Annotated in this window: 50 protein-coding genes (1 of these 50 running past the window's edge); 25 read left to right on the plus strand and 25 right to left on the minus strand. The window is 58.9% G+C overall.

From position 1 onward, the window contains the following. The 3 genes from HKN06_04605 to HKN06_04615 form a co-directional block, all read right to left on the minus strand. Positions 1–226 (minus strand): hypothetical protein (locus HKN06_04605; GenBank protein NNF60596.1); only part of this gene is annotated, 226 nt, incomplete at its 3' end. Positions 227–358: 132 nt separating this feature from the next. Then, positions 359–919: a Uma2 family endonuclease gene (locus HKN06_04610; protein ID NNF60597.1), complete on the minus strand. Its 561-nt coding sequence runs from the start codon at positions 917–919 to the stop codon at positions 359–361. Positions 920–1016: 97 nt separating this feature from the next. After that, positions 1017–1295 (minus strand): hypothetical protein, encoded by a 279-nt coding sequence (locus HKN06_04615; GenBank protein NNF60598.1) that lies wholly within the window; start codon positions 1293–1295, stop codon positions 1017–1019. Positions 1296–1535: 240 nt separating this feature from the next. Here HKN06_04615 and HKN06_04620 point away from each other — a divergent pair, with 240 nt between their 5' ends. Then, complete coding sequence (locus HKN06_04620) at positions 1536–3632, plus strand: S9 family peptidase (protein ID NNF60599.1); 2097 nt, start codon at positions 1536–1538, stop codon at positions 3630–3632. A 62-nt stretch (positions 3633–3694) separates the two neighbouring features. Continuing rightward, positions 3695–4258 carry a class I SAM-dependent methyltransferase gene (locus HKN06_04625; GenBank protein NNF60600.1) on the plus strand — a complete coding sequence of 188 codons (564 nt, stop codon included), beginning with the start codon at positions 3695–3697 and terminating at the stop codon, positions 4256–4258. A 31-nt stretch (positions 4259–4289) separates the two neighbouring features. Here HKN06_04625 and HKN06_04630 read toward each other — a convergent pair whose 3' ends face one another. Beyond that, a complete protein-coding gene (locus HKN06_04630; protein NNF60601.1) occupies positions 4290–5231 on the minus strand; it encodes a sulfurtransferase in 942 nt (313 codons plus the stop codon). A gap of 677 nt (positions 5232–5908) precedes the next feature. Here HKN06_04630 and HKN06_04635 point away from each other — a divergent pair. From HKN06_04635 to HKN06_04650, 4 genes are all read left to right on the plus strand, one after another. Further along, the gene (locus HKN06_04635; protein ID NNF60602.1) at positions 5909–6835 is read left to right on the plus strand and encodes an ABC transporter ATP-binding protein; all 927 of its coding nucleotides are present in this window, start codon (positions 5909–5911) and stop codon (positions 6833–6835) included. After that, positions 6835–8058, plus strand: coding sequence for an ABC transporter permease (locus tag HKN06_04640; protein NNF60603.1), 1224 nt, complete (start codon positions 6835–6837; stop codon positions 8056–8058). The genes HKN06_04635 and HKN06_04640 overlap by 1 nt, the downstream gene beginning before the upstream one ends. Then, a complete protein-coding gene (locus HKN06_04645; GenBank protein ID NNF60604.1) occupies positions 8055–9218 on the plus strand; it encodes an ABC transporter permease in 1164 nt (387 codons plus the stop codon). The genes HKN06_04640 and HKN06_04645 overlap by 4 nt, the downstream gene beginning before the upstream one ends. Positions 9219–9435: 217 nt before the next feature. Then, complete coding sequence (locus HKN06_04650; GenBank protein NNF60605.1) at positions 9436–10383, plus strand: sugar kinase; 948 nt, start codon at positions 9436–9438, stop codon at positions 10381–10383. Between the two features lie 24 nt (positions 10384–10407). Here HKN06_04650 and HKN06_04655 read toward each other — a convergent pair whose 3' ends face one another. Both HKN06_04655 and eda read right to left on the minus strand, forming a co-directional pair. Next, positions 10408–11436 carry a sugar kinase gene (locus HKN06_04655; GenBank protein NNF60606.1) on the minus strand — a complete coding sequence of 343 codons (1029 nt, stop codon included), beginning with the start codon at positions 11434–11436 and terminating at the stop codon, positions 10408–10410. Positions 11437–11440: 4 nt separating this feature from the next. Further along, positions 11441–12070, minus strand: coding sequence for a bifunctional 4-hydroxy-2-oxoglutarate aldolase/2-dehydro-3-deoxy-phosphogluconate aldolase (gene eda / locus HKN06_04660; protein NNF60607.1), 630 nt, complete (start codon positions 12068–12070; stop codon positions 11441–11443). Positions 12071–12142: 72 nt separating this feature from the next. Here eda and HKN06_04665 point away from each other — a divergent pair, with 72 nt between their 5' ends. Continuing rightward, positions 12143–12874, plus strand: coding sequence for an IclR family transcriptional regulator (locus HKN06_04665; GenBank protein ID NNF60608.1), 732 nt, complete (start codon positions 12143–12145; stop codon positions 12872–12874). 170 nt (positions 12875–13044) lie between these two features. Here the strand turns inward: HKN06_04665 and HKN06_04670 are convergent, their stop codons facing one another. The 3 genes from HKN06_04670 to HKN06_04680 all read right to left on the minus strand — a co-directional run bounded on the left by HKN06_04670 (position 13045) and on the right by HKN06_04680 (position 15522). Then, the gene (locus HKN06_04670; protein ID NNF60609.1) at positions 13045–13581 is read right to left on the minus strand and encodes a hypothetical protein; all 537 of its coding nucleotides are present in this window, start codon (positions 13579–13581) and stop codon (positions 13045–13047) included. Positions 13582–13845: 264 nt separating this feature from the next. Then, complete coding sequence (locus HKN06_04675; protein ID NNF60610.1) at positions 13846–15030, minus strand: hypothetical protein; 1185 nt, start codon at positions 15028–15030, stop codon at positions 13846–13848. 96 nt (positions 15031–15126) lie between these two features. After that, positions 15127–15522 (minus strand): DUF2721 domain-containing protein, encoded by a 396-nt coding sequence (locus HKN06_04680; protein NNF60611.1) that lies wholly within the window; start codon positions 15520–15522, stop codon positions 15127–15129. A 404-nt stretch (positions 15523–15926) separates the two neighbouring features. Between HKN06_04680 and HKN06_04685 the strand changes: the two genes are divergently transcribed. Next, positions 15927–18665: an HAD-IC family P-type ATPase gene (locus HKN06_04685; GenBank protein NNF60612.1), complete on the plus strand. Its 2739-nt coding sequence runs from the start codon at positions 15927–15929 to the stop codon at positions 18663–18665. 333 nt (positions 18666–18998) lie between these two features. Here the strand turns inward: HKN06_04685 and HKN06_04690 are convergent, their stop codons facing one another. Then, positions 18999–19250, minus strand: coding sequence for a hypothetical protein (locus HKN06_04690; protein ID NNF60613.1), 252 nt, complete (start codon positions 19248–19250; stop codon positions 18999–19001). A gap of 341 nt (positions 19251–19591) precedes the next feature. Between HKN06_04690 and HKN06_04695 the strand changes: the two genes are divergently transcribed. After that, positions 19592–21061 carry an SH3 domain-containing protein gene (locus tag HKN06_04695; protein NNF60614.1) on the plus strand — a complete coding sequence of 490 codons (1470 nt, stop codon included), beginning with the start codon at positions 19592–19594 and terminating at the stop codon, positions 21059–21061. 291 nt (positions 21062–21352) lie between these two features. On the opposite strand, the gene HKN06_04700 is transcribed toward HKN06_04695, so the two are convergent. Then, positions 21353–22939 carry an AbgT family transporter gene (locus tag HKN06_04700; GenBank protein ID NNF60615.1) on the minus strand — a complete coding sequence of 529 codons (1587 nt, stop codon included), beginning with the start codon at positions 22937–22939 and terminating at the stop codon, positions 21353–21355. A 325-nt stretch (positions 22940–23264) separates the two neighbouring features. Here HKN06_04700 and HKN06_04705 point away from each other — a divergent pair, with 325 nt between their 5' ends. Both HKN06_04705 and HKN06_04710 read left to right on the plus strand, forming a co-directional pair. Further along, positions 23265–23942 carry a thrombospondin type 3 repeat:Cna B-type gene (locus HKN06_04705; GenBank protein NNF60616.1) on the plus strand — a complete coding sequence of 226 codons (678 nt, stop codon included), beginning with the start codon at positions 23265–23267 and terminating at the stop codon, positions 23940–23942. A 136-nt stretch (positions 23943–24078) separates the two neighbouring features. Further along, positions 24079–25755 (plus strand): hypothetical protein, encoded by a 1677-nt coding sequence (locus tag HKN06_04710; protein NNF60617.1) that lies wholly within the window; start codon positions 24079–24081, stop codon positions 25753–25755. 155 nt (positions 25756–25910) lie between these two features. On the opposite strand, the gene HKN06_04715 is transcribed toward HKN06_04710, so the two are convergent. After that, entirely contained in the window at positions 25911–26645 is a 735-nt protein-coding gene (locus HKN06_04715; protein NNF60618.1) for a hypothetical protein, read from the minus strand. A gap of 10 nt (positions 26646–26655) precedes the next feature. After that, positions 26656–27033 carry a hypothetical protein gene (locus tag HKN06_04720; GenBank protein NNF60619.1) on the minus strand — a complete coding sequence of 126 codons (378 nt, stop codon included), beginning with the start codon at positions 27031–27033 and terminating at the stop codon, positions 26656–26658. A 301-nt stretch (positions 27034–27334) separates the two neighbouring features. On the opposite strand from HKN06_04720, the gene HKN06_04725 reads away from it, so the two are divergent. Continuing rightward, positions 27335–27967, plus strand: a complete 633-nt coding sequence (locus HKN06_04725; protein ID NNF60620.1) for a DUF1326 domain-containing protein — start codon at positions 27335–27337, stop codon at positions 27965–27967. A 7-nt stretch (positions 27968–27974) separates the two neighbouring features. Continuing rightward, positions 27975–28781 carry a DUF2182 domain-containing protein gene (locus HKN06_04730; protein NNF60621.1) on the plus strand — a complete coding sequence of 269 codons (807 nt, stop codon included), beginning with the start codon at positions 27975–27977 and terminating at the stop codon, positions 28779–28781. 120 nt (positions 28782–28901) lie between these two features. Here HKN06_04730 and HKN06_04735 read toward each other — a convergent pair whose 3' ends face one another. Then, positions 28902–29267, minus strand: a complete 366-nt coding sequence (locus HKN06_04735; protein ID NNF60622.1) for a DUF1428 family protein — start codon at positions 29265–29267, stop codon at positions 28902–28904. A gap of 173 nt (positions 29268–29440) precedes the next feature. On the opposite strand from HKN06_04735, the gene HKN06_04740 reads away from it, so the two are divergent. Further along, positions 29441–30676, plus strand: a complete 1236-nt coding sequence (locus HKN06_04740) for an HlyC/CorC family transporter (protein NNF60623.1) — start codon at positions 29441–29443, stop codon at positions 30674–30676. Positions 30677–30690: 14 nt separating this feature from the next. Here the strand turns inward: HKN06_04740 and HKN06_04745 are convergent, their stop codons facing one another. The 4 genes from HKN06_04745 to HKN06_04760 all read right to left on the minus strand — a co-directional run bounded on the left by HKN06_04745 (position 30691) and on the right by HKN06_04760 (position 35170). Then, positions 30691–31113: a hydrogenase gene (locus HKN06_04745; protein ID NNF60624.1), complete on the minus strand. Its 423-nt coding sequence runs from the start codon at positions 31111–31113 to the stop codon at positions 30691–30693. A 47-nt stretch (positions 31114–31160) separates the two neighbouring features. Next, positions 31161–32267: a PQQ-dependent sugar dehydrogenase gene (locus tag HKN06_04750; GenBank protein NNF60625.1), complete on the minus strand. Its 1107-nt coding sequence runs from the start codon at positions 32265–32267 to the stop codon at positions 31161–31163. Positions 32268–32353: 86 nt separating this feature from the next. Then, a complete protein-coding gene (locus tag HKN06_04755) occupies positions 32354–33409 on the minus strand; it encodes a hypothetical protein (protein ID NNF60626.1) in 1056 nt (351 codons plus the stop codon). A gap of 141 nt (positions 33410–33550) precedes the next feature. Beyond that, positions 33551–35170 (minus strand): cation:proton antiporter, encoded by a 1620-nt coding sequence (locus HKN06_04760; protein NNF60627.1) that lies wholly within the window; start codon positions 35168–35170, stop codon positions 33551–33553. Between the two features lie 114 nt (positions 35171–35284). On the opposite strand from HKN06_04760, the gene HKN06_04765 reads away from it, so the two are divergent. Continuing rightward, positions 35285–36283 carry an ATP-grasp domain-containing protein gene (locus HKN06_04765; GenBank protein ID NNF60628.1) on the plus strand — a complete coding sequence of 333 codons (999 nt, stop codon included), beginning with the start codon at positions 35285–35287 and terminating at the stop codon, positions 36281–36283. Positions 36284–36325: 42 nt separating this feature from the next. On the opposite strand, the gene HKN06_04770 is transcribed toward HKN06_04765, so the two are convergent. Then, positions 36326–36787, minus strand: coding sequence for a DUF4440 domain-containing protein (locus tag HKN06_04770; protein NNF60629.1), 462 nt, complete (start codon positions 36785–36787; stop codon positions 36326–36328). 252 nt (positions 36788–37039) lie between these two features. On the opposite strand from HKN06_04770, the gene HKN06_04775 reads away from it, so the two are divergent. After that, on the plus strand, positions 37040–37405 hold the full coding sequence (locus tag HKN06_04775; protein NNF60630.1) for a hypothetical protein: 366 nt from the start codon (positions 37040–37042) through the stop codon (positions 37403–37405). Between the two features lie 43 nt (positions 37406–37448). Here the strand turns inward: HKN06_04775 and HKN06_04780 are convergent, their stop codons facing one another. After that, on the minus strand, positions 37449–38135 hold the full coding sequence (locus tag HKN06_04780; GenBank protein ID NNF60631.1) for a PEP-CTERM sorting domain-containing protein: 687 nt from the start codon (positions 38133–38135) through the stop codon (positions 37449–37451). A gap of 345 nt (positions 38136–38480) precedes the next feature. Here HKN06_04780 and prsT point away from each other — a divergent pair, with 345 nt between their 5' ends. Further along, positions 38481–41219, plus strand: a complete 2739-nt coding sequence (prsT, locus tag HKN06_04785; protein NNF60632.1) for a PEP-CTERM system TPR-repeat protein PrsT — start codon at positions 38481–38483, stop codon at positions 41217–41219. A 105-nt stretch (positions 41220–41324) separates the two neighbouring features. Next, positions 41325–41753, plus strand: coding sequence for a polyketide cyclase (locus HKN06_04790; GenBank protein NNF60633.1), 429 nt, complete (start codon positions 41325–41327; stop codon positions 41751–41753). Between the two features lie 304 nt (positions 41754–42057). Here HKN06_04790 and HKN06_04795 read toward each other — a convergent pair whose 3' ends face one another. Continuing rightward, positions 42058–45090, minus strand: coding sequence for a c-type cytochrome (locus HKN06_04795; GenBank protein ID NNF60634.1), 3033 nt, complete (start codon positions 45088–45090; stop codon positions 42058–42060). A 558-nt stretch (positions 45091–45648) separates the two neighbouring features. Here HKN06_04795 and HKN06_04800 point away from each other — a divergent pair. After that, positions 45649–47691: an outer membrane beta-barrel protein gene (locus HKN06_04800; GenBank protein NNF60635.1), complete on the plus strand. Its 2043-nt coding sequence runs from the start codon at positions 45649–45651 to the stop codon at positions 47689–47691. Positions 47692–47877: 186 nt separating this feature from the next. Further along, the gene (locus HKN06_04805; GenBank protein NNF60636.1) at positions 47878–48966 is read left to right on the plus strand and encodes a hypothetical protein; all 1089 of its coding nucleotides are present in this window, start codon (positions 47878–47880) and stop codon (positions 48964–48966) included. Between the two features lie 292 nt (positions 48967–49258). On the opposite strand, the gene HKN06_04810 is transcribed toward HKN06_04805, so the two are convergent. Together HKN06_04810 and HKN06_04815 are read right to left on the minus strand one after the other, a co-directional pair. Then, the gene (locus HKN06_04810) at positions 49259–49846 is read right to left on the minus strand and encodes a hypothetical protein (protein NNF60637.1); all 588 of its coding nucleotides are present in this window, start codon (positions 49844–49846) and stop codon (positions 49259–49261) included. Between the two features lie 163 nt (positions 49847–50009). Next, entirely contained in the window at positions 50010–50756 is a 747-nt protein-coding gene (locus HKN06_04815; protein ID NNF60638.1) for a C26 family cysteine hydrolase domain-containing family, read from the minus strand. A 206-nt stretch (positions 50757–50962) separates the two neighbouring features. Between HKN06_04815 and HKN06_04820 the strand changes: the two genes are divergently transcribed. Continuing rightward, positions 50963–52711 (plus strand): acyl-CoA dehydrogenase, encoded by a 1749-nt coding sequence (locus HKN06_04820; protein ID NNF60639.1) that lies wholly within the window; start codon positions 50963–50965, stop codon positions 52709–52711. A gap of 49 nt (positions 52712–52760) precedes the next feature. On the opposite strand, the gene HKN06_04825 is transcribed toward HKN06_04820, so the two are convergent. Beyond that, positions 52761–53153, minus strand: coding sequence for a hypothetical protein (locus tag HKN06_04825; GenBank protein ID NNF60640.1), 393 nt, complete (start codon positions 53151–53153; stop codon positions 52761–52763). 180 nt (positions 53154–53333) lie between these two features. Between HKN06_04825 and HKN06_04830 the strand changes: the two genes are divergently transcribed. Beyond that, complete coding sequence (locus HKN06_04830; protein NNF60641.1) at positions 53334–54026, plus strand: DUF899 family protein; 693 nt, start codon at positions 53334–53336, stop codon at positions 54024–54026. Positions 54027–54052: 26 nt separating this feature from the next. On the opposite strand, the gene HKN06_04835 is transcribed toward HKN06_04830, so the two are convergent. After that, positions 54053–55153: an esterase-like activity of phytase family protein gene (locus HKN06_04835; GenBank protein NNF60642.1), complete on the minus strand. Its 1101-nt coding sequence runs from the start codon at positions 55151–55153 to the stop codon at positions 54053–54055. 311 nt (positions 55154–55464) lie between these two features. On the opposite strand from HKN06_04835, the gene HKN06_04840 reads away from it, so the two are divergent. The 3 genes from HKN06_04840 to HKN06_04850 all read left to right on the plus strand — a co-directional run. After that, entirely contained in the window at positions 55465–56754 is a 1290-nt protein-coding gene (locus HKN06_04840; protein NNF60643.1) for a DEAD/DEAH box helicase, read from the plus strand. Positions 56755–56861: 107 nt separating this feature from the next. Further along, complete coding sequence (locus tag HKN06_04845; protein NNF60644.1) at positions 56862–57251, plus strand: MAPEG family protein; 390 nt, start codon at positions 56862–56864, stop codon at positions 57249–57251. A gap of 149 nt (positions 57252–57400) precedes the next feature. Further along, on the plus strand, positions 57401–57671 hold the 5' portion of the coding sequence (locus tag HKN06_04850; GenBank protein ID NNF60645.1) for a hypothetical protein. 224 nt of this gene lie beyond the right edge of the window; only the first 271 of its 495 coding nucleotides appear in the window; its start codon is at positions 57401–57403; its stop codon lies off the right edge, out of view.

Raw genomic sequence — 57671 nt, forward strand, 5'->3', positions numbered from 1 at the left:
CGCCGGCAGTTGCAGTGCCTCGCTGCGTGACACTGGTGATATTCCCATTACCGTCGGTGGTGCACTGTCGGGCATAGCTGAACTGGTTACTGCTGTTGAGGGTTTCGAGGTGATACTTGAACCAGAAGGCTTCTCGTGGACCCGGCGTCGACGGGCAGGCGCCAAGCATGCCAAGTAGCAACAGCATGACACCACCAAAAACAAACCTGGACTGACTCTTGTCCATGCGACCTCCTCCGCTTTGCAGCGGCGAGTGGCGGGCTTGCCTTGAGTATAGTCGCTGAATCCGCTTGCAACATGTCCACCCCCCGCCCTGGTAGCAGCCCTAAACGTGGCTCCGGATCGCTGATTCTGCCGTTCAGATACTGAAGATGTCGGATACCGCAATGCTGAAGCCGGGCAGCAGATCTGCAGCGGCGAGCTCATCGCTGCCGCTGTGCGGTTGCGGCTGAAACAGGCTGCAATAGCTGAACACTGATTCCAGATCTGCATCGATCACCCACACAAGCGTACTCCCGGCAGCGAGATAGTCGGCTACCCTGGCGTGAATTTCAGCGCGGGTATTGCCTGGTGACAACACTTCAACTGCAAGATCGGGCGCGCCGGGAATGGCGCGACGCTCGTCGGCCAGCGCCTGGTAACGTTCCAGCGTGACAAACGCCACATCGGGTGCACGCACGGTATCCGGCGTTTCGTGCAGCACAAACCCGGTATCGCATGACAGTACTACGCCGGTACGGTGCCGCCGTGCCCAGGTATCGAGCAGTGTCGCGATGCGTGTGGCGATACGGCCATGCCGCGCCCCGGGAGGCGGTTCACTGACCAGCCAGCCGTTGACCAGCTCGTAACGTTGCTCGTCATCCGGCAGCCGGTACAGCTCGTCCAGCGTCATTGCCTGTGGTGCCGCTGCATTACTCATGCTGAAAAGCCTAACAGAAAGCCGTGCATGTAACCGTTTGCTGTTGTCGGCAAAAGAACCAGAAACAGGACAGGCCGCAAACCCGTATGGCTGCTGCCTACCGTGGTCTGCGGTAGTCGGGGTTGGGCCAGGTTTCCATGACGTCACGACCCTCGGATGCCTTAACGCAGCGGCATTTTTCGTGACGGAATTTGCGCACGCACCACTCGGTAGTACCGCGCGGGCATTTCAGCGCTTCCGGGTCGACGGTGACAATCGATTCCTCAATTACCTCCGTGTCGTCCGCGGTCTCCGCCGGTTCCGGAGGTTTGGTCGCACACCCGACAAGCAGATTCAAAGCCAATAAGCCGACGATCAAGATCGTGATGCTGCGCATATCCCGGGCCTCTTCGCAGTGCCAGATAACAGACAGTTTACTAGAGAATATGCGACTGTTCGGCAGTAGGCCGGCGCTGTCGGCGGTTGCGCTCAAGTTACTGGCTGACCGACAGTTTATCGTCATCAGCCAGCGCTACGGGGGTCGGCGCCCGGCCCGACTGCGTGCCGGGACGGTTTTCTTGTCTGCTCCGGATTCCCGGTAAACTGCGGACTCGTTTCATCCTCCGGGTAGCCCGCCATGCGCCAACTCTACGCCGTCCTTGCCCTGTTTTTTGTTATCACACCTGCCGTTGCCGATGATGCTGCAGCCGGACTACGCGCGGTCACCCATGAAGACGTGTGGTTGATGTGGCGGCCGGGCACGCCTGCGGTCAGCCCCGACGGCAGGTGGGCGGTGTTTTCGGTAACCGAGCCTTCGTATAACAAAGACGACGAAGTAAAAGACCTTTGGGTGGTACCGGTCGACGGCAGCCGGCAGGCGCGGCGGCTGACGGCGACGAAGTCATCGGAAAGCGACCTGGCGTGGAGCCCCGACAGCACAAAGATTGCCTTCAGCGCAAAACGCGATGACAACGACGATGCGGTAACGCAGGTGTATGTGCTTGACATGACCGGTCCCGGCGAGGCGATCCAGCTAACCGACTGGCCCACCGGTGCGAGAAAGCCGAAGTGGAGCCCTGACGGCAGGCGCATTGCGTTCGAGGTGCGGCTGTATCCCGGCATCCCGGCCGAGATTGAGGCAACAAGAGAAGAAAAAAAGCGCCGCGACGCTCAGGACAACAACGTATCGTCATACGAAAACTTCCCCATTCGCCGCTGGGACAAGTGGCGCGACAACCTGCACACGCAGCTTGCCGTGCAGGATGGTGAAACCGGCAGTAAAGTCAGCTTCCCGCTGGCCGGCAGCAAATTGATTGAGCAAACCGGTTACGCTGGCGTGCCAACGCGCAGCGGCGACACGCTGGCGGCCGAGTGGGCACCCGACGGCAGCGGGCTGGTGTTCTCGGCCACCACAAACCTGCATGAAGCGGCGTTCAGCAAGACTTTCTATCACCTGTACTACGCCGCCGCCGATGGCAGCGAGGTGCGGCCACTAACCGAGGGCACGCAGTGGGTCTGCCACTCGGCAAAGTTTGCCCCTGACGGTAAGTCGCTGGTGTGTCAATACGACCCGGTCACCGAATTTGTCTACGAAAACGACGAGCTGGCGCGGCTGCCGTGGCCGGTGCGTGGCGAGCCGCAGGTGCTGACGGATGCATTCGACCGCTCGGTGGGCGGCTGGACCTTCAGCAGCAACGGCCGCTCCTTATATATAATCGCACTGGACCACGCCCGCACGCGCCTGTTCACCGTGCCGGCGCGCGGCGGCACGGTGAAAGCGCTGCATCCTGACAGCAGTGGCGTTTACGCCGGCGTCGAAGCAGCCGGGCGCCATCTTGTTGCCCGCTGGGAAAGCTCTGCGGTACCTGCAGAAATCGTACGAGTCGATGCGCGAACCGGGCGCCACACGCCGCTGACGTCATTCAATACTGAGCGCGCCGCGAAGCTGGATCGCCAGCCTTACCGCGAGTTCTGGTTTGAAAGCTCACGAGGCCGTCGTATCCACAGCTGGCTGGCACTGCCGCCCGGCTTTGATGAAAACAAAAAGTACCCGCTGGTGCTGTTCATCCACGGCGGCCCGCACAGTTCGTCACGCGATGCCGACCACGTGCGCTGGAGTCCGCACCTGCTGGCCGCACCGGGCTACGTGGTGTTACTGACCGACTACACCGGCTCGGTCGGCTACGGCGAACAATTTGCCCGGAACATACAGGGCGACCCGCTGAGAACACCCGGCGATGAACTGATCGAAGCGGTGGACGAAGCCATCAAGCGATTTGTTTTCATCGATGGCGAGCGCCTGGCCGCGGCCGGCGCCAGCTACGGCGGGCATCTCGCCAACTGGCTGCAGGGCAACACCAAACGCTTCAAAGCGCTGATCAATCACGCCGGGCTGGTCGACCTTGAAGGCCAGTGGTCGAGCAGCGATGTCGTCTATCACCGCGAACTCACCAACGGCGGCCCAGCCTGGGGCGACAGCCCGATCTGGAAAGAACAAAGCCCGGCCACCTATGCCGACAACTGGTCCACGCCGATGCTGCTGACTATCGGCGAGAAAGACTACCGCGTGCCCGTCAACCAGACCATTGCCGCGTGGACTTACTTAAAGCGCAAGAACGTGCCGGGCAGACTGCTGGTCTACCATGACGCCAACCACTGGATCATGAAAGGCGCCGAGGCAAAGCACTACTGGGAGCAGGTGCATGAATGGCTGGCCCGGCACCTGAACCCTTAGCAGATAAAATGGCAACTGATCGCGATTACTGGGAACGCCACGCACGCAACTATGACGCTTCAATGTGGCTGCTCGGCCGCCCGCTGCCGCGCATGCTGGAGCTTGCCAGTGCAGCAGTACGTGACAAGCGAGTGCTGGAGGTAGCCGCCGGCACCGGCCTCGTAACGACAGCGATTGCACATACCGCCGATGAGGTTATCGCCACCGACTATGCAGCGGCCATGGTTGAGTCGCTTGAAAAGCGCGTTCGCGAGGACAATCTCGACAACGTAAGCTGCCAGCAGGCCGATATCTACCAGCTTCCTTTTGCCCCGGACGAGTTCGACGCGGTAGTTGCCGCCAACGTCCTGCACCTTGTTCCGGATCTCGGCGGCGCTGTTGCGAATATCAGGCGTATCCTTAAGCCGGACGGTATATTGGTCGCGCCGACTTTCTGCCACGACGAAACAATGACGGCATCGATCTTATCCCGGCTGATCGGGCTCAGCGGTTTTCCCGGCCACCGGCGCTTCACGGCGCAGTCGCTGATCGAGTCGCTCGAGCGTCACGGCCTGGACATCCGGCAGACGGAAGTCCTTCCCGGGCTCATCCCGATCGCTTACTTGGAAGGCACTTTCCCCGGCTGAGGTGCCCGGCGGCAATTACGCCGCGAAATCCCTAATCGGTTTCCAGCGGCAGCTCCGGGTCGGCCGCCCATTCCTGCAATGAGGCGGTGTACACGGCGACATTGGTAAAACCGAGCCGGTGCAGCACGAAGGCGTTGGCCGATGCCGCGATGCCGCCGCCGCAATAGGTGATCGTGCGGGCGTTGCGGTCGCCTTCAATCATCATGTCCATCTCATCGGCAGAACGGAACCGGCCGGTTTCATCGAACAGATTGGTGGTGGGAAGATTGCCGGCACCCGGGATATGCCCGGGGCGCGCGTACATCGACATTTGCCCCAGATAATGCGGTTCGGACATCGCATCGATCAGGCTGACGCTGTTGTTGCCGACTGCGGCGAGCACCTGGTCACGATCAACAATCAACGCGGGGCGCAGGTTAATACTGAGCTGCCCGGCCGGGCGTAATGCCGCTTCGGTCGACAACGTATACCCGGCATCGGTCCACGCCTTCAGCCCGCCATCGAGCAGGGCGGCATTATCGAAACCGATCCAGCGCAGCATCCACCACACCCGCGAGGCCCAGATGGAGTTGTAGTTGTCGTAAAGCACCACCCGCGTATCGTCGCCGACACCGAGCGCTGCCATCGCAGCGGCAAACTGCTCCGGTGCAGGCACCACAAAGTCCATCGGGTTATCGGTATCAGCCAGCTCACCCTTGAGATCGGCAAAGCCCGCACCGGGTATGTGACCGGCGGCGTAATTGTCACGACCACTCAGCGACAGCATGGTGCCGTCGTCCTGCGGCTGTATCATTACTGAGCTGTCGAGCACCACCAGGTCCGGGTCATCCAGATGCTGGTTCAGCCACTCGGCACTGACCAGCGTGTCCATGGCAGGGGTCGGCTCAGGCTGCTCGTCCAGCCCGGCACACCCGGCCAGGACCAGCGACAGCACCAGACCGGAAAACATTGCGATGCGCGAGATTGATACCACCTGACTACCCCCTATAACGTATTCGAGAGTATAGCGGCTGATAAGGACCGTGACCTTGTCTGCCCCGCGGTCAGGTACGCTGCAATGCCAAAGCCCGCCATGCCCAGGTGCAAAAGCCTGGCATACCATGGATATGAGTAGTCCTGGCTTGCCATGTTCTCCTCCCATATACCATTGAAGTGGTAGTAGCCCGGCAGATTGGGGGCGCCCGGCACACAAGTGAATCGGGCAAATGCCGGTTTTCGCGTCACATCGGGCAAATGCCCGATAGGGATGATCACTCCAGCCGGCAGGACACCGTGCGGCAAACAAGGGGATCCCCGGCCTTCTGCAAGCCTGCCCCTGGCCGCAGTTACCGACCGCAGAGCGGCCCGACGACGCCATCGTTTATCAGCTAAATGCCGATTGGCGGTTGTCGTGCGTCGAGCAAGCCCGTTTCTGCCGGCGTTCAATGCCCGACCGGGCAATTACGATGTATGAGTGACAAGCCTCGCGCCGGCAACGAGATCGGTCGTCGCGGAGGACCGGCTAATACGATGGCCGGTGTGTGAAGGTCACAACTAGGTCACCGTCCCTGCTTCCGTCGCCGTTTGCAGACGGGTGCAGGCAATTGTAATCCCCGCCACAACGCACGCCTGTCTGCTATGGTGGCACTGCTATAGCAGCGGAGCCGTGTCTTGATCGAAGTCCGTGACCTGCAGAAATCCTATGGCGATTTGCTGGCGGTAAAGGGGATCAGTTTTACCGCCCGTGACTCGACCGTCTTTGGCCTGCTGGGACCGAACGGGGCGGGCAAATCCACCGCAATCAACTGTATCTCCGGGCTGCTGAAACCCACTGCCGGCCATGTCGCAGTCGGTGGCCACAGCATCACCAAAGATGCCGTCAAGGCCAAGGCATCGCTCGGTATCGTGCCGCAGGAACTGGCGATCTACGAAGACCTTTCGGCCAGCGACAACCTCGCCTACTGGGGTGCGGCGTACGGGCTGAAAGGCACGAAGCTGAAAGAACGCGTCGCGCACGTGCTGGATCGCATCGGTCTTACCGATCGTGCCGGTGACCTGCCAAAAAACTATTCCGGCGGCATGAAGCGGCGGCTCAACTTCGGTTGCGGCCTGGTGCACGAGCCGAAGGTGCTGTTGCTCGACGAGCCCACCGTGGGTGTCGATCCGCAATCGCGCGAACGCCTGTTCGACCTGGTCGAAGATGAAAAAGCCAAGGGCACCTGCGTGCTGTACACCACCCATTACATGGAAGAAGCCGAGCGGTTTTGTGACGAGCTGGCGATCATGGATCACGGCGAGATCATTGCTGCCGGCACCTTGCAGGCATTACGCGCACAGGTCGGTGAAAAAGACATCCTGCAGTTATCCGGCACCTTTGATGTGCCCGCGGTCGAAACCGCCATCGCGCCATTAAACGCCGATGTACTCACACTCAGCACCGATACAGTGATGATTGCCGTCGCCGATGGCGCCGCTAACCTGCAGGCGTTTCTCAACGGTGTCAGTGCCACCGGTGCGGTGATCCGCGATACCCGGTTGTCCGAGCCCAACCTCGAAAGCCTGTTTTTGAAACTCACCGGCAAGGACCTGCGCGCCTGATGCGGTTTGTCTTTATAACCGTCTGGAAGGAACTGAAGCGGCGCTTCAACGATCCCGGCGGCCTGCTGCAGGCCATGCTGATACCGTTTGCCGTCGGCGCCTTGATCGTCACGGCGGTGGGCGGCGGCGGATCGAGCATCACAGCCGAGCTGATGGTCACTGACCTGGATGACAGCTTTTTGAGCCAGGGCATTTTGAGTGCGCTGGGCCAGGGCCAGCTTGCCGAGATGATTACGCTGGAAGAAGTCACGCTGGAAGACGGCGAGCAGCGTATCAACAAGGGCGAGAGTTCGGCGCACCTGGTCATCCCGGCAGGTTTTGCCGATGCCTGGCTCGACCGCGCACCGTTCACACTGCCGCTGACGGTCAATCCGTCGCGCAGTATTACACCCCAGCTGATTCGCGAAACGCTCGAGGCCCTGCTCGACGTCGGCGATTACCTGCACAAGGTATTCGGCACCGAAATTGAGCTGATCAGCCAGGCACTGCAGGACGGCGATACCGATTTCCCCGTAGAAGATATGTCTGCCGGTATTTCGGGCAAGATGACCGGCATCGCCGGGCTGGTGTTTCCACCGGCGGTGACCGTCGCAGATGCGACACCCCAACCGGAAGGCACGAATTTCAGCGCACCGCTGTTAATGCTACCCGGCATCCTGCTGATGGCGGCGTTTTTCGCGGCCAATGGCCAGTCCAGCAACTTCTGGGCCGAACGGGAAAAAGGCACGCTGTCACGCTGGGTGGCCAGCCCCAATGCGTTCTTTGCCTACTGGGTGGCGCAGTGGTTTACCGCGATGCTGCTCACCGCGCTGGTCGCCGCACCGATCATGCTGGTGGGTTTTTTCTATGTCGGCATCAGTTTTGAAAAGTACTTCACCACGCTGGCCTGGCTGACGCTGACCGGCCCGATCCTGTTTGCTTTGCTCACCCTGATCCAGGTGATGTCACCGTCACGCAAGACCGGCAGCATGATTGCCACGCTGGTGATGTTTCCGCTGCTGATGATCGGCGGCAGCTTCTTCCCGACAGAAGCGATGCCCGACTTCATCGGTGCGCTGGCCAACTACACCCCCAACGGCCGCGTGCTGGAACCAATGAAAGGTTATTTCAGCGGTGCCCACGGCGCCTCGGGGCTGTTTGCCGATTTGTGGGGAATCCTGCTCGTCGCCGTTGTCCTGTTGTTCGTGGCGGGCCACCTCTCGGCGCGGCGGACGCTGCAATGAGCGATTTTTTCAGCAAAATCGCACTGCTGGCCCGCATCGACCTGAAACTGGCGCTGAAAGAACGCACCACCATCGTGTGGCTGTTCATCATGCCGGGGGTCTTCTTCTACTTCATCGGTACCGTAACCGGCGGCAGCATGAGTTTAACCGACACCGCCACTGAACTGGCCATCGAAAATAACGACGGCGGCTATTTATCAAAACACCTGGAACGGCGGCTGGAAGAAAGCCAGTTCACCCTCGTGTCGCCGCAGGACGCAGCGGTAACCGGTACAGAAGAACAGGAAGCACCCACCCGCCGTGTCGTCATCCCGGCCGGTTTCAGCGATAGCCTGTTAGCCGAAGAAGAAGTAACGCTCGAATTCCTGGGCCCGCAAGCCGGTTTCACCAACCAGTACGACGTGTTCCGCGTGCAAAAGGCCGCCTACACCGTACTCGGTGATTTGATTGTCATGACCACCGGTGACGGCGAGGTATCACCCGAAGCACTGGCCGCGGCCACCGCACAGACACGACCGGTAACCCTGGCCGTTACCGCGGCCGGGCGCCAGGTACAGATTCCGACCGGTTTCCAGCAGGCAATCCCCGGCACGCTGGTGATGTTTACCATGCTGGTGCTGCTCGCCACCGGTGCCAGCATGCTGGTCGACGAACGCGAAAAACAGTTGCTGCGGCGACTGGCCTCGGCCCCCTACACCCGCGCCGAAGTCGTGTTCGGCAAATGGACCGGCCGCATGGCACTGGCCATCGTGCAGATCGGCGTGGCCATCGCGTTGTCGTTTACCCCGATATTCGACATGAACTGGGGCCAGTCCCTGCCGATGGTGCTGGTCATCCTGCTGGCTTGGGGCGCGTTGTGCACTTCGCTCGCCTTGTTACTCGGCAGCCTCGCCACAACCGACAACCAGGCCGCCGGCCTCGGCGTGTTTTTCACCATGGTGCTCGCCGCGCTCGGCGGCTGCTGGTGGCCAATTGAAATCGCACCCGATTGGATGCAAAAACTCCAACTGGCCACCCCCACCGGCTGGACCATGGACGCCCTGCACAAACTCATCAGCTTCGACATGGCCTGGCAGCGGGTGCTGCCTAACCTCGCCGCGTTGCTTGTTGCTACCTTCCTGATTGGCTGGGCCGCTGCGCGGCGGTTCAGGTTTGTTTAGGTTCAAATCTCCGCATTGCACGTTGTTCCGGTTTTCGTCTTGCAGGCGCGGCACAATACCGGACAAGAGCGCCTCATGAAATGAATAAAACCGGCAGACCTGACCCCTGAGCCGTGCAGGGGTCGCTGGGGCCCGGCATCGCGAGGAATAGCCTCGCATGATGGGCCTTGATAAATGTAACGAAGCCTCTATATTGGATTAATCAAGTATCCTGGCCATGTGTTCCTGCACACAGATGCTTGATGTTGAAGTAGGCGGTGCAGAGGCGAATGTGCTCGCGGGTCTGGCAAGTCTTGGACATCCGACCCAAATGATCAGCCGGGTTGCCGACAACCCGCTGGGCCGTCTGGCATTGGGCACGCTTGCAGCACGCGGTGTAAATACGAGTTCCATCGTCTGCACACCGGGCCGGATGGGGCTCTATTTTCTGGAACAGGGGCAGGGGCTGCGTGCATCTGCGATCACTTATGATCGCGCGGGTTCGGCGTTTGCGCAGGCCAGGGCTGACGATTTCGATTTTGCAGCAGCGCTGGACGGCGCCTCGCTGCTCCACCTGTCAGGTATTACACCGGCGCTGGGTGCACACAGCGCCGAGGCGGCTGTGGCGGCGACGCGCGCTGCAATGCAAGCCGGTGTGCCGATCAGCTTCGACGGTAATTTCCGCCCGAAATTGTGGGCAGCGTGGAACAGTGACCCCAGGGCCATCCTGTCCGGAATCATCTCCAATGTCGATCTGTTATTCGGCAATCACAAGGATATAAGTTTGCTGACGGGGAGGGACTTTCCCGGCGACGGGTTGCAGCGGCGGCGCGCGGCGGCCGAGGCCGCCTTCGATGCGTTTCCGAATCTCAAACTGATTGCATCAACGGCGCGCCATGTGATTGATGTCGACCATCACCGTATAGCCGCGCGCGTTGATTTGCCAGATGACACAGCCCATACCGGAGAGGTAGACGTTACCGGAATCATTGACCGGATCGGGACAGGCGACGCGTTCGCTGCAGGCGTACTACATAAGTATCTTGAAGGCGACGACATTGAGTCGATGGCGCGCGCCGGACTCGGCCTTGCCGTATTGGAGCACAGTCTCCCTGGCGACATGCCCCTTTTCAGTCGCGAAGATTTGCATGCTTTTGAGCATGGCGGGCGTGATGTCAGGCGCTGACGGGGACCCGCTTTCGCCAGCCTCCTAGCGCTGCACCCGACCCGACGCGTCGCCACCCATCAAATTCTCGACTTCCGGCACCGTCATGCGATTGAAGTCACCGAGGATCGTGTGTTTCAGGCAGCTTGCTGCTACTGCGAATTCGAGTGAATCCTGTCGATCGGCGTAAGCGTTGAGGCCGCATATCAGCGCCGAAGCGAAACTGTCACCGCCGCCAACGCGGTCGACCATATCCGTTATCTCGTAGCGCTTCGACAGGCGGAAGCCGTCCGAATCGCGCAGACACGCCGACCAGCCATTGCGGTCGGCACTCTTCGACTCTCGCAACGTCACACCAATGACGGACATGTCGGGAAAGGCCTCGAGTACCTTCGTCGTCAACGCCTCGTATTTGGTCGTGTCGAGTTCGCCGCTCTCGACATGCACGTCGGCTTCGATGCCCAGTGACTTCTGGCAGTCTTCCTCGTTCGCGATACCGACGTCAACGTATTTGACCAGTTCCGTCATTACTGCGGGTGCCGATTTGCCGTACTTCCACAGCTTGCCGCGAAAATTGAAATCGCAGGAAACCGTCACACCAGCGTCTTTCGCGGCTTTCACGGCCTCGAGCGACAGGTCGGCAGCGCTCTGGCTGAGTGCCGGCGTTATGCCGGTGATGTGGAACCACTTCGCATCCGAAAAAATTCCGGCCCAGTCGAAATCGCCCGGGCCCGCGTCGCAGATTGCGGAAGCGGCCCGATCGTAAATGACTTTGGATGGCCGCTGGTTAGAACCAGTTTCCAGGAAGTAGATACCGACGCGGTTGCCCGACCGCCGCACGTGCGATACGTCGACACCGAAACCCTTGAGTTCGCGGAGCGCAGCATTGCCGATGTCGTTGTCCGGAAGTGATGTGACAAATCGCGCGTCGAGCCCGTAGTTAGATAGCGATACAGCCACGTTGGCTTCGCCGCCACCAAACGTCGCTTCAAAAGCAGGCGACTGGAAAAACCGCTCGTGGGCCGGTGTCTTCAGGCGCAGCATGATTTCGCCCAGGCTTACAAATTTGCTCATCGTTCTATCCTCTTGCTTGTTTGGCGATTTCCACGGCTTCGCGTGCGAGCGACGTTATCTTGTCGTAGTCGCCAGCATCGATCGCATCCTTCGGAGTCAGCCAGCTGCCGCCGCAGGCGAGTACGGCGGGCACGGCAAGAAAATCGCCGAGGTTGTTCGGGCTCACGCCGCCTGTCGGCATGAAGCGCAACATGCGGAAAACGCTGGCGAGCGCTTTCAGCGCCGGAACACCGCCTGCCACGGATGCCGGGAAGAACTTGACGATATCGAGCCCGAGGTTGAACGCATGCTGGGCTTCGCCCGGCGTCATGATGCCCGGGTAGACCGGTGCGCCCTGTTCCTGCGCCGTCCTGACGACGCCGTCGTCCAGCCCCGGCGACACTATGAATTGCGCGCCGTTCGCCAGGGCGGCCTCGGCCTGCGTCGCGCTCAGCACGGTCCCGGCACCGGCGATGACGTTGGGCACCTGGTCGGCGACAGCCTGCAGGCATTCAAGCGCTTCGTCGGTGCGGAAGACGACCTCGACTATCTGCAATCCGCCAGCGGCCAGCGCTTGTGCGGTTTTCACCGCAACGGCCGGATCAGTTGCCTGCACCAGCGGAACAACCGGGGTGCCAGACAGGATGTCGTTGATATTCACGGTTGGATTACCTTCGGCGGCGTTCCATTATTGGAACTCGGTTCTATATTCTGTACTATAGCGAATGTGGGTGCACTCAGCAAGGGATTCGCGATTATCGATGCCGTCACGGCAGCTGGCGATGGCCTGAGTTTCAGCGGCATCGTCGAACGCACGGGACTACCCAAGGCCAGCGCCCATCGATTGCTGAAGGAGCTCGTCGAGCTGTCGGCACTGACCTTCGACCCTGCGACGAAGCACTACCGCGGGGGGCTGCGCCTCGCCCGCTTCGGCGCCGCGGTTACTGCGGGATACAACGTGCGGCGGGTTGCGAGGCCACAGCTCGAGCAATTGAATGAGGCCACGGGCAGTGTGGCAACGCTCGGGATTCGCGACGGTGAGAACGGCATTTACATCGACAAAATCGAACCCGATGATTTCGTTATTCGCGTGCATTCAGAGATCGGCAAGAGTTTCCCTTTGCATTGCACCGCCATGGGCAAGGTTCTGCTCGCTCACAGCGATGCGGCGTCGCGACGCAACATCATGCGTCGCAAGCTGAGAGCATTCACGGATAACACCATTACAGACCCGGACACACTGCGGGCAGAGCTCGATGATGTCCTCGACAAGGGGTATGCGATCGATCGCGAAGAGATTACACGCGGTCTGGTCTGCGTAGCGGCGCCGATCTACGGTCTCGATGGTGACGTCGAAGCTGCAATGAGCTGCACGATTTCAAGCTTTGATGCGGATCGACCGCGACTGGAGGACACAATCACTCTGGTACGACAGGCGGCGCAGAAAGCTTCGCCCTGAAGGGCAGGCGCGTGTCATTCAGAGCCGGGCGGGACATTGGCGATCGTCAACCGATCGGAGGCAGGCTTGCGGGTTGTCGTGCACTTTTCGCCCGCTATTACATAAAAAAGGGGACAGACGACGGTTCCGCCAACAGCAGAACCGCGGTCTGTCCCCTTTGTTCTTTTTTCCTAGCTGATGCGTCGACGTCGCATGAAGCCCAGCGAAGACAAAGCGCCAAGCAGCAGGACAGCTGCACCGGGTACCGGGATCACAGTCCTCTCGATTAACACGTTGGTGAAAGTAAGACCGTTATCGGGGTCATCAGCAGTCGTAGAGCCGAATGTATTGCTGTTTACCCAGAAGCCCAGCATGCCAAAGTTGTTGGCGGTATCGCTTTCGTCGGTCTCTGTGTGACTATGCAGCAGCGCTCCTGTTGCCAGGCTGAGAGAACTGAACAATTCAAGGCTGTCTGCGCCCGTTCGCGTAATCGAGAAGACGCCCACATAGGAAGTGTTGGCCAGAAATGCGTATCCGGTATCTGACGAACTCCCGAGACTGGTCCATTCGCCGCTGGTACCAAGGAATCGCCCAGTGGCGTTGTTGGCATTGTGTTCTCTAATGCTTATATCTTCCGTGCCTGTGTTAACGTCAAAATCATTGAAGTAACCTGGCAGATTCTGGTAGAGCGGATTGACCGAGCTCCAGCACGGTAAAGGCATCGGCATCTGACGCCTGCCGGCAGAGGTCGGACCAACGTTAGGCCTAACGTCTCTGTTAATCAGGCTGTTACGGTGTCAGTTCCTCGATTACCCGCCTCAAAGTGGCTATTTGCCGGCCGAAACCGGATCGCTAAGACCGCGTGCCAAGCCATAGCCTTTCCGCACCACAATGACACTTCCAAGCAACTGCCGATCAAGCAGTTGCAATTTGAGCTTTCATAAATTCAATACGTTGCGACCGTGAACATGGTCCGACCCACACTCCACTAATCACAGCCGCATAAACTGCTGCCGCGTTGTTGACCAGGCATACCCTAACAGCACGGCCAGGAAAAAAACTTCGGCACCAAAATTGATTATGGTGTTGACGATCCGTTGCAAAAGTTCAGGGATGTCGAACGGTACGAACGCCGCGGCTACTTCCCAGATGACGTCGGAAATCAGGTTAGTGACAAACAGCGATATCTTGATCGTGAATATCGATAGCAGGGCGTTGATACCGGACTCGATTGCAGATGAAAGGAGCGGTTTGAAGGCACGTGAGTGTGCGATTGGCAGCAACATCCATACGCAGACGATAAAAGATGTGGAAACACTGCTGGTACTCCCAAGAAACGGTAACTCGGTGCTGGGCACTGACTGCAGCCATGTCAGCAATACCACGGCTGTGAAACACAGCACCCAAAGGGCGAGCAGATGTGGCGCCACCAACGTCCAGTTCGCTTTGGCCTCCAAAGCGGTGAAATCACGGTGTTGCATTTCGGCCTTTTTCATCAACGCGCGCAGATACAAGCCGACTAACATTGCGGGAATAACGAACGGATAAAACGCTACCGTAGTGACGTTTATCAACCAGTTCTGTGTTTCGAGCAGCGCTATCTGCGCGAGGCCGGCAGCTAGAGCCAGGCCAAGTACCAAATAGACCAGCTGCCGGAAGCGTTTCATAGTGGTCTGCGACTCTTCTACAGCCTGTGGAAGCTGCCGCATATTGGCGATCGTGGTCACAATATCCTGCAGACCATCAAGCGCACGTCGACGTGCCGAACTCCATGAATAGGCGTCGTCGTCTTCATAAATCTTGGTGAAATGTTGCTCTATCGGTTCTCCATGTGCGCCCCACACAAACTGTTTCACACCAATCGTCTCCGCAATCTCGCGAGCATCGCGCCGCCGAATGTCGAGTGCCAGGACCCCGGGCACAGTATCGCCATCTTTTCGAAGCTCACCATCAATCCAGTTGCCTTCGGGGAGCTTGTCCTTTTTGCGAGCGAGAGCCTCCCCCATCAGGGCTTTGTGCCGTTTCTTTTTTCCTTTCAGCTTCGCCAGCGGAATGAATACGAAAGAGGTTGCGTCATTGCGCTCAAGAATACGGTCGAAACCGACGCTGCGCTTGTCCGGTGTGCCGGTTGCCTTGAGACCATCAATCTGGATTCGAACCTCTACCGGCTGGTCCATGTTGTTTGTCCTCGGCATGATCCTGACAGATAACGGGCCCGCGTTTGATCACAAAACACGTAGAGGCGTATTCCTCGACTGGCTACTTTGACGCGCCTATTTCAGCTCCATGTCACTGAGCTCCAGTTCGAGCGCCTTGTTACTGATCATTACCTCACGCAGCGAGAACAGCAAAGATGCCAGGAGCAACAGCAAACTTATGCCGAAACTGTACTTTGCCGGCATCAGCAGATCGCTGAACACGAGGAACATGCTGAGTACGCAGAATACGAAACTGGATACGGCCATCACCTGCATGTGTTTTATCAGCCGAACACGACGTCTGAGATTGTCAATCTGACCGACAATGGCTGGCTGGCTCGGGTTCTCGATATGAACCTTGTGCAGGCTCCTTATGAGCGTTGCCACCGACAAAAAACGATTCGTATAGGCCAGCAGCAGCAATGTGATAGCGGGAAACAACAGGGCTGGAACGGTAATGGTCATGGGCATAAACGAGGCTTCGGAATGACGGGCAGATGAACAGTGTAACGTGACAGGGGTCGGACCAAGGCTGACAGGCGCACGCCTCCGATAATCAGGCTGTTACAGCGAGCAGTTCCTCGATTATCCGTCTTAGAGTGGCTGTTTGCCGGCGGAAAACCTACAAGGCAACAGCGAACTGGCAACGGAGCTGCAGCGAGCGGAACGGTTACTGCGGCGGAAAATGGGAAATGGGAAGACTTGACCTCCTGACGCAGAAGCCGCTCCTACAGGTTGTCACTTCTTATGTAAATCGGTTAGCTGGTGTACTCACAAGTACGTATGCGCTTCAGCGATCTTTAGATCGATAATGCTCTCGCAGTCGTTTGCTCGCTCACGTGGGTGGGTGCATCGGCTGACAGGAGCAAAGTTAGTTGAGCAAAACGTGGTACGAGCTGTCGGTCCCCGAGGTGACCACGCAGCTCGGGACGGAAGCCACCGGGCTCAGCGAGGAAACGGCGGCCGCCAGGCTCGTGCAATACGGGCCGAACGAGATCGAGTTCGAGAAGACCCCCGCCTGGGTGCGTTTTCTGCGCCAGTTCAACGACCCGATGGTCATCATCCTGCTCGTGACCGCGACCATCACCGGCATCCTTACGGCGCTCGGCGCCCACATGCTGCCGGACACCATCGTGATTACCGGCGTCGTCCTGCTGAATTCGATCCTGGGTTTCGTGCAGGAGGGCAAGGCCGAGGGCGCGCTCGAAGCGTTGCGTAACCTCATGGTGCAGGAAGCGCTGGTCGAGCGCGAGCAGGCACGGCGCCGCATTCCGGCACGCCAGCTCGTGCCCGGCGATGTCGTCATCCTGGAAAGCGGCGACAAGATCCCGGCCGACGTGCGCTTTATCGACATCAGGGATATCCATGTCGATGAGTCTTCCCTCACCGGCGAGTCGGTGCCGGTCGGCAAGCAGGTCGGCGTGGTGAGCGGGCAGAATCTCGTTCCGGGTGACCAGGCCAACATCGGGTTCTCGGGCACTTTCCTGACGCGCGGGTCGGCCCGGGCCGTCGTCGTGGCGACCGGCCGGGAAACCGTTTTTGGTCATGTCGCCGACATGGTCGCTGCCGCCGACAGTGGCCCGACGCCCCTGCAGCGCCAGATAAAGCAATTTGTCCAGACGCTGATCGTTGCCATCCTGGTGGTCGGCGCCATCAACTTTGTCGTCGGCGCCTGGCTCGGCTACGCCATCTCCTACAGTTTTCTCGGCGCCGTTTCACTGGTCGTAGCCGCGATCCCGGAAATGCTGCCGGCGCTGGTCACTTCGATCCTGGCCCTGTCCGGGGTGGCGATGGCGGCCCGCAAAGCACTGATCCGCAGGCTGCCCGCTGCCGAGACGCTGGGCGCGACATCGGTCATCTGCTCCGACAAGACCGGCACACTTACCGAAAATCGCATGACGGTCACGCGCGTGTTTGCCGGCGGCGAACTCTACGACGTCACCGGTACCGGCTATGACGTCGAAGGCCAGTTTGTTCGCGACGAACGCCCCATGCCGCCACCTGCCAGGCCCGCACTGATGCAGCTGCTCAAGTGTGGGTTACATTGCAACAACGCGTACTTGAGCGGCACGTCGCGCGCCGGCGATCCTACCGAGCTTGCACTGAAGATTTCGGGCACCAAGGCAGAGCTGGTCGGCGATGATGTGCGCCGCCTCGACGAGATTCCGTTCGATTCGGCGGCCAAGTACATGGCGGTGCTGGTCGAAAAGGACTCACGCCGTCTGGTACTCGTGAAGGGCGCGCCGGAAGTGGTCGTTGCAATGTGCACGGATGCGATTGATGCAAACGGACAAAATGCTGCATTGGACCAGGCCGCCGAGCTTGCAATGGCCAGCAACTTCGCCCGCGACGCATTGCGCACGCTGGGCTTCGCGGTCACAGAATTGCCGGCCGACAGAGATGACTTGCGGTTCGCCGATCTCAGCACGATGAGCTATCTCGGCCTGCAAGGCATGATCGATCCGCCGCGATCGTCTGCTATTGAAGCAGTTAGTCAGTGTAAATCGGCCGGCATTCGCACGGTCATGATTACCGGAGATCATCCGGAGACAGCATTGGCGATCGCCTGCAAGATCGGTATTGACGCCGACCGGGTCGTTACGGGTACCGAGCTGGCTAACATGGACGCAGAGGAGCTGCGTGAGGTTGCCGAGCAGGTATCGGTGTTCGGCCGCGTTGCCCCCGAGCACAAAAAGGCCATCGCAGAAGCGCTGCAGGCCAATGGTCATGTCGTAGCGATGACCGGCGACGGCGTGAACGATGCGCCGGCGCTCAAGGCCGCCGACATCGGTGTCGCGATGGGTATCAGCGGTACCGAGGTGGCCAAGGAAGCGTCCGACATGGTGCTGGCAGATGACAATTTCGCAACGATCGTCGCCGCGGTCGAAGAAGGCCGCCACGCCTGGAAGAACCTGCAGAAAGCGATTCTGTATACGTTACCGACCAATGCCGCACAGGCGCTGCTGATCATGGGTGCCATCTTACTGGCCGCGTTCGTGCCGGTATTCGCTGCCCGCTTTGTGCTCGAGCCGGTGCAGATCCTGTGGGTGAACCTGCTCGACTCGGTGCTGCTGACCATGCCATTAATGATGGAGGTCAAAGAGAAAGGCCTGCTGAACCAGGCGCCGCGCAGGCCCGACACCCACATCATGAACAAGCTGTTCCTGCAGAGAGTGGTGGTGATGGGCCTGGCAATCGCGGTGCCCGGGTTCCTTATCTACCAGCACTTCGGCGCCGCAGCCGTGGTCGACGGCGTCATCGTAAACGAGCTTCTACTGACCCAGGCACAGACGGCAGCGTTCTGGGGCATACTGTTAGCGCATTTCGGTTACGTCGTATCGGCGCGCTCGATTTATGACTCGGCCTTTACGTTCAGTCCATTTTCCAATCGCTGGCTGCTCGCCGGCATCGCGCTCAGCATAGCCATTCGCCTGATCCCGACGTTCGTACCCCCGGCCGCCATGATTTTCCGCACCGCGCCGATCCCTGCCGAGTGGTGGCCGTTGATCGCGCTGTGCTTCCTGCCGAGCTTCATCGCAATCGAGACCGACAAGGCCTTGCGCAAAGCCTTTGTGCCAGGCCCCGGCACCCTGTCCGCGAGCCACCGCTCCTGACCGAAGGGGTCAAGTCTTCCCATTTCCCATTTCCCATTTCCCATTTCCGGTTTATTAGCCGGCGCTTGTGGGAAATGGGAAGACTTGACCCCTATTGACCCGCGGCTGAAGCCGCTCCTACGACGACTCATCGCGTTTTTGGTCTTGGGATTCGCGGCTGAAGCCGCTCCTACAGGTTGGCCGGGATTCCAACTTTCTGCTGTTGGGATTCGCGGCTGAAGCCGCTCCTACGATGACTCGTCGCGTTTTGGGCTTGCGACGCGGCGTGCCGTTGGAAGCGGAACCGGTTTCTGCATGGTGCCTTCTGGAAGGCCAGTGTCCGGCGCCTGCGAATCAGGTTTCGGCTAGCGCGCTTTGCAGCATTTTTATGAGCGATCGCGCCTGCTCGGCGGTCAGCTCGATTTCTGTATTACCGGTGACGCCCTCATCCGGAAAATTGGCATCACGAATATCACGCTTCGACAAATCGATGTCAGGGTGAATGCTCCAGGTCTCGACGTTGATGCATTTGCCATGAATCCCCGGCGTGATCTCGATTAAGCCTTTGCGATGCCCGATGGTGTCGCATTTTATTCGGTTCGACATGTGCTCCTGTCCTTTTCTACCGGTCGCGTGACCCCCCTCAGCCGATTATTCTGCATTACCGACGTTTTCGTGAACAGCGGCACGTTCGGGTAACACTGGCGTCCCGCTCGGGGATTACCCGGCATGGCAAGCCGGCTTAGACCGGGTCAAGTTTCAGCCGAATCAACCATTGAGCGGCGTTCGAGCCCAGTCAATCGCCTGGCAGGCGACGCGCACTGTCTTGGACTATCTTTTGGTAATACGGTTCAGTCGCATGGGCCGGATTCGGGTAACCAGGGCGTGGCCACACTGCTGCCCCGACCCGCCAGCGGCTCAGCAAGCCGGCGCAACAAGACGAGAGCATGCAAAAGGCGATTGACAAGTTCCGCACCGAATTCATCCCGTTTACCCGGTTTATGGTGCTGTTCATCGCCGGTATGGCGCTATTAGGAGTGGTGCTTCGGGCGCTGGCCCCGGGCACGGCGCTTACTGCCTGGTTTAATAAGCTGGGTCTGCTGAATATCTACGAACAATCGCCGGTCGTGGTGTGGGCCCTGGTGGCCATCCTGTTCTATTGGATCGTGACCAAGGTCATCCAGCGTGTCTGGCCTCGGAATGATAAGGAGCGACAACTGGCGACGCTGGCGGCTTTCGATACCTTGACGCTGGAATCGGGGGAAGTACTGACGCGCAAAAATATGGCCGTAGCCAGCGCATTCCGCGAGATCTATCTCCACCTTACGCCAGTCAAGCAGAAGCAGGGCGACAGGCAGATGTTTGCTCCGGCAGCGCTGTCCGTCATCTGCTGGAATGATGACAGCGAGACGCTGCATTTGTTTTATCTGGGGTCCCGTCGTCACAACATCGTTGGTAATTTTCTGTCGCTGTCGCTGAGTCTGCCTACCGACAAGCAATCTGCTCTTCGTATACTCACCTCCATGGCAGTCGGCGCGATCGGGGGCGAGGCGGCCGGCGACCTCAAAGGCATGGAAGCCGATATAGCCGGCGCCATCAGCGAAAAGGCTGGCGAGCATACAGCAGATAAAATAGCACCGAAGAAAGACTGGAAGATCGCCGGCCTGCGACTGACACTATTGCTTGCAACCACGGGCGGCACCAAGGTCTGCGAGCTGACAACGCTGAATCATATGGCCGGCCGCTACGATTCTTTCGCAGACATTCCGCCCAGTGACAAGAAAGACACGCTGCTACTGGCGCAATTCCTTACCCAGATCGGCATCGGTGAAATTTCGCTCGAGCAAGCCGATGCCCTGAACGAACATCATAAGGATAGCCCGCGTCTGCGAGCCGATTCCGATACACTGCCGGGATTGCCTGGCGAGCTCGTGCGTGTAACCGGCAAAGGCCAGCTGCAAAAGACGACAGCAGGCCGGGCGCAGTGGACGAGACGCCTGGGATTGATTGGTCGCGCGTCGCTTTCGGCCGCGGGCGCCGTTGTCGGCTCATGGATAATACTGACACTGCTGGGTGGGCAGGCGCCGCTCAACAGCGGTTGGGCGCCGCAGCTGGCTTTGGCTGGCATTTTGCCGGGGAATCTTTCCAGAGCACCTCAACTGTCAGCCGACGCCGGCATGTATTTAATTTCAACCAGCGGTTCGCCACTCAATGTACGCGGCGAACCGAACACCGGCGCGCCGATACTCACGAAGTTGCCAAACAGGTCGTCAGTATTTGTCTGTGGCGGGGCGGAAGGCTGGAAACAGGTGCTGACCAGCCGTCAGCGAGGGTGGGTTGCCGCACGCTTTCTCAGGCCGGATATGACGCCGCTCACCCAGCAGCAGGTCACGATGCTCGCGAATCGATGTCCCTGACGGCTTATCCCTGCCGGATATGGTCACCATGAACTGCCACGGCATGCTGACTTCTCAGCCGGTGGGTAGTAGGTCGGTGAAGCCGGGCCGACCGGCAGGCCAAGCGCGAAGTTCAAGGCGTTGCCTTTTGGGATTCGCGGCTGCAGCCGCTCCTACGGGCTGCCCGGGATTCCAACTTTTTGCGCTTGGGCTACTGTAGGAGCGGCTTTAGCCGCGAATCCCAAGAGCAAGAACGCGATGAGTCATCGTGGGAGCCGCTTAGCCGCGACTCCCCTCCTGATAAGAGATTTTTCAGCCGGTAGAGTAGTAGGTCGGTGAAGCCGGGCCGACTGGCAGGCCAAGGACGAAGGTCCAGATAAAGAAGAACAGCGACCATAAAATGATGAAGGCCACCGAGTATGGCAGCATCATCGCAATCAGCGTGCCGACGCCGGCCTTTGGCACATACCTGGCGACGAAAGCCATGATGAGACCAAAGTAGCTCATCATCGGCGTGATGATGTTGGTGCTGGAATCGCCAATGCGATAAGCGGCCTGGATCACCTCGGGCGAATAACCCAGCAGCATCAGCATCGGTACGAAGATCGGCGCCGTTACGGCCCACTGCGCCGAGGCCGAGCCCAGCATCAGGTTGATGAAGGCGCACACGAGTATGAACAGGAAAAATATACCCGGACCGGTCAGTCCGATGGTTTGCAGAAAGTTTGCGCCGGCAACCGCGGTTATCGAACCCAGGTTGGTCCAACCGAAAAACTTGACGAACTGCGCAGCGAAAAACACCAGCGCGATATAAAGGCCCAGCGTGCTCATGGCATGCGCCATAGCATTGATGACATCGCGATCGTTGCGGATGGTCCCCACCACGCGGCCATAAACGATGCCGATCAGCAGGAAATACACAAAGATGATGGCGACGATGCCGCGCAGGAACGGCGAACCTGCGACCGCGCCGGTTTCCTGGTTACGCAGGATGCCGCCCTCGGGCACCACCATTGCCGCGATCACGCCGGCAAAGATCAGCGTTGCCCACAACGAGTGCCACAGGCCTTTTTTCTCCTGCGCGGAGAGCGGGTCCATGCGGTGGGCATCCTCGTCGTCGGCATCCTCGGGCTTGTCCGTGTACGGGCCCAGCGAAGGCTCGACCACCTTCAGGCTGATAAAGCTGCCGATCGCCGTAATTAAAAAGGTGCTGGCGATCATGAAAAACCAGTTGGCGCTGACGTCGACTTCATAAACCGGGTCGATCAGGCGCGCCGCTTCGGTGGTAATACCGGACAGCAGCGGGTCGACGGTGCCGATCAGCAGGTTGGCGCTGTAGCCGCCCGACACACCGGCAAAGGCGGCCGCCAGGCCGGCCAGCGGGTGCCGGCCGAGCGAGTAAAAAACCACGGCGGCCAGCGGCACCAGCACGACGTAACCCATTTCTGATGCGGTGTTGGACAACACACCGGCAAACACGATGATGATCGTCACCAGGCTCGGCGGTGCGTTCAATACCATGCCGCGGATCACCGCGGTGAGCCAGCCGGAACGTTCTGCCACGCCAACACCGAGCAACGCGACCAGTACAGTACCGAGCGGCGCGAACTCGACAAAGTTTCGCACCAGGTTGAGCACGATCATTCGCAGCCCTTCGGCATTCATCAGGCTGACGACTTCGATCATGCCGTTGGCGGCACGACCCTTGGCGCCTTCCGGGCGCGGGTCAATGACGGCAAGGTCAAAGAAGCCGAGTATTCCCGACAGCACGACCACGCCGGCCGCGAACAGGGCGAACAGCGATACCGGGTGCGGCAGTGCATTGCCCAGCCATTCCACGACGTGCAGGAACCGGGATAACCAGTTGTCTTCAGGGCGGTTCCGGGGTCGGGTTGTCATACGCGTGTGTCTTTGTCGGCGGAAAAGACGAAGCAAACGCTAAACGGCATGGGCCGTCAATGCGACAGACGCAGGCGGCGGGCGAGGCGAACCACCGGCCCGCACCGGGGGCGGGCTGAACGGCCTGCTGACGGCCCCCGCCTTCCGCCGATGCTGAATCTGTTTTTCATTGTCATTCAACAGGTTGCCAGCGCTGGCGGATGGGTCGGATTACGATTGAGGACAATTTTTCGCTGGCCGCCGGCCTGCCATGGGCGTAAACTCGTCTTACATATTAAACCGGCCCCTGACTTAAGAAGCCGGTAATAATGAAAAGGAGAGGTCAATGAAATTTCTGCTTAAGGCTCTGCTGGCGACCGGCCTGCTGTCGATGACGGCTGCCGTTAACGCAATGGTTCTGGATTTTGAAAGCATCGCTGCCGGCACCATCATCGATGATGAATTTCTCGCGTTCGGTATTACTGTCAGCGCCACTGGTGTTGGCGGTGCGCCTAACGCCGCGGTCATTTTCGATTCCAACAACCCGACCGGTGGTGACACCGACCTGGCCGCACCGTTCGCGCCGGGGCCGGGTAACACGCTGGGCGAACTGTCGCCGGGCAACCTGCTCATCCTGCAGGAAAACGATACCTGCGATGCCAACACCTGCGGCGACCCCGACGACCAGGGCGCACGGCCGGCCGGAACCATCCGCTTTGATTTCGCTAATGCAGTGCTGATCAACAGCCTGGATTTCTTCGATATCGAAGGCGCCGAGACCGGTGATGTCGTTCTTTACGGCACCAGCGGCGTACTCGCGGTTTTCGCTATTCCCTCCACCGGTGGCGACAGGCAGTGGCAGCGCCTGTTCATGAATGTCGGCGGCGTAACGGCCATGGACATCAACATGGGCGGCTCCGGTGCCATCGATAACCTGTCAGTGGTCATCCCGGTACCGGGCGCATTGCTGCTGATGCTGGGCGCGCTGGCACCGCTGGGCCTGTTCAGAAAACGGGCTGCATAGCCCTCATAAGGCATTGAAGATGAACAGCCCCGCTTTACGCGGGGCTTTTTTTTGGCCGGGACAACACGCCTGACTTTGCAAAAGCCGGCGGGCCCACTAGGCTTGGGGAATAACGAGATACAACGGGGAGGGGGCTATGACTTCCAGAACAACCGCCGTGCTGATCGGTTTAGGCACGCTGCTCGCCGCCGGCAGCGCCGGCGCTTTTCCGCAAACGCTGAATGCCTGGCAGGATCGCTATGCGGCAACGTCCGACTCGGGCAATAACGCCGGCTGCCAGCTGTGTCATGTGAATGGCAACGGTGGCAGCCCGTGGAATGGTTATGGCTGGAATATTCTCGAAGCACTCGCCGAGACCGGCTGCGATCTGAACGGTAACGGCATCGTTAGCAATGCCGAGGCCTTTTTTTGCGTCGAGCTGGAAAACTCCGACGGCACCGGCGTCGACAACATCATGGAAATCGGCGTGAGCACCCAGCCCGGCTGGACCGAAGGCCCGTTCAACACCTGGTATACGCGGAGCGGCACTGTCGATGGCAACCTGCCGCCAGATGTCATCGGCCCGCTCGATCCCGATGGCACTGAACCGCCGCCACCGCCACCACCCGAACCGCCAGACGACGATGCTGACCTGCCGCCGGGGCAGCTGAAACGCAAAACCATCGTGGTGAATCGAGGCCAATCGATCCAGCAGGCCATCGACCGCGCCCGGCCGGGCACACGTATCTATATCAAGGCCGGCACCTACCGTGAGCTGCAAAACCCGACCAACGGGCTGGAAATCTCCAAGAGCGGCATCACGCTGGTGGGTCAACGCACACCAAACAAGAAAGTCATACTCGAAAATGCCGGCAACCAGCGTAACGGGATTGTTGTCGTACCCGAAGACCGAACCGCCTGCATGAGCTGTCATTCTGACCTTGCACCGCCCTTCCCCCTGCGCGTGCGTATGCAGGAAGGCATGCAGATGCGTGACCCGATGATGCATGGCATTGAAATACGCAATATCACCATCCAGGGTTTTCGCAACAATGGGCTGTTCACCGAAAACGTTGATGGCTTTCGTATCATCGGTGTTGAATCGATCAACAACCGCAACTACGGAATATTCCCGACGCTGTCGAAGAACGGCCTGATCAGCCACAGCAAGGCAGTCGGGTCTGACCTGGACAGTGGTATCTGGGTGGAAACCTCTGAAAACGTTGTGGTGCGAAACAGCGAAGTCAGCGGCAACGTCAACGGCCTCGAAGTTTCCAACAGTGACGACATCACGCTGGCCTACAACGAGTCGCACGACAATACGGTCGGTGCGGCTATTCTGCTGCTGCCGGATATCTTTGATGATCGCCCCGGCGCCAATCGCATCGAACTGCGTGGCAACCATATTCACAGTAACAACAAGCCCAACACTGCCCGGCCCGGTTCAATCCTTTCCTTTGTACCGTCGGGAACCGGCGTTCTCTACCTGGGTGTCGACAACTCGACCATTACCAACAACCTGATCGAGAACAACGACTTTGTCGGCGTCGCCATCGCCGACTACTGTCTGACGGTAACGGCCACGCCGTTCGATTGTTTTGCCGGCATGGATTCGTCGATTACCCCGGAATTTCTTGCCGACCAGTCGGCAACCAATAACATGGTTATTGACAACGTTGTGCTCAACAACGGTACAAACGTCGATCCGGGTAATCCATTCGGTTTTGCGGCCGCCGACCTGTCACTGCTCTCGGTGGACCCTAGCAACTGTTACTCGGGCAATGTTTTCCAGACTGCGTTCTCGATTCTCGGAGTGTTACCGCCCTGCCCCTGAACCCGGGCCTGTAATCAAAAACGGCGGCAGGTCGAGAGTCTTGTGACAGTTGTTACAGCAAAATATCGATCTGGCCCCAATTTCGATTACCCAAAGAAAAGGGGCAGTTAACTGCCCCTTTTCTTCGACCTGCGGTCAAAACCGCTGTATCGGGATCACTGCGTAGTGCTGGCCACTGCGACTTTTGCCGGGACGAAGCCAAGCGCGTCTGGAAGACGAGTCGTTGTAGCCGTATTTACCCATTCGTGCGTTGCGGCTTTTAACTTCGAAAGGTCGTTTGCTTCAACTTCTCGCGGCGATTTTTCGACCGCAATTTTTCCGCCAAGGCCAAATGGCTCGGAGTAGAGCTGCTGCCCACTGCGCACGTCAAATACGATCAGCATTGAGGGGAGCATGAACTGCGGGCTGAACCCGGACACTTTCTGGACTCGATAATGGGCGGCGCGCAACAGAATCAGGTGGTCGACACCCGCCTGTACAAACGCATCCCTGACTTCGGCATCCAGAGACATCGCTGTATTCATGCCGCTGGCATCCCGGGTGTTAAGGATGGACTGCTTGAATTTTGCGGCGAGTGATTGATCCGACAGGAACCTGCCTACAGGTTGCGCCGTCACGCCTACAGCGGACAGGCTCTGTGCGAAAGTGGTAGTTACTTCCTGATCGACATCCCAGGACCCTTCGAAAACGGACTCCTGCGAACGATTCTCATTCCAGAGTACTTTGTAAACCAGTTCGTCATAGACAATTTTCTTGCCTTCAACAAAGAACGCGGCTGCCACATTGCCATTTTGCACGTCGCTGGCCACTTCCGGCGTCAGCTTTGCCGTTGAGGCACAGCCGCTGCAGATGACAGCGAGTGCTAATCCAAGTGTAAGTTTGTTAATCATGATAAATCCTCTAGTCCTGGTCGCTTTCGAAAACACTGGTCAGTATTCCGTCGGCATCGAATGTATAAATCACGGCAACTGAATCCATCATTGTCGGGCCAGATGTCTTCGTAGCGGTGTAGGTGGTAACCGTATTTGAGCCGGTCGGCAGCGCGTAAACCAGGCCGGTCAGTTCAGGTTTCTGGCGATAGCCCCAGTATTCAAGCGAATCGTCAGTTTCACGATTGGCAGGAAATCCGAGCACGTTGGCAACTTCACTTTTATGAGTTGCCCCAACCCTGAATGTGGTTTGTTCCAGGTCCACCACGTTGCCAATAGTTGAAGCGCAGCCAACCAGGGCAATAGTGAGTGTACTTATGGCAATTCGAATCGCCGAGCGTGTTGACATGACAACCTGCCTCGTGAGGGTAAAAACGGTCTAACTCTATAATGACCGCTCAGCTGAAAATGTGACTCGAGTCCTGTTTCCGGGCCGCCGGCCCATTGGGAACAAGAGCAGAATGGCGAAGAGGGGGGTCAAACAAACATTCTGTAAAACACGTGTTGCATCGACTCTCGGTTCGACGCAGTTGCAACCGGTCTTTTTAGATTCTGTTTAGCTGCATGATCTTCGGCTTAAGACTGAGTCCGGCCTTGTAGATTTCATACGCGATATACTCGGCCGGAACCCGCACCGGTGAGGTTACGTCATGACGACGGAATGGCACATCAAGGGCCCGCAGTTTACCAACTGTAATTGCGATTACGGCTGCCCCTGTCAATTCAACGCAATGCCAACCTCCGGTCGCTGTTATGCGATTGCTGCAGGCCGCATAGAGGACGGTCACTATGGAGATGTCAGCCTGGAAGGCCTGAAATGGGCATCAATCCTCAGCTGGCCCGGACCTATTCATGAAGGCCAGGGTTCGGTGCAAATCATTATTGACAAGAATGCGGATGAACAACAGCGCGAGGCGTTGCTGGCGATCCTGTCCGGTGCGGATACCGAGCCCGGTGCAACCCACTTCAATGTTTTTGCCTCCACAATGACAACGTTGCACGATCCGCTGTTTATGCCAATCGACATCAAAGTCGATGTGGACGGGCGCACCGCCACCGTTCGGGTAGAAGGCGTTATCGAGGCGCAAGGCGAACCGATCCGTAATCCGGTGACTGGCGCGGCACATCGTGCGCAGATCAGCATGCCCGAAGGCTTCGAGTACGTTACCGCGGAAATTGGCAGTGGCAAGACGACAACAACAGGTGCAATCCCATTGACGATGGACAGCACTCATGCCCACTGGGCGGTGCTGAACATGAACCAGAGCGGTGTGATTCGCTGATAATTCATTGGTGTCGCCCGACGCACTCGAGTCGCTGTTAAAGCGTGACAGGCTGATCGTTGCAGCAGGCCTGCTGGGTATCGTCCTGCTTGCCTGGATTTACACGCTGGCCGGCGTCGGCATGGGCATGAATGCCTGGGAAATGACGGCCATGACCCCGCTTCCCGGCCAGCAATCATCGATGATGATGCAGTCTGCCGTCTGGTCGTTCGGGTACGCGGCACTGATGGTTGCCATGTGGTGGGTGATGATGGTCGCCATGATGCTGCCCAGCGCGGCCCCGATGATTCTGCTGTTTGCACATGTGCATCGCCAAAAACCGGACCAGACCTCTCCCGCCGTGCCGGTAGGCATTTTCGTGCTGGGTTACCTGGTTGTCTGGGCTTTATTCAGCGTGCTGGCAACGGGCCTGCAGTGGCTGCTGCAGCAAAGTGAATTGATTTCGCCGATGCTCAACAGCACCAGCCAGTTGCTTGGCGGCGGTTTGCTGATCGCGGCCGGCCTTTATCAGCTGACACCGCTAAAACAAGCCTGCCTCAAACACTGCCGTACGCCCTTCTCCTTTGTAATGCAGCACTGGCGTCAGGGTAATGCCGGCGCGTTTGTGATGGGGCTGGAACACGGCGCGTTTTGCCTGGGCTGCTGCTGGATCCTGATGGCGCTGCTGTTTGTCGGCGGCGTGATGAACCTTTACTGGATCGCCGGCCTTGCGTTGTTTGTCCTGCTGGAGAAAACGATACCGCGTGGTCACCGGGTGGGCATGGCAACCGGCATCCTGCTGGTCATCTGGGGCGTAGTGCTTATCCGGATGTAGCCAGTTTCGACTGCCCGCATCCTGCCCACTCGCCATGCACGTGCGTGAGACAACCACGTTGCCAGGGCGACTTTCCCCGGGGTGCCGGTATGAGCCGGCCTGTCGGTGCCCGGCCCGCGCCTATTTCTTCATGCGCACCAGCGGTTTGAAACCACCAAAGAACATGCGTTGCAGGTCGAACGGCAGTTTTTTTGCATCCTTGAACTCCTGCAGACGCGGGTCTTCCATTACCAGTTGATTGATACGGTCGCGGGACTTGCGCGACCGGTACACAATCCAGGAGAACGCGGCCACTTCGGTGCGCTTGAGCTTGAGCGCCTGCGGGAAGGACGTGACTTTGCCCTTCTGCACGTCTTCCGCGATGCATTCGACATACTCGAGCGCGCCGTGCTCGAGCCAGATCTTGCCGGCCTTGCGCGCCATACGCCGGTATTCATCGACCCGCGCTTTCTTTACCGGTACCACGTAACCATCGACATAGGCCATCTCTATCTCCCCCAAACAAGACGCACGATCAACCTGACTTTAGCAGAGGCGGAAAGATTTGCTGCGAGAAACGCCCCGGCAGAATGGGGACAGTACATGTACAGGCATACATGTACTGCCCCCAATATGCAGTAGACTGGCACTCTGTTTCACAGGCTTTCCACGGTGCCGTCATGCTGGTTTTTGCTGTCGCTGTTTCTGTTGTCCTGGTAGTGAGCTTCATGTGCTCGATTTTCGAATCGGTGCTGCTGTCGATCAACCACGCCCAGATTGAATCGCTGGACACCAGGCACCCGACTGCCAGCCGGCTGCTTGCCGGGTTCAAGCGCGATATCGACACACCGATTGCGGCGATACTGATCGTCAACACCGCTGCTCATACCGTTGGTGCCGCGGTGGCTGGCGCCAGCTATTCCGAGGTGTTCAGCCCGCAGACGCTGTGGTTGTTCACAATCGTGTTTACTCTTGCCGTGCTGCTGCTAACCGAAATTGTGCCAAAGACTGCCGGCGTGGTGTTTACCAAGGCACTGGCGATACCCGTTGCCCATGGCATTCGCGCATTGACGTTTGGCCTGGGCCCACTGGTCCATTTGAGTAGCTCGATTTCGCGTGCCCTGCGCGGCAGTCGCAAGCAGCCGGTGACCTCTATTGAGGAAATCCGCCTGATGGCCGCCGTCGGTCGCAACGAAGGCGTCGTCGGCGCGCAGACCGCCGGGATGATCGTCGGGGCTACGCGACTGCGCCAGCTTACTGCGGCCGATGTCATGGTGCCGCGCTCGGCGATAACTTATATGACAGCAAGCCTTGGCCGCGACGAAGTAGCACAGATTATCGAAACATCGGGTTACAGCCGCTTCCCTTACACACCGACCGGCGACCTCGACCAGGTTGCGGGCACCGTCTATACCAAGGAAATCCTGCACTGGCTGCAGGCCAATCCCGACGTGGAGATTGACTGGCAGGACCTGGTGCACGAGCCGTTTATCATTCCCGAGGGCAAGGCGCTCGACCGGTTGCTGTGGAGTTTCCAGCAGATAAAGCGGCACCAGGCACTGGTGGTGGATGAGTACGGCGGCATGGAAGGACTGGTGACGCTGGAAGACATTCTCGAGGAAATCGTCGGCGAGATCGACGATGAAAGCGACCCGGTCACTGAACAGATCTGGCCACAGAGCGATGGCTCACTGCATGCTCACGCCTCGGTCGAACTGCGCAGCCTGTGCCGCCATCTGGGTATTCGCCGGACGCCCGGCATCGACGCCATCACGCTGGGCGGGTTGCTCAACGAACAACTTGGCCACCTGCCAAAGAAAGGCGATGTGGTCGAGTGGCGCGACTATCGCTTTGAAGTACTCAGCGCCGGCCCGCGCCGCGCCGAGCGTGTCGAGATCCGCCGCATCATCTCGTGACGCGGGCGCGCTGGTCAGCCGGCAGACCCTGCTCGCCTGCTTAGCCCCCAAATTGAAAGAACCACGGCGACAAACGAAGCCAGCGCAACGCTGCCAAGAAGGATCGCGACCAGTGTTTCTGCCATCGCCGACCCCTTCGCTCCGGCGGACGCAACCGGCGTCGTCTTTCCGGCGCCCGCAAGGGCACCCACCAGGCAACCCAGCCAGTTGATGTAACCGGAATACAACCATGACCAGAACATGATCTGGAGCTGACGCGGCGACAGATTGAATTCCTGCCAGATTGCACCGATAGCAATAAACAGGACGCCGCTCAGAATTCCTATCGTGTGAGCAGACAGTCCAAGCCGCGGTATTGGCATGGACGGGATAAACAACCCGGACATGAGCGCAAGCAGGATCAGGATGAAGCCATGCCTGATGATCGCTTTACTCACGAATTGCTCCTTTGAACAAAGTGATCAGCGCGCATGAAAAGCGTCGCTCAGGGGGTCAGCTTCAGCAAACGCCCGCCATCGCGGTCTTCCAGCAGCCACAGGGCGCCGCCCGGCCCCTGCTCCACTTCGCGAATTCGTTTGCCCATGCTGAAGCGCTCTGCCTCGTTTGCTTTTTCGCCATCAAACTCAATCCGGATCAGCGCCTGCGAGCGCAGGCCGCCAATGAACGCGGAACCTTGCCAGTCAGGGAACGTCTTGCCGGAATAAAACACCAGCCCGGCCGGCGCGATTGTCGGCACCCATGAGATGGCCGGCGCGGCAAATTCCGGCCGCGTGTCGTGATCGGGAATCGGTTCGCCGCTGTAGTGGTCGCCGTCGGAGACAATCGGGTAACCGTAGTTTTCTCCGGGGACGATCAGGTTCAGCTCATCGCCATGCAGCGGTCCCATTTCGTTGTTCCAAAGGCGCCCCTCGCTATCGAATGCCAGGCCCAGCGGGTTGCGGTGCCCCAGTGACCAGATCTGGGCTGTTACATCACCGCGATCGGCAAAGGGGTTGTCATCGGGCACAGATCCATCATCGTGCAGACGCACAATCTTGCCGAGGTTTCCGGTCATATCCTGAGCCGGGTCAAACTTCTGCCGTTCACCGCTGGAAATAAACAGGTAGCCGTCCTTATCGAACGCCATGCGGTGACCGTAGTGACCATCGTCGGTTACCTTTGGAATCTGCCGCCACACCACCTCGACATCTTCCAGACGCCCGCGCATCCGCTTCGCGTCGTATACCAGCTGCGCGCGTGCGACTGCCGCACCACGCGTGTTGCCCACACCTGACTCGGCATAGCTGAGATAGATGAGGTTATTGTCATCGAACTGCGGATGCAGGATGACATCGCCGAGACCGCCCTGGCCGCGATAAGCTACATCGGGCACGTCTTCGATTGGCAACGACTTGCCGCCATCCTGCGTGACGACAAACAGGCGGCCGCGCTTTTCCGTAACGAGCAGCTTGCCGTCCGGCATGAATGTCATCGCCCACGGTTCATTGAATTCGGCGACGGGTGTCACGGTAAATGGCAGGTTTGACGGCTGCTGTGCTGCTGCGCACGCAGCCAGGCCGGCTGCCAGTAATATGGCTGGGGTTCGATACATTAAATGCGTCCGTTTCAAGCTTGTTCCAGACTGGTCTTTTTACCGCAAAGTGGCTGGTATGACAAAGGGGCAGGCACGAACAGTTGCTATGGCAGGTCGAGCAGTATCCGCTCCAGGTCACTGCCGTCGGTCTGAACGTACCACAGCTGACTGTAGTTTCTGGCGCCGCTCAACAAGTCATTCCTGATAAACAAAACACCGTCGCCGCGGTGCCGCCAGGTCGGCGAATCCAGATACGCATGCAGCCACACAATTTCTCTTGTCAGCAGTCGGCTTTTGGTGTCATTGACGTACAACCCGTAACCGGCCACCTCCTCCCACCTTTGCTGCCCCGGCTTGTCCCGTTTGCCGCACGCTACCAGCAGCAGGCCGTCGCCGGAGACTTCGGACATCGGGTGAGGTGAGGTCCATGCGGCGATCTCTCCGGTAATCCCCGCCTCCGGCGACAGCGTAAATGGCAGCGGCCCCTGGTAGGCGCCGCTTGCGATATCAACTACACCACCGTAGTAGTACAGCTCGCTTTCGTCACGGGAAACCGCGACGCCGTTGATTGCGTAGGCGTGCATTTGCGTGATCTTTCTAATGTCAGTGCCGTTGAGCTTCATTGAATAAAAATCCACGTCATGCGGCCTTGCCGCGGCAACCGGCGAATAGGACCGGAATATGCCGGCACTGCTGTAGTAAATCCGCTGACCGTCAGCAGCGATGACGAAATCCAGCACGTTATTTGTGCCCGGCCCACCTGAGGTCACCGACTGCACGTTACTGCCGTCAACGTCCATCGCGTACAGGTAGCTCTTGTCACGCGACGAGCGCCTGATGAAATAGATCTGCTGGTTGTCCGGGCTGAACACTACCCGTTGAAAAATTGCGTTGTCATCTGCGCGCCGGATCACCTTCACATCGTCGCCATCGATACCCGAGGTGGCAACATAGGTATTGTCTTCGTCGCAATAGCTGAACAGCAGCATGCCGTCGTCAGAAGACACGTCAACGGACTGGATGCCGGGGAAATTGCAGCGCGCCTTTTTGCCGATGAACTGACCGGGAACACACGCGACCAGCAGCGACAGCAACACGAGTGTAAGCGAGCCGTGGCCGATAAGCCGACGGATTGCCGTACGATCAGTCGCCAGACGCATTGCGCCACCTCTACGCGGCTTTATGTTCACTCTTCTATAGTTATTGGGGCAAATACAAAGGGGTCAAGTCTTCCCATTTCCCATTCCCCCCGGGGGAAATGGGAAATGGGAAATGCGAAGACTTGACCCCTTTGTGCAGCTTCAGGTGGTGAGCCGGTCCAGGGTGCTGATGGCAAAGCCCGTGCCGGCCTCGGCAAAGAAGCTGTGCGTGACATCACAACCGGCTTCGGCCATTTTGTCGCGCTCCTCGGCATACAGGTAGGTGGCGCTGATTAAACCCTCGAAGCCGCGCTTGCGTAACTGCCGGCAAGCGAACAGCTTCGCTTCGAGATCTGGTACGGCCAGCAGAATGGCGCTGATGTTTTCGGTATTGAGCAGTTCGTTAAAGTTTGGATCTTCCAGGTCACCGTAAATTACCCGCCGCCCGTCTGCTATGTGCCGCTCGATCTTTGCCGGATCATTATCGATGCCGACGACGTGTTTGCCGTGTTCGTGCAGGTAAATATAGGCGCCCGTCCCGGTACGCCCCATTCCCATGATGACGATATCGGCATCACCGAGTGAGATCGGCGAGTCATCAGGGTGACGGCGCTCGGATTCAAAACGCGTCAGCAAATGTTCGTAGCGTTCAAATATTTTGTGCGCGATCCGATTGAGTGGCGCGCTGATGGCAAACGATAGAGCCACAATCAAAGCAGCAAAAACCAGCCACTGGCTGTCCAGCAGGCCGGCATTCGTGGCATTGCTGGCGACAATAAGGCCAAACTCGCTGTAGCTCGCCAGGCTTAGCGAAGCAATAAAGCTCGACCGTGCCCGCAAACCCACGCGCAGCAACAGCCAGAAAAACAACGCTGCCTTGACCGGCATCAGCAGCGTGGCCAGGCCGGCAAGCACCAAAACCTCGGTTGTCGGCGGACCACTCAGGCCGATGCTCAGGAAAAAGCCGATAAGCAGGAATTCTTTAAGTCCCCAGATTGCCTTGCTCAGCTCCTGCGCACGGCGGTGGTCCGACAGCAGCGTGCCAAGCACCAACGCACCCAGCTCGTTACCGAGCCCCAGCGTTTCGAAGGCCCAGCCGCCTGCGGCAAGCGCGAGCACGGCGCCGAACAGCACGAGTAACTCGTCGTGACCAACCAGGTCCAGTACGCGAGCGAGCAGCGGCCGCGCCAGCGGCAGCAACAAGACGAGCAGTGCGTATGGTGAAGGGCTGTGACCACTGGTTGCCGCGAGCAATGCCACCGCAACGACATCCTGTACGATGAGAATGCCTATCGAGACCCGGCCATGGAAGGCACGCAGTTCGCGCCGCGATTCCAGCATCTTGGCGGCCAGCACGGTGCTGGAAAAACCCAATGCCGTGCCGAGAATCAGTGCGATTGGCCAGTCCAGCCCGCCAACGTAGTGCAGCGATGCGCCGGCCACCAGCGCCATGACCGCGAGGTGCAGCAATGCCGTGCCCCAGACTTCGAAACGCACCAGGTTCCTGAAGCGTAGTTTGAGCCCGACAGCGAACAGCAGCAGCAGTACGCCGGCCTCGGAAAGCTCAAGCAGCATTGGCGTCGGCTCGATGCCGGCCGCACCAAAGGCAAAACCCGCGGCCAGAAAACCTACCAGCGGCGGCATACCAACCTGTTTAACCAGCACACCCATAGCGAATGCACCGGCCAGCCACAATGCGAGCACGCTAAACCTCCCTCTGCGTGCTTGCGAGAATATCACTTTACAAACCGGGCATACTATTTCCCGATGTGGGTTCAGCATTCCGCGGCTTGCGCGGATAGCGCGGATAGCGATCAGGCGATCGACATGGAGCAATTGTTGCGAAACAACATGGACTGACACATACAAAGTGATTCGCTGTAAACTGCATTCTCAATGGCGACAAGAAACTCCAGGTTTTCCGGGCTGCGCATCTGCCTGCTTACCTGCCAGGAACTTGATGCAAAGCACTACCCGGAAGACGACTGGCCGTGCGACCCGCGACCGCACCTGCCCGAAGCCGACTGGAGCCTGGTGACGCTGGAAGAAAAGCGCACCGCAGCACGCACCGTGCGCTCACTGGTCGAAAGCGACGAGTACGACGTGTTTTTCAATATGTGCGACGCTTCAGCGGAGGAGGACGAGCCAGGTATTGGCGTGGTCAGGGCATTGGAGCGTCTCGGCGTGCCGTTTACCGGTGCTGCTTCCAACTGCTTCGAGCCCACGCGACGACAGATGAAGCGCGCCTGCCACGAACTTGGAATCGCCACACCGCGACACGTGTTTGCCCGAAAGAAAGCAGACCTGAAACGCGCAGCGGAAAAACTGCGTTTCCCGATGATCGTCAAACACCACAACAGCTATGCCAGTGTCGGACTGAGCCGGGCCTCGAAGGTGCAGACGCCGGCCGGGCTGCGAAGGCAGGCGAAAAAGATAATGTCACGCTACGGTGCCGCGCTTATCGAGGAGTATATCGACGGCATCGAATGCACCGTGCTGGTAGCAGAAAACCCGGGCAAGCCGGATGAACCGATCACTTACCCGGCCATGCAATATGGTTTTCCCGAGGGCGACAGCTTCAAGCACGAGGCGCTCAAGTGGGAAGACTTTGACGGCCTGACCTGCTTCCCGGTCAAAGACAGGAACCTGGGGCAACGCATGCGTGATGAGTCAGCGCAGTTTTTCCGTCATTTTGACGCGGCCGGTTTTGCACGCTGCGATATCCGTGTCGACCGGAACGGTACGCCCTACATGCTGGAGATCAACCCCAACTGCGGAATCTATTATCCGGATGACGCGCTGGCCAGCGCCGACCTTTGCATCATGCAGCATTCAGCTGGCCACGCCGGTTTCACCCGCCGGCTGGTGCGCGCCGCGCTGGTGCGTCACACCTGAACAAGTAGGGAACAGGAACACGGGTTCCTGTTCCCTTACGGTTTAATCGTCCCCGGGCGCATCAGCGCAATGCCAGGCGATGAACTTCCAGCTCTTGCCGTCTTTCGCCAGGATGTCGGTGCATTTGCCGTGCGAGGTTTCGTGCTCGCCCTTGCGGTCCTCGGTAGCGTTCGAGTAGTAATAGTGCGCTACAGCCGTCGATCCATGCACGACAATGGCAGTTGGGCTGTATTCCGAAACATGGTTGCGCCCACCGGAGAAATTGTACTTGTCCCAACGCTGGATACTGTCGCGATTACGTGGCATCGGGTAGCTGCCCCACACCATGGCATCTGCAAAAACCCACTTCTTTGACCAGTTGGCATCACGCGCATCGATATCCTTATATGAATCGATAACAACCTGCCAGACCGCGCTCTGTTCCTTGGACCAGTCCTGTGCGGTCGCCACTCCGGTGATGAGCATCGCGCACACTAATGCCGCGATGAATTTACCTGTCGTCATACCTGTATCCCCTTTATATGAAGTGCGCCGTCGTCTTTTTAGCGACAGCATGGTTGTTTTGAATGCGATGCAGCATGCATCACGCCTGTCAAGCATAGTCCACGCTGACAGAATTGCCAGCCGCAAGGCGGCTATCTGTTAACGCGCGCTTGTCTGCGAGGCTCTTTCTTGACCGTCAATACGCAGCGGGAGCAGACTCGGGTGACACGCATTCCTCAAGTCTTTGCGACCCGGGGTTGTTGAGGAATCAGCATGACCAGCAAAGATACCTGTTGCACTCTCGCGCCATATTTCACTATTCAAAAAGGCAAGATCGACGACTTCAAAACGCTGTGTGAGAGGTTTGTCGAACTGACGGAAACCGAGCCGAAGTGTATGTTTTATGGCTTCAGCTTTGACGGGCAGAGCGCCCACTGCTGCGAAGGGTACATCGATGCTGATGGCATACTCGCGCATCTCGAAAATGTGGGGGACGCCCTGCAGGAAGCGTTACAGATTGCCGACCTGGAGCGGCTGGAGGTTCACGGCCCGGACAGTGAGCTGGCAAAACTGCAGGCGCCGCTCAGTGAGCTGAGCCCGCAATATTTCAGGCTGGAATACGACTTCCGGCGCCACTGACAGTCGAGCGGGCCGCGGCAGTGCTTGATAACTGCCGGCGTGCTTATTTAAGCCGGCTGCGGTCCATCTTGCGAACCCGGAGCAACTTTGGCGCGCGACGCTGCCGGCGGCGGGCGAGAAGACCGGTCATAACGAGCAGGCCGATAGCAATCAGCACAATCGACCCGGGTTCGGGGACGCTGGTCACCGCGGCGGTACGAAAATACGCCGACACGTGCGAGATATCCTTGGGGTTGCCCGAGGCAGCATTGATAAACGGCGTCAGGTAATCGCCAGCTGTGGTATTTGGCGTGATGAGATAGCCGACGTAAGAATCCGGCTCGCCATTGCCGCTCTTGAGCACCAGCATCAGGCTGCTGACACCCATGGTGTTCCAGATATCATCGATCGACCACTGGCCGCTGATCGTGTCGCCGACGAGAGACAGACCAATGTCCATATCCTGGTCGCTGTCCATTGCTTTCGCCGCAAAAATCCAGTCATCAAAACCAAACATCATGTCCTGGTTGACCTGGTATTGCGAAGCGTCGCCGCCCAACCGATCGTTGTTTGTCGAGCCAATCTGGCAGCCATCGCTGGCGCTGACGTTATCGTCTATCGACGGACTGTAACCAACATCTGCCGGACAAAACGCTGCGCTCGCGCCGGCCGTATTGGCGAATACGGTTACAGACACAATGGCGATCGCGAGTGTCGCAAATCTTGCAGCCTTTGAGGTTATGTTCAGCATCGTCGAATATTTACTCCTGTCTACCCGATAACAGTTGCAAGAAATATGCCGCAACGATAACTGTTTGACCCTGCGACTATTGTGGTTACCGTTACAACAACTGCTGTAAAAGAACCCGACGTTTAACCGTTGACATAACTTTTATGTTTGACATAAACGACCTATTTACATAACAGCTGTTTTGACGCGAACCAGCATCCCTGTTTTGTGCACCAGGCACTATAAATACTGCGCGCTCGCTGCGACGATGCTGCGTTAGTACGCAACCGGTGTTTGTTTACTCTGACCGTCATGCTCCGCTCTGGATATTTAAAGCGATTATTTGCGATTCTGCTTGTGCAATGCGTGCTGGCCGGCTGTGGTGCGCCGGACCAGTCACAGGCATTTGACGCTGCCCGCGCGGCACTCGCTGCAGGGGACACCCGCACCGCACTCATTCACGTACACAACCTGCTGCGTAGTGACCCGGACCATATTGAAGGACGCCTGCTGCGCGCCGAAATTTCGCTGGCGATGGACGACGGCGCGCTGGCCGAGAAGGACCTGCAGCGCGTGCTGGATCTCGGCGTTTCATCAGACGATATCGTGATACGGCTTGGCGAGGCGATGCTGTTGCAAAACGCTTTCGGCCACCTGATCGCCGACATTCACACCGGCGCGACAAATGATGACTCAACCCGTGCGCGCATACTGCTGCTGCGGGGCGATGCGTATCTCGGCCTCGAACGCCTGGACAGCGCCGAACAGGCTTTTCGTGACGTCGCCGACATGGATCCTGGCTCGCCGCACGCGTTGGCCGGGCTGGGCCGCGTTGCATTTTCTCGTGGTCATCCGGACCTGGCCCTGGGGTTTTTATCGCGGGCACGAGCGATGGCGCCGGGCGACGTGGACATCCTGCGTGCCTACGCTCGCTTTCACCTTGAAGCCGGCAACCTCGACACTGCGAAGGAGGCATTCAACGAGGCATTAGCGGCGCGACCGGAAGGCCGGCTCGGGCAGCAGAATTTCGCCACACTCAGCGGGCTGTTTGAAACTCATATGCGCCTCGGCGAGGTCGATGCAGCAGGCGAACTGGCCGAACAGGCACTGGCCGGTTCACCGGGGCATCCCCTGGCGCATTACCTGATGGGCGAACATGCCGTGCGCACTGGCAACCCGCTCCAGGCGGCAGAACACCTGCAGCGCACCCTGTCGGCATTGCCGTATCACCTCGGCGCGCTGTCGCAACTTGGACTGTTATCACTGGAACAGCAAAGGTTCGACCTGGCTGAATCGTACCTGCGTCAGGCCCTGGCGCTGGATGAAGACAATGCCAATTTGCGCATGCAGCTGGCGCGAACACTGCTGGCGCAACGCGAAGGCGACACCGCACTGGAAATACTTGCGCCGATTACCCGGGATGCGAGCGAGTCTCCGGAAATGCAGGCATTGCTGGGTGGTGCTACCCGCCTGTCGCACAAACACTCCGGATGGCTCGACTACTTCGAACAGGCCGCGGCGTCGGACCCGGACAACACCTACTGGCAGCTGGAACTGGCCCGGGCCTATCTTGCTGCCGGCGAGCCTGACGAGGGCCTGGCTGTGCTGGCAACCATCCCGCGTTCAGTCGACATCGCCGACCCGCTGGACCGACTGCTGCTGGAGGCACACCGTCGCAGGGGCGATTTCCAGGCGGCGCTGGCGGCCGGCGTCGCGCTGCACAAACGCGACCCCGACAACAGCAGTCTGGAACTGTTGATTGGTGAAATACATCTCGATGCCGGCAACCAGGCTGCCGCACGCAGCGTCATGGAACAGGTGATGGATTCCGGCCCCGCGGACGCCGAGACTCTGTTGTTTGCCGGGCAAGTGGAGCTTCGCAGCGGCGCCCATGATGCCGCGGAGCGCTATTTTCAAAGTGCCCATTCATTGCAGCCAGACAACCTGAAAGCAATTACCTCGCTGGCAGTTCTCGCGAGGCGTCAGGGAAACGTTGGACAGGCCATCAACATCTTTGAAGGTGCGCGTGAAACCAACCCGGGCTCGCTGCTGCCGCTGGTTGGTCTGGTGTCGCTGTACCTGCAGCAGGATAATGTTCAACGTGCCTACGAAACAGCGCAACAGGCGGTCCAACTTCATACCGATGACCCGCGCGCACTACTGGCGCTGGGCGCAACGCAAATGCGGCGTGAAGAATATCGCGACGCAATTGCGACCCTCGAGGACGCCTCGATACATGCCCGCGATGCTGCCCTGATACATGCCGCCCTGGCGCACGCGTTCCGCGCGGCGGATCGCGAACGCGATGCGCTGTTTTCCATGCAGCGTGCAATCAGGCTGGCACCGCACAAGATTGAGTATGCCGTTGTAGCAATTGAACTGAGCCTCACTCTCAAGAAATACGATGATGCAGAACAGCTTGCGCGGCAGGTTATTGCGGCCAACCCGGAAAGTGCAGAAGGGCATCGGCTGCTCGGCGAAACCCTGATGGCGCAAGGCAAATTTGTCGTTGCAGCGCAGGCTTTCGCCGCTGCTGCAACAGCTGATCCGAGCGAAGCAAATACAATCCGCCAGTTTCGCGCACTGGCCCGCGCAGGATCCGGCGATGCGGAAAGAGTCTTGCGCGATCGGCTGGAAGCCCACTCCGGCGACTGGCGGGTGCGGCAGGCACTGGCTGGCCTGCTCCACCGTAAAGGCGCATATGTCGAAGCCATCGAGCATTACCAGCAGATACTTCAGTTGGCCCCCGATAACGCAATGGTTATGAACAACCTGGCCGTGCTGTACAAACTGACTGATGACGAACGGGCGCTGGAGATGGCGCAACGGGCCCATGACCACAGCCCGCACATCGGCAATTTCACCGATACGCTGGGCTGGCTGCTGGTGCAAAACGGCCAGACCACGCGCGGCAATGCGTTGCTGCGCAAGGCCGTACAACAGCTACCCACTGCCCCGGAAATTCGCTATCACCTCGCTGCCGGACTGGCGCAAAGCGGGGAAGTGGATGAAGCCCGTGTGCTGCTCAGCTCCCTGGTCGCATCCGAACAGCCCTTCGATGAGATCACCGAGGCCCGCTCACTGCTGGAGCAGATCGGCCAGTAGCCATTGGCTTTTTCGCGATCGCTGAAAAATAAGTAGACTGTTCCCTGCAGCCTTTGCGGAGACAGGGAAATGGCATTGAAACAACAGCCGGTAGTCCGGCAGCAGATGCTTATTCGCAAGCCCGTCAGCGAGGTCTACGAAGCCTTCGTTGACCCGGCAATTACGACGAAGTTCTGGTTTACCAGGAGCAGCGGCCGGCTCGAGCCGGGTGCCAATGTCACCTGGGAATGGGAGATGTATGGAGCCGTCGCGCCGGTCAGCGTGAAAGCGATGGAGACCAACGCGCGCATACTGATCGAATGGCATGATCCAGCCCACCCTGTCGAGTTCAGTTTTGACGGACGTGACGACGGCACGACGCTGGTCGCAATTAATGTCAGTGGCTTTCACGGCGACGACGAAGCGGTGGTGCCGATGGCAATGGACTCGATGGGCGGTTTTACCTTCCTGCTGGCGGCGGCAAAGGCCTGGCTCGAGCACGGCATTGAATTGAACGTGGTCGCAGACCATCACCCTGATGCACATGTGACCTAAGCCAGCCGCGATCAAACCCCGCGCAATCCGAAACCCGCCAACCCCGCGCGATCCGGAACCCTCCTGTAGGAGCGGCGTTAGCCGCGAACAAACCCCGCGTGCTGCATCATCAACAATCGTCGAACCGGCCCGGTCGGTTTGACTCCTTCTACCCTGCCAACCCACCATCAGCCGCGACGCTGCTGATTGCTGCGTCGAAGCATGGTCCCGGGCAATTCGCGGCTAAAGCCGCTCCCACGAGACATCGTCGCGAGGTGTCGCGGCTGGAAGCCGCTCCCACAGAGCCGCTCCCACAAAGCCGCTGCTACAGGGAGTTGAGGAACGCGATGAGCGCGTCTTTTTCGCTCTGGCTCAAGCCCTCAAATGCTTGTTTTGACGCTTCGGCTTCACCACCGTGCCACAGGATAGCCTCGGTAAGATTTCTGGCCCGACCATCGTGCAGATAGGCTTCGCCGCCACTGACACCGGCGGTCAGGCCGATACCCCACAGCGGCGCGGTGCGCCACTCGGCGCCGGATGCATCGCCTTCCGCCAGTGTTGCAGCCAGCCCGGGACCCATGTCGTGCAACAGCAGGTCCGTGTACGGATGAATGGTCTGGTCACGCAGTTCGGCGTGCGGGTGATACGGTGAGGTTTGCAGGTTGGCGGCATGGCATGCGGCACAACCGCTGCTGTTGAACAATGCCTCACCCTGCAATGCCTGCGTATCATCCAGGTCACGCCGCGCACTGACACCGAGCAGCGCTATATAGGCCGTTAGTTTTTCCAGGTACTCGTCTGCAAGTTCGCCGCCGGCCGGGCCGCAACCGCTTTGTGCTGAGCCACAGTCCGGGCTCGGCAGCAGCGACGTCATGACGCCGACATCGGTATTCAGCGCCGCGGCCACCTGGTGCTTCAATTTCGCCTGGCTTGCCTTCCAGCCAAAGCGGCCCAGCCGGGTCTGCCCGTTCTCAGGATCCGTTACCAGGTGCATGCGACCGGAAATTCCGTCGCCGTTGACATCATCCGGGTCAGCCATGGCTTCGATTTCGGTCTCCGGAATCGATTCCAGCAGGCCCAATCCAACGAGCTGCGGCGCGATGCGTGCGGAGAAATTGACTGGCGTGCCCGGCGTGAATGCGAAATTTGGCGAACGCAGGCCGTTGCTTTCGGTCCAGCTGGCAATAGTCACGCTGCCCTCGGGGCTGCCGCTAGTCGACAAAGGTTGCAGTACGGCGCCGGTGAGCGGGTCCGGGTTGCCGCTGTCATCGCCGGTTCGAACCACGTACTGCCGCAACGGCTGGTTTATCGCCGGTGGCAGTGCGCGACCGTTCTTCGCGTGGCAGGACACACACGAACGGTTGATGTAGTTGGTGCCGAGTAGTCCGGCCAGTTCGATAAAGCCGTCATTCTCCGGCGCTTCGTTGTGGGACCCATCACCAAAATCCGTGTGGTGCACGCGCCGGCCCTCGACGAAAACCTGGCCGTTAATGTTCGACAGGTTGGTCGGCATCTGCAGGAAATGATTGTCGGGCTCATCTGAATACTGATAGTTCAGCGTCGTGTCGCCACCGATCATTCCTGCCAGAGGCATGGGAAATGAATTCTGCGCTGCTCCCTGCGCCTCCCAGGGCACCACACCCTGGCCGACAATATAGAGGATGGCCGTGCCATAGTAATTGTCGCGCCCGTTCGGCGTTCCGGTCAGAAATTGACTGAGCTCGAACTCCATTCGATCGCCCACCTGCAAGGCTGAGCCCGTCAACGGGTTGAAGCCTGCGCTGCGGGTGTAGTGCCTGCGTGTTTCTCCCGGCACGTCGAGCTCGGGCACGGCACTCATGATGCCGTTGTCGGCGTACACGGCGGCTTGCAGGTGGAAAAAGCGCAACTCAGCTTCTGTGGGACTAAGTGGCCACTCGGTTGTGACATTAAAGGTAACGGTGTTGCCACCCCTGCCGACACTGTCAACAATTTCTATTTCGGCCGTGCGATGCTCCCAGTAAAACGACAGGTAGTGGTCGTAAGCCTGGAACTGCGCCTCGCGGGCATGCCGATCGCGCGCACGGTCAGCCAGGCGCGTTATCAGAGCGGCAGGTGTGTCTTCCTGCAGCTCCGGCTCGAGCAATGTGGTTTCATCAAACAGCGGCAGAAACTGCTGGATGTATTCGACCAGCCACCAGACGCCGCCCAACCCCTGGCCATTGATATCGCCGGGGGCGGTATCGCCGGAATAGAAATACAGCGGCCTGCCTTCGAACGCAGCCTGGGATGTGCCGTCGCCACGTGTAATGGTCGACAGGCCGGGTACTCCGGACGCGGATCCATCAGCGACCAGCAGCGGCGGCCAGGTCGTCGCGCAGCCGCCGTTGCAGGTACTGCCGCCCGTACCCAGATCATTATCCAACACATAAAGTGCATAGCCGGGAAAGGCGGAGCCGGTGCCGCCGGTCAGTATGCCGTCGACTACTGCGACCTCATTCATGTTTACCACGATTTCGCAGCCGCTTGAATCGACCGTCGCACCCGGTGGTGAGCCCGGGCACAGGTCTACGGAATCAACCACCCCGTCGTCATCGACATCGACATCTATCTCGATGCCGGCGCCCGCGTCACCGAATACATCCATCTCCCAGATCGAATAGCCATAGATGTTACCCGGGCTACGGCTCAGACCATTCATACGCAGGTAACGATAGGTGCCGTTGATGTCGACGATGTCGGTGCGATCACCAAACTGACCGCCGGTCTGGGTAGACAGCGTATCCCACGACACGTTGTCGTTGGAGCCTTCAATATTGTAAGTGCCGGCGTTGGCTGCTTCCCAGAAAATCTCAACACGCGTCAATGGATAGCTTTGCGCCAGGTCGAGAACCAGGATGCCGGGATCAAGTCCATGTACCGTTTCCCAGCGCGTAAACATGTTTCCGTCTACCGCCAGGCTGGCCGGCTGCAGTTCCGAGTTTGAAGTTGCTGTCGCTGCCAGTTCGGTCGCGCTGTTGCAGGCCGTGAACCAGCCGCTGGGGCCGGGCGTGCCAAGGAACAACCCGCGCATGATGGCAAGGTCGGCCAGCGAAACGGAACCATCGCCATCCAGATCGGCTTCCGCGTTACCGGTCAAAAATACCGACCGCATAAAACCCAGGTCCTGCAGGTCAACTACGCAGTCATTGTTGAAGTCGGCGTCGCAGGCGTTACCGATATTGTCGCCGTCGCTGTCCTGCTGAGCGGCATTGGCCACCAGCAGGCAATTGTCACCGGCGTCGCTGACGCCGTCGCTGTCGCTGTCGGCTGCATTTGCTGTCGTCATGACCATTGTCAGCAGGGCGGCCAGAACTGGTGGCATTAGTCGCTCGTTCATCAGAGTCTCTTCGTTTCGCTACTCGAGCGCGCTATATTACGCAAAAGTGACAGCGCTGTCATTTTGTTCGCTTTTCCCTGTTTCTGTGGCTATAGCCTCGCCCTGCCCTGCTCAAACGTCCCGCAAAGACCGCGTCGCCGCGGGGCGGGTTTGTGCTGCGAGCATTGTTCAAAAGCTGACGGACCGGCGCGATGTTTTCGTCATCGCGACTCACGACATTCGTGCGTGCGGGGAGTCCTGATGCCGATGTGAATTGAGCCGGGCTTATTCTTTTTGTGTGGCCGAAAAAAAAGAAACAGTCGTCGTCAGATATTGGGGCTGGCGCGGGTTATCTCAAGCTCATCTGAAATTCTGAGCATAAGTGCTTGCCCTCATTAGCGACCCAAAGCAGCAGCGCATACTGACTGGTGTGGAAGCACATTTTTGGAGGTTATAGAAAGGAGGCATATCATGAAAACACAAAATGTCTTGAACCACAGCCCAGGCAGCCTGGGCCGCAGATGTGCGCAGAGGGCTGCATTGATACTTTGTGCAGCCGCGCTTGTAGCGCTACCGGGCATGGCAGTTGCGAAATCAGTCTATCTGATCGCTGATATCAACAGCAGCCCCACCCCGATAGAAACCTACAACATCAACCCGGACGGCACGATTACCTTCCAGGCAACCGCGAATGTTCCGGCACTGGCTGGCGGCGCCGTTGGTATCGCGCTTGATTCGGTGTCAGAAACCCTGTTCATTACTTACGAGGTTTCGAATGTCATTCAGCTGGTTGACGCCAGGACTTTCGAAGTATTGAGCCAGGCCACGGCACCCGGTGCATCCAACCTGGCCGGCATTGCTTATGACGAGGAATTCGAGCTCGTTTACACGATAGATCGCAATACGCCGACACTGTACGTCTATGAATGGGATGCGCTGAATACCACCCTGGCGCTCGCTGCCGGTTTCCCGATCGATCTGCCGGAAGCGGTCGCGCTATATGGCATCGCGCTCGATGAAATCAATGACCTCCTTTACGTGGCAGACCCCTTTGCCAGCACACCGGCAAACAGGGGGCCCGCTGGCGGATTGGTGCATTACTACGATACGGCAACCTTCTCCAAGCAAGGCGATTTCATGCCAGCCCATCAACCGGTTGGAATCGCAGTAGATCCTCTGCGCGGGTTCGTCTACACCGGATCGATATTCGGCTCTGACTTGCTGACCAAGTACGATGTCAACACCGATACTGAAGTCACGCAGAGCGTAAGCGACACCGGTGACGGCGTCGTAGGTCTGGCAGTTGATGCGGCAACCGGGCTGGTTTTCGCCAGTCGTGGTACCAGTTCTGCTACCGACGACCTGACCGTGTGGAATACCAGCAGCGAACCATTCGTATTGCTGGACGAGACCGACGCGCGCGGTGACGTGACCGGCGTCGTTATACCCTTCGGTGAAGTGTCGTTTAACCCGCTCAACCTGAGCAAGGATGACGGCTTGGACGAAGCGGCAGGCGACTGCATCGTGATGAGCGGAAATGTCAGCTATGACGTCTGCTTCGACAATGCCAACGGGTTCGATGCGACCAACGTCATGATCGCCGATGAGTTTCCGGCTGATGCTATCTTTGTGTCGGCAACGGACGGCGGCACTGAGGTCTCGACCGGTCGCGTTGAATGGGCAATCACGACTCTTGCGGCTGGCTCTGCGGAACAGTGCTATCAGTTAACGTTGCAGTTGACCGGTGAGCCGCTTTCGATGATAACCAACAGCGTCACCATAGAAAGCGACCAGACACCGCCGACAACTACCAGTGATGACACGAACGTCTGCGAGACGCCGCCTGTTACCTTTGTCGACTTGATTATCGAAGGTGAAGGTGAGGGCGGAGGCAGCCTCGGGCTTATCGAGCTACTGGCATTGATGACCACCGGCCTGACAAGCCTGATTCGACGCGTCGGACGCACAGCGAAGGCGCCGGGGATCCTTGGCGCAGCCATGATGGCGGCGCTACTGGTCATAATGATTCATCCGGCAGAGGCACAGAGCGGTGACTGGTATGCCGGCGCGAGTTTTGGCTGGTCCGATGGCGATTTTGATGCCGGCGACCTTAGCGCTGGCATGGCCGCGAAGGGCTGGACTATCAATATGGTCGATACAGACCATACCGATACCGGCATGAAACTGTTCGGTGGTTACAACTTCACGCCCAACTGGGCGGTGGAAGTTGCCTGGGTCGATCTCGGCGAGATCGAATCACGATTCGGCACCACCGTTGAAGACTCTGAAGTCAGCATGGTCGTTGCTGATACGGCAATGGTGCATGGATACCTGGCGGAAGGTCTCGCCATCAGTGGTGTTGGGCGCTACCCGCTGAACGATAAAGGCTCGGTTTTTGCCAAAATCGGCTTCTTCTCCTGGGATGCCGATGCTGAAGCCAAGTTAATCAGCGGCGGCACCGGCAGCGCTGAAGTCAGCGACGATGGCACCGACATCACCTGGGGTGTAGGCGCCAGCTATGAGATCGCGCCAAACTGGTCGGTTCGTGGTGAATACGAAAGTTTCGCCATGTCCCGCAACGATGCAACGCTCTTTTCAATTGGCGTTGAGTTTGGTTTCTGACCGAATGACTGCAAGTGGTTTAGAAGCCCCGCAAAAGCGGGGCTTCTTTTATCGTTGTCGTGAGCGGGCCTGCGGGGCGCTGCTGCGCAGCAGCATAGGCAACTAATAACCATACTGGAGGCGCCAACAGGACAACTTCCGCTGTCAGGTATACTGGCGAAAGCCTTATTTTCGAGGGGGCCCGCCGTGTACCGTTACCTGACACTTGTAGTCTGGGTGTTGCTGCTGGCCGCGCCGGCTGCCGCGCGCATTGATCCGCCTGAGCTGCCCGGACCCTGGGCAGTCGGCCGCGTAACCGAAACCGTCGTCGACAAGATGCGTAATCGCGAGTTGACCGTTGATGTCTGGTACCCGGTGGACGCTGCTGACGCCACCGGCACGCTGTCGGAATACAACCTGGTTTTCGCTTCGCTGGCGTCGAACATCGCAATTGATTCTCCGCCCGTGTCGGTTGCCGGCACCCGGCCACTGGTGATTTTTTCGCACGGCTCGTTTGGCATTCGCTACCAGTCATTCTTTTTGATGGAGCACCTGGCAAGCCATGGCTTTATCGTGGTTTCACCCGATCATGCCGGCAATACCGCGGCCGACCTGGTTTTCGGCACCGAGGCGCCGTTCGAACAGATTGTTGTCGACAGGCCGCTCGATGTCATTTTCCTGATTGACTGGATGCTGACGCGCAACGCCTCGCCGGCTGATCGTTTTGACGGGCGCCTGGACCCGCAGCAGATCGCGGTTATGGGCCATTCTTTTGGCGGTTATACTGCCATTGCGGCCGCCGCAGGCACTGCAGTGACGCCCGCCGATCCTCGCGTGCGCGTCATCGCGCCGATCGCACCGGCTTCCGGCCTGTTGTCGGACGATGAGCTCGCCGGTATCTCGATACCCGCTCTGATCCTGGGCGGGACGGCCGATATCACGACGCCGGTCGAACCGCAGAGCGCGCGACCCTTCGAGCTGTTTGAAGGGCTGCGCTACCGCGTGGATATCGTTGACGGCGGACACCAGTCGTTCACCAACATCTGTGTTTTTGCTGAAGTGCTGGTTGGCGCGGGCGTGCCGCCGTCGTTGATTGACTTTTTACTGGGTAATTCCGCGGAAGGCTGTGCGCCTGAACTGATCCCGATTGCTCAGGCGCATGCGCTGACCAATCTGTACGCCACGGCTTTTCTAAAGCGCGAGTTGCTGCGTGACGGCCGTTACCAACGCTACCTGAACCGTGGTTATGCGCAGAGCAACAGGCTGCCGGTATTATTCCGGCGGAAGAAGAACTGACGTTCGCGGCAAAATGCATCAAGGAACAATCGTTGAAGCGGCCTGGCCGGTTCGACTCTTTTCACCGCCAACCCACCATCAACTGCGACGCTGACCGCGTTGACGAAAGATGATTGCACTCCATTCGCGGCTAAAGCCGCTCCTACGGGAACCCATCGCGAGTAGTCGCGGCTGGAAGCCGCTCCCACAGAGCCGCTCCTACACAGGTCGCAAGTAGTCGCGGCTGGAAGCCGCTCCCACAAAGCCGCTCCCACACAGGTCGCAAGTAGTCGCGGCTGGAAGCCGCTCCCACTTAGCGGCGACGCATCCAGCCAAGCAGGCCGAGGGCCGATGCAAACAGCCAGGCTGCCGCAGGAATCGGCACTACCGAAAACGCTCTCACGTTCGACAAGTCCGAAATATTGCCGCCTTCGTTGAGGAAATCGGCGAGGGTGTAGGGACGCGCATCCGGATTACAGATACCGGCCGGGCAGATAACCGACGAATAATCCGGTGTCCACATCGTGATGTCGCTGGACCAGTCACCGCTCGTCCCGGTTACTCTGCCGAGAATGAAATAGCCATTGGCTTTGAAGGCCAGGTGCGTTATCGAACTATCGGAGATCGACCACGTTCCGGAATTCGTATTGTAGTCATTATCGGCCGAGCCATCCATGCCGTTTATGGTGTAGCCGCTCGTCACCTGGACCACCGAGTCGAGACCTACGCCCAGGATCAAAGCGACGTTGGCAACGGTCGCGTTGCCGGCGCTAAAACATTCGGCGTCTTCTTCGCCGGTCGGGCAGCCACCGACAAAAGTGAGGTTGGTCACGGCGGCCGATACCGGGCCACTTATCAATGCAGCTGCGATAGCTACGCCGGCTAAAGTCCTGAGGTTCATGTCTGGGTACTCTCTGTCTGTTCATTATTTGGCGCGCAGGTCACTTTTGCGACTGATCGCCTTATGTCGGATCAGTATCCCTTAAATGGCTGTGTCACGAAATGGGACGTACTGTCCCATATGTAGCAACTAATTGATATTTCTGCGACTTGCCGGGCTCTCCTTACCGGTGACGCAGCAGCCGGCGGCGCGCCGGCAGCCCGAACAGCTCGATAAAACGGCCGAATATGGCCTGCCCCAGCTCGTGAGAGTCGGCGATATGCTGCACTGTCGCGCGGCGGATTTCGTCGGGGTCAATCAGCCCGCGCAGGTCTGCGAGCTCTTCCCGATGCACCGGCACCTCGAGCCAGCGCTCAATGAGCGGCTGGTCAACTTCCAGATGAAACTGGAAGCCATAGGTTCTGTCGCCCAGGCGAAACGCCTGGTTGGCGCACAGCGGTGATGATGCGAGGTGTACCGCATCGGCAGGCAACTCCGCCGTATCCGCATGCCACTGGAAAATCTGTCGTTCCATGGTCAACGGCGCCAGGACCGGGTCCGCCGCAGCCTCGGCGGTGGGCGCGACTTCATACCAGCCTATTTCGGGCGCGGGCGCGGGAGTGACTGTCGCACCGCTGGCGCGAGCAATCAGCTGGGCACCGAGGCAGATGCCGAGCACCGGTATGCCGCAGTCCATTGCCCGGCGTATGGCCCTTATCTCAAATTCCAGGTGGGGAAACTGCTCGTGCTGGTCAACGTTCATTGGCCCGCCGAGCACAATGAGGCCGTTGTATTTTTCTACGTCCGGCTGTGCATGGGGCGTGCGCGCGAAATTGACGTAGCGAATACGAAAACCACGGTCCTTCAGCATCGGGTGAAAGATGCCGAGGATCTCGAACGGTACGTGCTGGAATACCAGGAGGCGACGCATAGGCTCACGATAGCGCCGCCGGCTGCGACGCTCAAACCCTGCCGGCTGCCTTCTGCGCTGGCGATCCGCTGCTGGCATGCTCGAATGCAGGGAAACCATCGCAGAGGCAAGTATTTGCAGCCTTGTGTCGGCGCTTTCGTCCGCTGCCGCCGAAGCGGGCGGCAAAGTGGTTACACTATATCTCCGACGACTGGGAGCTCACGCCGATGCTGCTGAATCCGCACCAACACAACCGCCATTATCCCGACGAGATCTCGGCAGAGATCATGCGCAAGACCATCGAATTTTTCGAGAACAAGGGCCGGCGGCGCATCAAGGAAGACGACCACGAACGCGTGTGGTACGCCGATTTCATCGAGTTTGCCGGTCGTGAACAGCTGTTTGCAAAGCTGATGACACCAGGCCGTTACGCCAACGGCAGGGAAGGCGTTCGCTGGGACAGCTGGCGTAACTGTGAGTTTAACGAGATTCTCGGCTTTTATGGCCTGGCGTACTGGTACACCTGGCAGGTCAGCATGCTCGGGCTGGGACCAATATGGATTTCAGATAACGAGGCGGTAAAGAAAAAGACCGTTCAGCTGTTGCGTGACGGCCACGTATTCGCATTCGGCCTGTCGGAGCAGGAGCACGGTGCCGATATTTATTCATCGGAGATGAAACTGGTCCCGCAGGACGACGGCAGCTACCTGGCGCGCGGCCGAAAATACTACATCGGCAATGCCAACGCGGCCGGCCTGGTGTCAACATTCGGCAAGATCGACGGCACCGACGATTACGTTTTCTTTGTCGTCGACCCGCGCCATGAAAAATACGAATGCGTGCAAAACGTGTGCAATTCGCAGAACTACGTGGCGGAGTTCGCGCTGCATAACTACCCCATCACCGAGGCAGACATCCTGTCGCGTGGCCAGGAAGCCTGGGATGCGTCGCTCAATACAATCAATTTCTGCAAGTACAACCTCGGCTGGGCGTCGATCGGCATCAGCACCCATGCATTTTACGAAGCCATCGACCACGCGGCTGGCCGCCATCTGTTCAACAGCCAGGTCACTGACTTCCCGCACGTGCGTCAGCTGTTTGTCGATGGCTATGCGCGGCTGGTAGCAATGAAGCTGTTTGCGCTGCGTGCCTCGGACTACATGCGCGCAGCGTCGCCGGATGACCGCCGCTACCTGCTTTACAACCCGATGGTGAAAATGAAGGTGACAACGCAGGGCGAAGACGTAATAGATCATCTGTGGGACGTCATCGCTGCCAAGGGTTTCGAAAGAAACATGTACTTCGAGATGGCAGCACGCGACATTCGCGCCCTGCCAAAACTGGAAGGCACCGTGCATGTCAATATGGCGCTGATCATAAAGTTCATGGCCAACTACTTTTTCAAGCCGGGCGAGTTTCCCGAAGTGGGTCAGCGTGACGAGCCGGTGGACGACGAGTTCCTGTTCAACCAGGGGCCAACGCGCGGACTAGGCAAGATTCGCTTTCATGACTACCGCAAGACTTACGCCAGCGTCAGTCTGCCGAATGTCGATGTGTTCAAAAAGCAGATTCGCTACCTGAAAACCCTGCTGGCTGTGGCACGGCCGGACAAACAGCAGGCAAAGGACATCGACTTCCTGCTCAACCTGGGCGAGCTGTTCACCCTTGTTGTATATGGCCAGCTGATCATCGAGAACGCGGCGATATACGGCATTGATGACGAAGTGCTCGACCAGATCTTTGACGTGATGGTGCGCGACTTCTCCCGCTACGCGCTGCAGCTATACGGCAAACCGGAAACGACACGGCGGCAGCAAATGCTGCTGCGGCGAATGATCCGCCGCCCGGCCGTCGACCAGGCGCGTTTCAACCATGTCTGGGAAAAGCACGTATTCCCGCTGCATGGCACCTACCAGATGAATGAAGAGCCACGCGGTCCGGGCGAGGTACCGCTGGCCGCTACAGCCAAGGGCTGATATCGGAGGGACAGTGCATGTATATCGGTACATGTACTGTCCCCGTTGCTTATCGCCTGTACTCCATGATCATGCCGTGGTTATCCATGGTAAAGGTGTCGCCGTCGACGCTGCCGTGGGTCACTCCGGCGCCTTCCCAGGTCATAGCTAGCCGGCCGTCTTCGACCACGTACTTCGCGTGTACTTCGCGCCGCATCGTGTCGCCACCCGGCGGAGCAAAATCTGTCACGCTCAGACAGGTGCCGTCGGCACTGATGATGAAGGTCCCGGACGAGATAAACAGATCAACGCCGTCGTGCGTCACGTTGCCCGGAATGGGAGCACCGTCGACTGAAGTCAGGTAATAGATGCCCGTGACTGCGTCTGGCCTGACGCCTGCCTGGCAGGCGGCCAGCAGCAGCGCACAGGCAATAAGCAGGAAAACACAGCGTATGTACCTCATGGCACTACCTCCTGTGTTGCTGTCCTGCCTTCATGCTTCCACCAGCACACCACGGCGTTAATCAGGGCAACTACCTAGCGGGCAACCGCTTGATTGCGCGACGGGTTTTTGCCGCGACAGGCCCCGGAAAGTACAGCTATGCTTCTGGTTCAGGCAAACGTCACAGGGGCGGGCAGAACGATGGCAGAGTTGAAATACCCCAATGAGAGCGTGGAGTATCGCGCGGCTCGCGACGCGCTGCTGGAAGCCGAGAAGTCGCTGGCGGCACAGGTCAAGGCCGTTGCGTCGCAGCGCCGTGAACTGCCGCGTGGCGGAAAGATCACGGAGGACTATGTTTTTGTCAGCGCCAATGACCCCGCGCCGGGCAAGGACATACGGCTGTCCGAGCTGTTTGGTGACAAGAACACACTCCTTTTATACAGCTACATGTTTGGACCCAACTGGGACAAGCCATGCCTGTCATGCACATCTATTGTTGACGGCTTCGAGCGTGCCGCAATGTCGGTGACGCACGATGCAGCTTTTGCCGTGGTAACCGCGGCGACCCACGGCCAGCTGAATGACTGGGCGCGTTCGCGCGGCTGGCAGCACCTGACGCTGGTTTCAGCGGAAAAGACGCGCTACCTGCGCGACTATCACTGCCAGACGCGCGATGACGACAAGTCGCTATGGCCGGTAATGCATGTGTTCACCAAACGCGACGACGGCATCTATCATTTCTGGGGCACCGAGATGCAGGGCAACAGCATGGACATGGTGTGGGCGTACTGGAACCTGATGGATATGACGCCCGACGGCCGGCCGGACCGCATGACGCCGCCGCAGGACTTCCGCTCGAAATACCTTGAAGAGCATTACCTGCCAAAAGACTGACAGGAAAAGCAGCAGCGGCCCTGCGCTTATTCAACGAGGCGAAAGGCAAGAACCTGGGTGAGCTGGAGCTGGTTGAAGTTGTTGTCCGACACCAGGATCAGCGTGCGCGAGCCGTCCGGCAGTGGCGCACCGAGCGACATACCCTCGATGTTGTCGAGCCTGACGCCGAGCTCGTCGAGGTCCAGTAGCAGCTGTTTTGGCATCGTCCTGATGTCGTGACCGGCGATCGACTTCAGCCCGGCAACATCGACAGCCGAATCTGTATCGGTAAGAAACAACCGGATCCTGTTGCCGCGGCTGCGTGAAAAAGAGCGCTCCAGCGCGATTAATTGGCGGTCGTCGATTGCCAGCAGCTCCACCAGCCCGTTGGTGGCAAAACCATTGGCCGGCCGCGGCGCTTCGGCGACCGGATCGGTGACATAAATATATTCTGCCTGGCGCCTGCCGCTGGCGTTGTCCAGGACCAACAGCCGTACCGGACTGCCATTTTCCAGTGTTGCAGCGGGCCCATCCTGTTTAAGAGCATTCTCAGTCGCGGCCAGCATCCGCTTGCCGCCCAGACTCAGCGCAAGGCTTTCAAAGGCCTTGTTTTCGCGCGTACCGGTTCTTGCGCCGGGCGTGTAGTACGGCGGCGGCAGGTGCTCGGCGATAAACTCGCCAGTGCGGCGCATCTGCCGCACAAACGGTGCGCTGCGGCCATCGCCCTCGCTGACCCAGAGCAGCGAACCGTCCGGGGCGACGCGCACAGCCTCCGGATCAACAGCACCCACTGCGAATGACTGCCCGTCCCGGTCCTGGATTGACGTTACGCCGCTGAATACGACATCGCCCTCTTCCAGGCTGCCATCGGCCAGGTCGATGGTGACTTCATAGAAACGCACCGGACCACGTGCTGCGCGGTCGTCGCTGATAACAACATAGCTGTTGCTTGCCGGATCGTAGTCAATTCCGGACAGCCCGCCGACGGCTGTGCCCTTGTATTCGTAGCCGGTCGGGAACGTCGCCTGCCCGAGATATTCGAGCCTGATCCCGTTGCCCTGATCAGTCACCGGATGCGCGCAACCGGTACAGACAAGCAGCAAAACAAGCCAGCAGCCCGGTCGCGACGACATCGGTTGATTATCCATTGCGCTGTTCCCCGTCAGCCGGTATTGCCAGCACAGTCTACTTTGTTGTGCCGGCCCGCTGGCCGCTCTCTCAAGCCCGCCAGCCTGCAACAACGGCCATGCCCGGGGACCAGCAAAAATATAGGTAAATAAGGGGTTTATTTGCCCCTGCTTCTGTTATAGTCCGCCGCGTCCTGGCGCACTTCGGTCTGCGCCATTACTCAGGCGCCGCAATTCTGTGCTGCCCGAGCCATTTAAGAATACCCAGCCTGGACCGAGCCCCCGGCGCGCAAGCGCGGTGCGGATCAGGCGATCCCGGAGTCCAACTCAAAATGTTATTTAATGAACTCGGCCTGTCGGCCGAACTTCTGCGTGCGGTCGAAAAACAGGGTTACCTCGAGGCAACCCCCATCCAGCAGCAGGCAATCCCGCCGATCCTTGCGGGCAAAGATGTACTCGCTGCCGCGCAGACCGGCACCGGCAAGACAGCCGGCTTTACGCTGCCGCTATTGCAGCGTTTACAGTCAGGGAAACCCGGCGGCCGCGGTGCGCCGGTACGCGCCCTGATCCTGGTGCCGACGCGCGAGCTGGCTGCGCAGGTTAATGAGAGCGTACGCACTTATGGTGCCCACCTGCCATTCAAGACCGCGGTGATTTTTGGCGGGGTGAGCATCAACCCGCAGATTTCCAGGCTGCGCAAAGGCGCCGATATAGTCGTCGCAACGCCCGGCCGGCTGCTGGATCATGCGCAACAGAACACTATCGACCTGAGCCGCGTTGAAACGCTGGTTCTTGACGAAGCCGATCGCATGCTCGATATGGGTTTTATTCGTGATATCCGCAAGGTGCTGAAGCTGCTGCCGCAACGACGCCAGAACCTGCTGTTCTCAGCGACCTTCTCGAAGGAAATCCGCAGCCTTGCAGCCAACCTGCTCGACTCGCCGACCGAAATCCAGGTGGCATCTGAAAACTCAACCGCCGATCGCGTCAAACAGGTCGTGCACCCGGTGGACAAGAGCCGCAAGCGCGAGCTGTTGTCACAACAGATTGGCGCCGGGAACTGGCGCCAGGTGCTGGTATTTACCCGCACAAAGCACGGCGCCAACCGCCTGGCAAAGCAACTTACAAGTGACGGGCTGACAGCTGCGGCCATTCATGGCAACAAGTCGCAGGGCGCACGCACGCGGGCACTGGCGGATTTCAAATCCGGAACAATCCGGGTGCTGGTTGCCACCGATGTCGCCTCTCGTGGACTGGACATCGACCGCTTGCCGCATGTTGTTAACTTCGAATTGCCCAACGTGCCGGAGGACTATGTGCACCGCATTGGCCGCACCGCTCGTGCCGGCCAGGACGGCGAAGCCATATCGCTGGTCTGTGTTGACGAACTGAAACTGCTGAGCGATATCGAGAGGCTGCTGAAAACGAAAATCGAGCAGCGCCTGATTCCCGGCTATGAACCCGACCCGCGAATCAAGGCCGAACCGATAAAAAATGGCGGCCGGAATAAACCAGCCAGGCATCGCGCCGGTCCACGCAACAACAGGAACAACGGCCCGAAAGGAAATCGCAGCGGGGCAGCACCGCGACGCTCCTCGCGCGCCCGGCGTCGCGCCGGCTAGATAAAAGGGCTCTTTTTGCCAGCCGCACCGGCGTCGCTGTCACTTGATGACGGTCGGCCTAGTTTTATCGCTACAATTGCGCCCGGGGAACACAGCGGAGACTGACAATGACACCGGAGCTTAAATACCTGGCGCTGGCGGCCGCATGGAACGCCGTTATCTGGCTGCCGTACATACTCAATATGATCTCGGTGCGCGGCCTGAAAGACGCGGTCAGCTACCCGGAGAACCCGCCACCGCTGGCGGGCTGGGCACAGCGGCTCAAGGCGGCCCACTATAACTCGGTGGAAAACCTGGTGGTGTTCGCCTCGGCGATACTGGTGGCACACCTGGCCGGGGCAAACAACGAAGCAACGGCTATGTGCGCCATGGTGTACTTCTACGCCCGCATCCTGCACACGGTGGTTTACGCGCTGGCCGTGCCGTGGCTGCGGACGTTGTTGTTTGCTGTCGCCTGGCTTGCAACGCTGTGCATCCTGGCGCAGATACTGCTGTAAATTCGTCAGGCAGAAGCCTGCAACAGTCTCTTCGTTTACTTCACACACATACCTGTGTGTTAAGTGTTGTTACGCTTTACAAATCGAGACAGCGGGGGCCGCTGGCACGCGACACAATGGCGCCTGACTTGTTCCGGAGACACCTTGTGATGAACAAACACTTTGGTCGCGCAGGCGGCAAATCGTTGATTGCCGCATTAACAGTTTTTGCTTGCGGGCTGTTGGCGTCTCAGGCCACCTTTGCCGCGGACTGCAAAGGCAAGAGCCAATCGGCCTGCACAACTGACACTTCATGCTCGTGGGTCGGCAGCTACACGACCAAAAAGGGCACAAAGGTCAGCGCCTTCTGTCGCGCCAAGCCTGGCAAAGGCAAGAGCAAGGCTGCGAAGAAGAAAGCATCATCGACTGACAGCAAGTCGA

This window comes from Gammaproteobacteria bacterium (assembly GCA_013003425.1).
Lineage (GTDB): Bacteria > Pseudomonadota > Gammaproteobacteria > Steroidobacterales > JABDKV01 > JABDJB01.

What these genes read in the sequence shown, in the direction of transcription:
- HKN06_04790 (NNF60633.1), top strand. Translation starts at nt 41,325, where the DNA reads ATGCTTATTCGCAAGCCCGTCAGCGAGGTCTACGAAGCCTTCGTTGAC.
- HKN06_04830 (NNF60641.1), top strand. Translation starts at nt 53,334, where the DNA reads ATGGCAGAGTTGAAATACCCCAATGAGAGCGTGGAGTATCGCGCGGCT.
- HKN06_04775 (NNF60630.1), top strand. Translation starts at nt 37,040, where the DNA reads ATGACCAGCAAAGATACCTGTTGCACTCTCGCGCCATATTTCACTATT.
- HKN06_04845 (NNF60644.1), top strand. Translation starts at nt 56,862, where the DNA reads ATGACACCGGAGCTTAAATACCTGGCGCTGGCGGCCGCATGGAACGCC.
- HKN06_04755 (NNF60626.1), bottom strand. Translation starts at nt 33,409, where the DNA reads ATGCGTCTGGCGACTGATCGTACGGCAATCCGTCGGCTTATCGGCCAC.
- HKN06_04710 (NNF60617.1), top strand. Translation starts at nt 24,079, where the DNA reads ATGACTTCCAGAACAACCGCCGTGCTGATCGGTTTAGGCACGCTGCTC.
- HKN06_04680 (NNF60611.1), bottom strand. Translation starts at nt 15,522, where the DNA reads ATGCCCATGACCATTACCGTTCCAGCCCTGTTGTTTCCCGCTATCACA.
- HKN06_04810 (NNF60637.1), bottom strand. Translation starts at nt 49,846, where the DNA reads ATGAACCTCAGGACTTTAGCCGGCGTAGCTATCGCAGCTGCATTGATA.
- HKN06_04650 (NNF60605.1), top strand. Translation starts at nt 9,436, where the DNA reads ATGTGTTCCTGCACACAGATGCTTGATGTTGAAGTAGGCGGTGCAGAG.
- HKN06_04800 (NNF60635.1), top strand. Translation starts at nt 45,649, where the DNA reads ATGGCAGTTGCGAAATCAGTCTATCTGATCGCTGATATCAACAGCAGC.
- HKN06_04625 (NNF60600.1), top strand. Translation starts at nt 3,695, where the DNA reads ATGTGGCTGCTCGGCCGCCCGCTGCCGCGCATGCTGGAGCTTGCCAGT.
- HKN06_04840 (NNF60643.1), top strand. Translation starts at nt 55,465, where the DNA reads ATGTTATTTAATGAACTCGGCCTGTCGGCCGAACTTCTGCGTGCGGTC.
- HKN06_04645 (NNF60604.1), top strand. Translation starts at nt 8,055, where the DNA reads ATGAGCGATTTTTTCAGCAAAATCGCACTGCTGGCCCGCATCGACCTG.
- HKN06_04835 (NNF60642.1), bottom strand. Translation starts at nt 55,153, where the DNA reads ATGGATAATCAACCGATGTCGTCGCGACCGGGCTGCTGGCTTGTTTTG.
- HKN06_04715 (NNF60618.1), bottom strand. Translation starts at nt 26,645, where the DNA reads ATGATTAACAAACTTACACTTGGATTAGCACTCGCTGTCATCTGCAGC.
- HKN06_04655 (NNF60606.1), bottom strand. Translation starts at nt 11,436, where the DNA reads ATGAGCAAATTTGTAAGCCTGGGCGAAATCATGCTGCGCCTGAAGACA.
- HKN06_04770 (NNF60629.1), bottom strand. Translation starts at nt 36,787, where the DNA reads ATGACGACAGGTAAATTCATCGCGGCATTAGTGTGCGCGATGCTCATC.
- HKN06_04780 (NNF60631.1), bottom strand. Translation starts at nt 38,135, where the DNA reads ATGCTGAACATAACCTCAAAGGCTGCAAGATTTGCGACACTCGCGATC.
- HKN06_04720 (NNF60619.1), bottom strand. Translation starts at nt 27,033, where the DNA reads ATGTCAACACGCTCGGCGATTCGAATTGCCATAAGTACACTCACTATT.
- HKN06_04615 (NNF60598.1), bottom strand. Translation starts at nt 1,295, where the DNA reads ATGCGCAGCATCACGATCTTGATCGTCGGCTTATTGGCTTTGAATCTG.
- HKN06_04825 (NNF60640.1), bottom strand. Translation starts at nt 53,153, where the DNA reads ATGAGGTACATACGCTGTGTTTTCCTGCTTATTGCCTGTGCGCTGCTG.
- HKN06_04700 (NNF60615.1), bottom strand. Translation starts at nt 22,939, where the DNA reads ATGACAACCCGACCCCGGAACCGCCCTGAAGACAACTGGTTATCCCGG.
- HKN06_04725 (NNF60620.1), top strand. Translation starts at nt 27,335, where the DNA reads ATGACGACGGAATGGCACATCAAGGGCCCGCAGTTTACCAACTGTAAT.
- HKN06_04815 (NNF60638.1), bottom strand. Translation starts at nt 50,756, where the DNA reads ATGCGTCGCCTCCTGGTATTCCAGCACGTACCGTTCGAGATCCTCGGC.
- HKN06_04695 (NNF60614.1), top strand. Translation starts at nt 19,592, where the DNA reads ATGCAAAAGGCGATTGACAAGTTCCGCACCGAATTCATCCCGTTTACC.
- HKN06_04760 (NNF60627.1), bottom strand. Translation starts at nt 35,170, where the DNA reads ATGCTGAACCCACATCGGGAAATAGTATGCCCGGTTTGTAAAGTGATA.
- HKN06_04705 (NNF60616.1), top strand. Translation starts at nt 23,265, where the DNA reads ATGAAATTTCTGCTTAAGGCTCTGCTGGCGACCGGCCTGCTGTCGATG.
- HKN06_04690 (NNF60613.1), bottom strand. Translation starts at nt 19,250, where the DNA reads ATGTCGAACCGAATAAAATGCGACACCATCGGGCATCGCAAAGGCTTA.
- HKN06_04735 (NNF60622.1), bottom strand. Translation starts at nt 29,267, where the DNA reads ATGGCCTATGTCGATGGTTACGTGGTACCGGTAAAGAAAGCGCGGGTC.
- HKN06_04750 (NNF60625.1), bottom strand. Translation starts at nt 32,267, where the DNA reads ATGTATCGAACCCCAGCCATATTACTGGCAGCCGGCCTGGCTGCGTGC.
- HKN06_04820 (NNF60639.1), top strand. Translation starts at nt 50,963, where the DNA reads ATGCTGCTGAATCCGCACCAACACAACCGCCATTATCCCGACGAGATC.
- HKN06_04795 (NNF60634.1), bottom strand. Translation starts at nt 45,090, where the DNA reads ATGAACGAGCGACTAATGCCACCAGTTCTGGCCGCCCTGCTGACAATG.
- HKN06_04620 (NNF60599.1), top strand. Translation starts at nt 1,536, where the DNA reads ATGCGCCAACTCTACGCCGTCCTTGCCCTGTTTTTTGTTATCACACCT.
- HKN06_04740 (NNF60623.1), top strand. Translation starts at nt 29,441, where the DNA reads ATGCTGGTTTTTGCTGTCGCTGTTTCTGTTGTCCTGGTAGTGAGCTTC.
- HKN06_04670 (NNF60609.1), bottom strand. Translation starts at nt 13,581, where the DNA reads ATGCCGATGCCTTTACCGTGCTGGAGCTCGGTCAATCCGCTCTACCAG.
- HKN06_04610 (NNF60597.1), bottom strand. Translation starts at nt 919, where the DNA reads ATGAGTAATGCAGCGGCACCACAGGCAATGACGCTGGACGAGCTGTAC.
- HKN06_04640 (NNF60603.1), top strand. Translation starts at nt 6,835, where the DNA reads ATGCGGTTTGTCTTTATAACCGTCTGGAAGGAACTGAAGCGGCGCTTC.
- HKN06_04675 (NNF60610.1), bottom strand. Translation starts at nt 15,030, where the DNA reads ATGGACCAGCCGGTAGAGGTTCGAATCCAGATTGATGGTCTCAAGGCA.
- HKN06_04765 (NNF60628.1), top strand. Translation starts at nt 35,285, where the DNA reads ATGGCGACAAGAAACTCCAGGTTTTCCGGGCTGCGCATCTGCCTGCTT.